The 55,029-nt window shown below is 66.8% G+C and carries 55 protein-coding genes and 1 tRNA gene (1 of these 56 only partly in view); 16 read left to right on the top strand and 40 right to left on the bottom strand.

Annotated elements, in window-relative coordinates:
- The 3 genes in view from hemH to BMZ02_RS16055 are tightly spaced (each overlapping or abutting the next) and all read left to right on the top strand, a layout consistent with a single transcriptional unit that may run on beyond the window.
- Positions 1-915, top strand: the 3' portion of a protein-coding gene (gene hemH, locus BMZ02_RS16045) for a ferrochelatase (protein ID WP_091645709.1). Its footprint begins 186 nt before the window's first position; the window shows 915 of its 1,101 coding nt (coding positions 187-1,101); the start codon falls outside the window, past its left edge; its stop codon occupies positions 913-915.
- The gene (locus BMZ02_RS16050; protein ID WP_091645711.1) at positions 915-1,412 is read left to right on the top strand and encodes a molybdopterin-dependent oxidoreductase; all 498 of its coding nucleotides are present in this window, start codon (positions 915-917) and stop codon (positions 1,410-1,412) included. The genes hemH and BMZ02_RS16050 overlap by 1 nt, the downstream gene beginning before the upstream one ends.
- On the top strand, positions 1,409-2,533 hold the full coding sequence (locus BMZ02_RS16055; RefSeq protein ID WP_091645713.1) for a GGDEF domain-containing protein: 1,125 nt from the start codon (positions 1,409-1,411) through the stop codon (positions 2,531-2,533). Before BMZ02_RS16050 ends, BMZ02_RS16055 begins: the two co-directional genes overlap by 4 nt.
- On the opposite strand, the gene BMZ02_RS16060 is transcribed toward BMZ02_RS16055, so the two are convergent.
- The 6 genes from BMZ02_RS16060 to BMZ02_RS16085 are packed head-to-tail and all read right to left on the bottom strand — an operon-like array spanning position 2,520 to position 9,678.
- On the bottom strand, positions 2,520-2,708 hold the full coding sequence (locus BMZ02_RS16060) for a hypothetical protein (RefSeq protein ID WP_091645716.1): 189 nt from the start codon (positions 2,706-2,708) through the stop codon (positions 2,520-2,522). The genes BMZ02_RS16055 and BMZ02_RS16060 overlap by 14 nt on opposite strands.
- Positions 2,708-3,721 carry an ABC transporter ATP-binding protein gene (locus tag BMZ02_RS16065; protein ID WP_091645717.1) on the bottom strand — a complete coding sequence of 338 codons (1,014 nt, stop codon included), beginning with the start codon at positions 3,719-3,721 and terminating at the stop codon, positions 2,708-2,710. The genes BMZ02_RS16060 and BMZ02_RS16065 overlap by 1 nt, the downstream gene beginning before the upstream one ends.
- Positions 3,718-4,704, bottom strand: coding sequence for an ABC transporter ATP-binding protein (locus BMZ02_RS16070; protein ID WP_091645719.1), 987 nt, complete (start codon positions 4,702-4,704; stop codon positions 3,718-3,720). The genes BMZ02_RS16065 and BMZ02_RS16070 overlap by 4 nt, the downstream gene beginning before the upstream one ends.
- A gap of 2 nt (positions 4,705-4,706) precedes the next feature.
- The gene (locus BMZ02_RS16075; protein ID WP_091645721.1) at positions 4,707-6,038 is read right to left on the bottom strand and encodes an ABC transporter permease; all 1,332 of its coding nucleotides are present in this window, start codon (positions 6,036-6,038) and stop codon (positions 4,707-4,709) included.
- Positions 6,035-7,147: an ABC transporter permease gene (locus BMZ02_RS16080; RefSeq protein ID WP_091645795.1), complete on the bottom strand. Its 1,113-nt coding sequence runs from the start codon at positions 7,145-7,147 to the stop codon at positions 6,035-6,037. Before BMZ02_RS16080 ends, BMZ02_RS16075 begins: the two co-directional genes overlap by 4 nt.
- A 5-nt stretch (positions 7,148-7,152) precedes the next feature.
- A complete protein-coding gene (locus tag BMZ02_RS16085; RefSeq protein ID WP_091645722.1) occupies positions 7,153-9,678 on the bottom strand; it encodes an ABC transporter substrate-binding protein in 2,526 nt (841 codons plus the stop codon).
- 143 nt (positions 9,679-9,821) lie between these two features.
- Here BMZ02_RS16085 and BMZ02_RS16090 point away from each other — a divergent pair, with 143 nt between their 5' ends.
- Complete coding sequence (locus BMZ02_RS16090) at positions 9,822-10,271, top strand: Fur family transcriptional regulator (RefSeq protein ID WP_091645724.1); 450 nt, start codon at positions 9,822-9,824, stop codon at positions 10,269-10,271.
- A gap of 93 nt (positions 10,272-10,364) precedes the next feature.
- A complete protein-coding gene (gene fur, locus BMZ02_RS16095; protein WP_091645726.1) occupies positions 10,365-10,808 on the top strand; it encodes a ferric iron uptake transcriptional regulator in 444 nt (147 codons plus the stop codon).
- A 54-nt stretch (positions 10,809-10,862) separates the two neighbouring features.
- Here the strand turns inward: fur and BMZ02_RS16100 are convergent, their stop codons facing one another.
- The gene (locus BMZ02_RS16100) at positions 10,863-12,122 is read right to left on the bottom strand and encodes a M20/M25/M40 family metallo-hydrolase (protein ID WP_091645727.1); all 1,260 of its coding nucleotides are present in this window, start codon (positions 12,120-12,122) and stop codon (positions 10,863-10,865) included.
- Between the two features lie 119 nt (positions 12,123-12,241).
- Between BMZ02_RS16100 and BMZ02_RS16105 the strand changes: the two genes are divergently transcribed.
- Together BMZ02_RS16105 and BMZ02_RS16110 are read left to right on the top strand one after the other, a co-directional pair.
- Entirely contained in the window at positions 12,242-13,147 is a 906-nt protein-coding gene (locus tag BMZ02_RS16105; RefSeq protein ID WP_091645729.1) for a DMT family transporter, read from the top strand.
- Positions 13,148-13,241: 94 nt separating this feature from the next.
- Positions 13,242-14,588, top strand: a complete 1,347-nt coding sequence (locus BMZ02_RS16110; protein WP_425425092.1) for an ethylbenzene dehydrogenase-related protein — start codon at positions 13,242-13,244, stop codon at positions 14,586-14,588.
- A 9-nt stretch (positions 14,589-14,597) separates the two neighbouring features.
- On the opposite strand, the gene BMZ02_RS16115 is transcribed toward BMZ02_RS16110, so the two are convergent.
- The 6 genes from BMZ02_RS16115 to BMZ02_RS16140 form a co-directional block, all read right to left on the bottom strand.
- Complete coding sequence (locus BMZ02_RS16115; protein ID WP_091645730.1) at positions 14,598-15,455, bottom strand: SDR family NAD(P)-dependent oxidoreductase; 858 nt, start codon at positions 15,453-15,455, stop codon at positions 14,598-14,600.
- Positions 15,452-16,969: a flavin-containing monooxygenase gene (locus tag BMZ02_RS16120; protein ID WP_091645732.1), complete on the bottom strand. Its 1,518-nt coding sequence runs from the start codon at positions 16,967-16,969 to the stop codon at positions 15,452-15,454. The genes BMZ02_RS16115 and BMZ02_RS16120 overlap by 4 nt, the downstream gene beginning before the upstream one ends.
- 114 nt (positions 16,970-17,083) lie before the next feature.
- Entirely contained in the window at positions 17,084-17,851 is a 768-nt protein-coding gene (locus BMZ02_RS16125; RefSeq protein ID WP_091645733.1) for an NAD kinase, read from the bottom strand.
- Positions 17,852-17,932: 81 nt separating this feature from the next.
- Positions 17,933-19,306 (bottom strand): MFS transporter, encoded by a 1,374-nt coding sequence (locus tag BMZ02_RS16130; RefSeq protein ID WP_091645735.1) that lies wholly within the window; start codon positions 19,304-19,306, stop codon positions 17,933-17,935.
- Positions 19,307-19,344: 38 nt separating this feature from the next.
- Positions 19,345-20,400: a metal-dependent hydrolase gene (locus tag BMZ02_RS16135; RefSeq protein WP_139209245.1), complete on the bottom strand. Its 1,056-nt coding sequence runs from the start codon at positions 20,398-20,400 to the stop codon at positions 19,345-19,347.
- 38 nt (positions 20,401-20,438) lie between these two features.
- Positions 20,439-21,095: a TetR/AcrR family transcriptional regulator gene (locus BMZ02_RS16140; protein ID WP_091645738.1), complete on the bottom strand. Its 657-nt coding sequence runs from the start codon at positions 21,093-21,095 to the stop codon at positions 20,439-20,441.
- A gap of 160 nt (positions 21,096-21,255) precedes the next feature.
- Here BMZ02_RS16140 and BMZ02_RS16145 point away from each other — a divergent pair, with 160 nt between their 5' ends.
- Positions 21,256-21,765 (top strand): alpha/beta hydrolase, encoded by a 510-nt coding sequence (locus BMZ02_RS16145; protein WP_091645740.1) that lies wholly within the window; start codon positions 21,256-21,258, stop codon positions 21,763-21,765.
- 88 nt (positions 21,766-21,853) lie between these two features.
- Here BMZ02_RS16145 and BMZ02_RS16150 read toward each other — a convergent pair whose 3' ends face one another.
- Positions 21,854-23,149: a peptidoglycan -binding protein gene (locus BMZ02_RS16150; RefSeq protein ID WP_171909961.1), complete on the bottom strand. Its 1,296-nt coding sequence runs from the start codon at positions 23,147-23,149 to the stop codon at positions 21,854-21,856.
- Positions 23,150-23,162: 13 nt separating this feature from the next.
- Positions 23,163-24,311 (bottom strand): flagellar motor protein MotA, encoded by a 1,149-nt coding sequence (locus BMZ02_RS16155; protein WP_091645742.1) that lies wholly within the window; start codon positions 24,309-24,311, stop codon positions 23,163-23,165.
- A gap of 287 nt (positions 24,312-24,598) precedes the next feature.
- Between BMZ02_RS16155 and BMZ02_RS16160 the strand changes: the two genes are divergently transcribed.
- Entirely contained in the window at positions 24,599-25,918 is a 1,320-nt protein-coding gene (locus BMZ02_RS16160) for a short-chain fatty acid transporter (RefSeq protein WP_091645744.1), read from the top strand.
- A gap of 129 nt (positions 25,919-26,047) precedes the next feature.
- Positions 26,048-27,043 (top strand): adenosine deaminase, encoded by a 996-nt coding sequence (locus BMZ02_RS16165; RefSeq protein ID WP_091645745.1) that lies wholly within the window; start codon positions 26,048-26,050, stop codon positions 27,041-27,043.
- A gap of 175 nt (positions 27,044-27,218) precedes the next feature.
- On the opposite strand, the gene BMZ02_RS16170 is transcribed toward BMZ02_RS16165, so the two are convergent.
- Both BMZ02_RS16170 and glnK read right to left on the bottom strand, forming a co-directional pair.
- Positions 27,219-28,445 carry an ammonium transporter gene (locus BMZ02_RS16170; RefSeq protein ID WP_091645747.1) on the bottom strand — a complete coding sequence of 409 codons (1,227 nt, stop codon included), beginning with the start codon at positions 28,443-28,445 and terminating at the stop codon, positions 27,219-27,221.
- A gap of 33 nt (positions 28,446-28,478) precedes the next feature.
- A complete protein-coding gene (glnK, locus tag BMZ02_RS16175; RefSeq protein ID WP_091645749.1) occupies positions 28,479-28,817 on the bottom strand; it encodes a P-II family nitrogen regulator in 339 nt (112 codons plus the stop codon).
- A gap of 286 nt (positions 28,818-29,103) precedes the next feature.
- Here glnK and ubiK point away from each other — a divergent pair, with 286 nt between their 5' ends.
- The gene (ubiK, locus tag BMZ02_RS16180; protein ID WP_091645751.1) at positions 29,104-29,373 is read left to right on the top strand and encodes a ubiquinone biosynthesis accessory factor UbiK; all 270 of its coding nucleotides are present in this window, start codon (positions 29,104-29,106) and stop codon (positions 29,371-29,373) included.
- Positions 29,374-29,418: 45 nt separating this feature from the next.
- Positions 29,419-30,942, top strand: coding sequence for a YifB family Mg chelatase-like AAA ATPase (locus tag BMZ02_RS16185; protein WP_091645753.1), 1,524 nt, complete (start codon positions 29,419-29,421; stop codon positions 30,940-30,942).
- Between the two features lie 5 nt (positions 30,943-30,947).
- Here the strand turns inward: BMZ02_RS16185 and urtE are convergent, their stop codons facing one another.
- The 15 genes from urtE to BMZ02_RS19440 all read right to left on the bottom strand — a co-directional run bounded on the left by urtE (position 30,948) and on the right by BMZ02_RS19440 (position 44,779).
- Positions 30,948-31,637 (bottom strand): urea ABC transporter ATP-binding subunit UrtE, encoded by a 690-nt coding sequence (gene urtE, locus BMZ02_RS16190; protein ID WP_091645755.1) that lies wholly within the window; start codon positions 31,635-31,637, stop codon positions 30,948-30,950.
- Between the two features lie 159 nt (positions 31,638-31,796).
- Positions 31,797-32,648, bottom strand: coding sequence for an urea ABC transporter ATP-binding protein UrtD (gene urtD, locus BMZ02_RS16195; protein ID WP_091645757.1), 852 nt, complete (start codon positions 32,646-32,648; stop codon positions 31,797-31,799).
- Positions 32,645-33,748: an urea ABC transporter permease subunit UrtC gene (urtC, locus tag BMZ02_RS16200; protein ID WP_091645759.1), complete on the bottom strand. Its 1,104-nt coding sequence runs from the start codon at positions 33,746-33,748 to the stop codon at positions 32,645-32,647. Before urtC ends, urtD begins: the two co-directional genes overlap by 4 nt.
- 11 nt (positions 33,749-33,759) lie before the next feature.
- Positions 33,760-35,499 carry an urea ABC transporter permease subunit UrtB gene (gene urtB / locus BMZ02_RS16205; RefSeq protein WP_091645761.1) on the bottom strand — a complete coding sequence of 580 codons (1,740 nt, stop codon included), beginning with the start codon at positions 35,497-35,499 and terminating at the stop codon, positions 33,760-33,762.
- 140 nt (positions 35,500-35,639) lie between these two features.
- Positions 35,640-36,959 (bottom strand): urea ABC transporter substrate-binding protein, encoded by a 1,320-nt coding sequence (gene urtA, locus BMZ02_RS16210; protein WP_091645762.1) that lies wholly within the window; start codon positions 36,957-36,959, stop codon positions 35,640-35,642.
- Positions 36,960-37,334: 375 nt separating this feature from the next.
- Positions 37,335-38,234 (bottom strand): urease accessory protein UreG, encoded by a 900-nt coding sequence (ureG, locus tag BMZ02_RS16215; RefSeq protein ID WP_281244349.1) that lies wholly within the window; start codon positions 38,232-38,234, stop codon positions 37,335-37,337.
- A complete protein-coding gene (locus BMZ02_RS16220) occupies positions 38,146-38,832 on the bottom strand; it encodes an urease accessory protein UreF (RefSeq protein ID WP_091645802.1) in 687 nt (228 codons plus the stop codon). The genes ureG and BMZ02_RS16220 overlap by 89 nt, the downstream gene beginning before the upstream one ends.
- The gene (gene ureE / locus BMZ02_RS16225; protein WP_091645765.1) at positions 38,816-39,271 is read right to left on the bottom strand and encodes an urease accessory protein UreE; all 456 of its coding nucleotides are present in this window, start codon (positions 39,269-39,271) and stop codon (positions 38,816-38,818) included. The genes BMZ02_RS16220 and ureE overlap by 17 nt, the downstream gene beginning before the upstream one ends.
- Positions 39,272-39,281: 10 nt before the next feature.
- Complete coding sequence (gene ureC, locus BMZ02_RS16230) at positions 39,282-40,988, bottom strand: urease subunit alpha (protein ID WP_091645767.1); 1,707 nt, start codon at positions 40,986-40,988, stop codon at positions 39,282-39,284.
- The gene (locus tag BMZ02_RS16235) at positions 40,985-41,305 is read right to left on the bottom strand and encodes an urease subunit beta (protein ID WP_091645768.1); all 321 of its coding nucleotides are present in this window, start codon (positions 41,303-41,305) and stop codon (positions 40,985-40,987) included. The genes ureC and BMZ02_RS16235 overlap by 4 nt, the downstream gene beginning before the upstream one ends.
- A gap of 10 nt (positions 41,306-41,315) precedes the next feature.
- Entirely contained in the window at positions 41,316-41,618 is a 303-nt protein-coding gene (ureA, locus tag BMZ02_RS16240) for an urease subunit gamma (protein WP_091645770.1), read from the bottom strand.
- A 21-nt stretch (positions 41,619-41,639) separates the two neighbouring features.
- A complete protein-coding gene (locus tag BMZ02_RS16245; RefSeq protein WP_245754056.1) occupies positions 41,640-42,452 on the bottom strand; it encodes an urease accessory protein UreD in 813 nt (270 codons plus the stop codon).
- A 51-nt stretch (positions 42,453-42,503) separates the two neighbouring features.
- Complete coding sequence (locus tag BMZ02_RS16250; RefSeq protein WP_091645773.1) at positions 42,504-43,079, bottom strand: HupE/UreJ family protein; 576 nt, start codon at positions 43,077-43,079, stop codon at positions 42,504-42,506.
- A 235-nt stretch (positions 43,080-43,314) separates the two neighbouring features.
- Positions 43,315-43,992, bottom strand: a complete 678-nt coding sequence (locus BMZ02_RS16255) for a TorF family putative porin (protein WP_091645774.1) — start codon at positions 43,990-43,992, stop codon at positions 43,315-43,317.
- 259 nt (positions 43,993-44,251) lie between these two features.
- The gene (locus tag BMZ02_RS19440) at positions 44,252-44,779 is read right to left on the bottom strand and encodes a c-type cytochrome (RefSeq protein WP_425425093.1); all 528 of its coding nucleotides are present in this window, start codon (positions 44,777-44,779) and stop codon (positions 44,252-44,254) included.
- A gap of 151 nt (positions 44,780-44,930) precedes the next feature.
- Here BMZ02_RS19440 and BMZ02_RS16265 point away from each other — a divergent pair.
- From BMZ02_RS16265 to BMZ02_RS16275, 3 genes are all read left to right on the top strand, one after another.
- A tRNA-Arg gene (locus BMZ02_RS16265) sits at positions 44,931-45,007 on the top strand.
- 186 nt (positions 45,008-45,193) lie between these two features.
- The gene (locus BMZ02_RS16270; RefSeq protein ID WP_091645805.1) at positions 45,194-45,844 is read left to right on the top strand and encodes a response regulator; all 651 of its coding nucleotides are present in this window, start codon (positions 45,194-45,196) and stop codon (positions 45,842-45,844) included.
- A 3-nt stretch (positions 45,845-45,847) separates the two neighbouring features.
- Positions 45,848-47,272, top strand: coding sequence for an ATP-binding protein (locus BMZ02_RS16275; RefSeq protein ID WP_091645776.1), 1,425 nt, complete (start codon positions 45,848-45,850; stop codon positions 47,270-47,272).
- On the opposite strand, the gene BMZ02_RS16280 is transcribed toward BMZ02_RS16275, so the two are convergent.
- Entirely contained in the window at positions 47,209-49,335 is a 2,127-nt protein-coding gene (locus tag BMZ02_RS16280; RefSeq protein WP_091645778.1) for a TonB-dependent receptor family protein, read from the bottom strand. The two genes, BMZ02_RS16275 and BMZ02_RS16280, sit on opposite strands and share 64 nt — an antisense overlap.
- A gap of 135 nt (positions 49,336-49,470) precedes the next feature.
- On the opposite strand from BMZ02_RS16280, the gene BMZ02_RS16285 reads away from it, so the two are divergent.
- A complete protein-coding gene (locus tag BMZ02_RS16285) occupies positions 49,471-50,265 on the top strand; it encodes a thioesterase family protein (protein WP_091645780.1) in 795 nt (264 codons plus the stop codon).
- Here the strand turns inward: BMZ02_RS16285 and BMZ02_RS16290 are convergent.
- The 7 genes from BMZ02_RS16290 to BMZ02_RS16315 all read right to left on the bottom strand — a co-directional run.
- Positions 50,262-51,260, bottom strand: coding sequence for a 2-hydroxyacid dehydrogenase (locus tag BMZ02_RS16290; RefSeq protein ID WP_091645781.1), 999 nt, complete (start codon positions 51,258-51,260; stop codon positions 50,262-50,264). The genes BMZ02_RS16285 and BMZ02_RS16290 overlap by 4 nt on opposite strands.
- Positions 51,261-51,281: 21 nt before the next feature.
- Positions 51,282-52,763 (bottom strand): sensor domain-containing diguanylate cyclase, encoded by a 1,482-nt coding sequence (locus BMZ02_RS16295; RefSeq protein ID WP_091645783.1) that lies wholly within the window; start codon positions 52,761-52,763, stop codon positions 51,282-51,284.
- Positions 52,764-52,842: 79 nt separating this feature from the next.
- Entirely contained in the window at positions 52,843-53,307 is a 465-nt protein-coding gene (locus tag BMZ02_RS16300; RefSeq protein ID WP_091645784.1) for a c-type cytochrome, read from the bottom strand.
- Positions 53,308-53,841: a DUF84 family protein gene (locus BMZ02_RS16305; protein ID WP_091645786.1), complete on the bottom strand. Its 534-nt coding sequence runs from the start codon at positions 53,839-53,841 to the stop codon at positions 53,308-53,310.
- A gap of 109 nt (positions 53,842-53,950) precedes the next feature.
- The gene (locus tag BMZ02_RS19135) at positions 53,951-54,121 is read right to left on the bottom strand and encodes a hypothetical protein (protein ID WP_216110884.1); all 171 of its coding nucleotides are present in this window, start codon (positions 54,119-54,121) and stop codon (positions 53,951-53,953) included.
- A complete protein-coding gene (locus BMZ02_RS16310; RefSeq protein WP_216110886.1) occupies positions 54,121-54,624 on the bottom strand; it encodes a hypothetical protein in 504 nt (167 codons plus the stop codon). Before BMZ02_RS16310 ends, BMZ02_RS19135 begins: the two co-directional genes overlap by 1 nt.
- Before the next feature lie 81 nt (positions 54,625-54,705).
- Positions 54,706-55,029, bottom strand: a 324-nt coding sequence (locus BMZ02_RS16315) for a DUF2931 family protein (RefSeq protein WP_139209246.1), incomplete at its 5' end; no start/stop codon positions are given.

Here is a 55,029-nt window from a genome sequence, read left to right on the forward strand (position 1 = left end):
ATCGTCCTGCGGACGCGGCCGAAGAAATCCGCCGCGGCCTACCGTGAAGTCTGGAGCGAAGACGGCTCCCCCCTGCTGGTGACCGGGCTGGCACAGACCCGGGGCATCGGCGAGCGGCTCGCCGAGCGACTGGAAGGTCCCGTGGCGGTGGAGCTGGCCATGCGCTACGGCAGCCCGTCCATGGCCGAAGGGCTGCAGAAACTGCGCGACCAGGGGGCCGAACGGCTGGTGGTCCTGCCCATGTACCCGCAGTACTCCGGCAGCACCACCGCGTCCACGTTCGATGCTCTCGCCGACGAGCTCAAACAGTGGCGGTGGATTCCCGAATTGCGTTTCATCGGCCAGTATCACGACGACGAACGCTACATCCGCTGCCTGGCAGACAGCATCCGCGAACACTGGCAGGCGCACGGGCGTGGCGAGAAACTGCTGTTCTCCTTCCACGGCACCCCCAAGCGCTACCTCCTGAACGGCGACCCCTACCACTGCCAGTGCCTGAAGACGGCGCGGCTGGTTGCCGAGGAGCTGGAGCTCACCCGTGACGACTGGATGGTGTCGTTCCAGTCACGGTTCGGCAACGAGGAGTGGCTGAAGCCGTATACCGACGAGACGATCACCGAATTCGCCCGCTCCGGCATGAAGACGCTGGACGTGATCTGCCCCGGTTTCTCCGCGGACTGCCTCGAGACGCTGGAGGAGATCGAGGGGGAGAATGCCGAGTACTTCGAGGAGAACGGCGGCGAGTCACTGCGCTACATCCGCTGTCTCAACGATCGCAGCGACCACCTGGACATGCTCACGGACCTGCTGCTGGAGCATGTCCAGGGGTGGCCGGAGGCTGGCGGCCCGCCCCGCGGCCTGCGTGATCAGCAGGCCACCCGCGATCGCGCCCTGGCCCTGGGAGCGGAGAACTGATGCGCCGCTGGCTCGGCGGCCTGCTGATGGTGCTGCTGCCGGCACTTGCCGCCGCCGGATCCATTGAACCAAGCGACGCGTCGCCCACCCGTGACGACACGCCGGTGCTGACCCTTATCCAGAACGGTGAACGCACCACCCTGTCCCTGGCGGATATCGAATCCGTCGGGTTGTACGAAGCGGACATCACCCACTTCGAGGGGCTGGATGGCGTCTTCACCGGGGTTAAACTGCAGGCGTTCGCGGACGCATACGGGCTGAACGATGCGCGTCGCATACGCTTCATCGCCGCGGACGACTACACCATCTTCCTGGAACCGCAGGCGTTGACCGAGCGGGAGTTCCTGCTGGTCACCCGCTTCGAAGGCGAGCCCGTGCCCAGAGACATGCTCGGACCGTTGATGCTGATCGTGCCGGAGGAGGAACAGGCAGTCCTCGCCGGGGAGACGGCCATGACCGACTGGATGTGGGCGATTACCGAGATCCGTGCGCGATGAACCCGCGCCGCCGGCTGCGCTATACGCTGGCGGCGGCGTTTGCGCTGCTGGTAACGGCGCTGGGGACGGCCTCGTGGCTGTTTGTGGACAACGCCGGCCGGTACATCGGGGCCGACTACACCGCCTTCGCCAGCAACCTGGTTCGTGGCCAGCATGAGACCAGCCTGCTGCGCTACCAGACCGAAACGCTGCTGGCACACCCCCGCCCGGAGCACCGGGAACAGCTGCTGAGCACGCTCGCCGTCATCCGCAGTCGCGAGCACACCACCCGTCACGGCCTGGAGCAGCGGGAACTGGACCCGGACGCCTACGGGCCGGTCGTGGCCGAGTTCGACGACGTGAACGCGCGCCTGCCCCGCCTGGAGTCGCTGGTGGACAGGGCCGTGGATCACCCCGAGGTGCACGAGGAGCTGGACATGCTCGCCATGGAAGTGGAGGACACCCTGGCGTTCATCTACAGCCAGCTGCACCAGATCAACCATGCCGCGGCCGCCGAGCAGCGGCGGATGACCCGCTGGCTCTCCATCGCCGTCGTCACCCTTGGGGTGCTGGTCCTGGCCATCATCGGCGTCCTGCTCTGGACCATCGACAAGGTCGTGGGCCAGAAGACGGCGTTGGAGCGCCTGACCGTCACCGACTCGCTGACCGGTCTGCCGAACCGGCGTGCCATGGTGCAGCGCATGGAGCAGACCCTGTCCCTGGCGCAACGCAACGGGCGGCCGGTCAGCCTCGCCCTGATCGACGCCGACCACTTCAAGACCATCAACGACCAGGATGGCCACCCGGTTGGCGATGCCGTGCTACGCGCCCTGGCGCAGCACCTGGGTCAGCAGGTGCGGCAGACCGACCTGCTGGCGCGCATCGGCGGCGAGGAGTTCGGGCTACTGATGCCGGAAACGGACGAGCACGGGGCACACGAGCTGTGCGAACGGCTGCGGGACTCCGTCGAGAGCCTGCCGCTGCCGGTGATCCGGTCCGGCCCCACGCTCACCGTCAGCATCGGTGTGGCCACAGGCCACCCGGACCGGGGCATCAACTTCAACACCCTGTACCTCAAGGCGGACCAGGCGCTCTATGCCGCCAAGCACGCAGGCCGCAACCGCGTCGTCAGCCAGCCCTGAGGAACCGCAGAATGCCGCCCAGGGCAATGAAGACCCCGACGAACAGCGCCGCGTAGGCCAGCAGCGAGCGCAGCAGGCCCACCTCCAGTGCTCCAGCCACCATGGCCAGAAGTGCGGCCAGGGATGCCAGCGCGATCAGCGTCCCCGCCAACAGCCATGCAGCGGCACGCCACACTAGCGGTGCAGCCAGCAGGCGGACTGGTGTCCCGGGCGTGGCTCGAACACGGGCGGGTCATCCACGTTGCAGGTGCCCGCCATGGCCTGCGGACAGCGCGGATGGAACCGACACCCCGGCGGCGGGTGCAACAGGCTCGGCGGCTCGCCCAGGGGCACGTCGCGCTGGTGCTGCGCATTGGCCGCATCCACATCGGCAATGGCCGCGAGCAGGGCCTGTGTGTAGGGGTGCTGCGGGTGATCCAGCAGCGCGTTGACCGGCGCCTGCTCCACCACCCGGCCGGCGTACATGACGAAGATCCGGTCGGCGTAGTGGCGCACGGTGGACAGGTCGTGGGTAATGAAGGCGAGGGTCAGCTCCCGCTCGGTCTGGATCCGGCGCAACAGGTTGAGGATCTCCACCCGCACCGAGGCGTCCAGCATGGACACCGGCTCGTCGGCGATGATCAGGGACGGCTCCAGCACCAGCGCCCGGGCGATGACCACGCGCTGCTGCTGACCGCCGCTCAGCATGTGCGGGAACTTCTCCAGCACGGTCTCGGCCGGCCCCAGGCGCACCTCGTCCAGCACCTGCCGGATGCGCCGCTCCTGCTCCTGGCGATCGGTGACACCGTGGATCCGCAACGGCTCCGCGAGGATGCGACGGACATCCATGAACGGCGGCAGGGCGCCGTAGGGGTCCTGCTGCACGTAACCCACGCTGGCGCGGTACCACTGCATGTCCTTCCCCGCCAGTGCACTCAGGTGATGGCCGTCGAAGACCACGTCGCCGTGGGTGGGCCGGTACAACCCCAGCAGGGTGCGCGCCAGGGAGCTCTTGCCGCAGCCGGATTCGCCCACGAACGCCACCGATTCGCCGCGTTCGAGATCGAAACTGACGCCATCCACGGCGCGCACGGAGCCGACCCGAAGAAACCCCCACTGCCGCAGCTCGAACCACGTGTGCAGGTCCCGCACCGACAACAGCGGCGCGGCCTGCGCTGCGGCGCCCGCCGCACTCGGGTTGGCACTCATGCGTCACCTCCACTCCGGGCATCCGGCGCGTGCAGCCAGCAGCGGACCTGCCGGCGGGCCGAGACCCGGAACGGCTCCGGCTCCCGATCGCAGCGCCCGAAACGCGACGGACACCGGTCCGCGAAACGGCAGCCACCGGGGACGTCGATGAGGTCCGGCGGCTGTCCGGGAATATGCGCCGGCTCTTCCTCCTGACGCAGCCGCGGCACGCTGGCCATGAGCATCTGCGAATAGGGGTGGGCCGGCTCGTGAAAGAACTCATTGGCATCGGCCACTTCCACGATCTGACCGGCGTACATCAGGGCAACGCGGTCGGCGATCTCGCTGGAGGTGGCCACATCGTGGGTGATCAGCATGAAGCTGGTGCCCTGCTCCTGCTTGATGCGCTTGAGCACGTTCATGATGCTGGCCTGGGTCAGCACGTCCAGGGCCGACGTGGGCTCATCGAGGATCACCAGCTCGGGCTCGGTCACCAGCGCCATGGCCAGCACCACGCGCTGTCGCATGCCGCCGGAGAGCTCAAAGGGGTAGCGCTGCAGAAAGTCGGTGGACACGCCCACCAGCTCGAAGGTCTTTGCCACCCGTTCCATGGCCCGCTGCCGCGACCACCCCAGGTGCACGCGCAAGGGCTCCGCCACCTGCTCGCCCACCCGCACGACGGGGTTGAGGGCGTTCATGGCCGCCTGCATGACCATGGCGATGCGGGTCCACTGGACGTCGCGCCGGAACGCCTCCTCACCCAGGGCCATGATATCCGTTTCACCCAGCATGATACGGCCGGAGAAGCGATGCACGTTACGCGGCAGCACCCGCAGCAACGCCTTGGCCAGGGAGCTCTTGCCGCAACCCGACTCCCCCAGCACCACCAGCGCCTCATTGGCGCGGATATCGAAGTGCACGCCGTCCACCGCCCGGGCGATGCCGCGGCGGGTCTGGTAGTGGAGCTGCAGGTCTTCGACGCTGAGCAGTGTCTTCGCCACCATGATTACTGCGTCCTCAGCCGCGGATTGAACACCCGGTCCAGGGCGAAGCCGAGCATGGCAAAGCCGAGACCGGTGAGCATGAGCAACAGCGCCGGTGATACCACCCAGTAGTAGAAGCCGTTGTAGAGCGCACTCTGCACCTGGGCGTCATTCAGCACCTTGCCCCAGGTGGGCAGCACCGGATCACCCAGCCCCAGCACCGCCAGCGAGGCCTCCAGGAACACGTAGGTGGGGATCAGCGTGACGAACGTCGGGATCAGCACCGGCAGGATCCGTGGAATCATGTAGCGCAGGATGATGCGCGTGTTGCTGGCGCCGTAGGCCCGCGCCGCCTCGATGTACGGCGCCTGCCGGATCGGCAGCAGCATGGCGCGGTACATCTTGATGCCGGCACTGAAGATGCCCAGGGCGATCACCACCCCGAGCATCAGCCAGATACTGGTGGAGTACAGCGTCCCCACCATGACCAGTATGGGCAGCAGCGGCAGGATGATGTTCACCTCGGTCAGCCGCTGGATGGTGGCGTCCACCAGCCCGCCGAACCAAACGCCCGCCGCGGCGATCACCAGGGTGGTGACGGTGGTCCCCACCGCGGCCAGCAGCCCGAACGCCAGGGCCACCGGCGTGCCCCAGAGAAGCGCCACCATGAGATCCCGTCGCTGGTGATCCGTGCCGGCGATGCCGTGCACCCGCCCGTAGACGGCCAGCTCCGCGTCCAGCGTCGCATCGTCGCCGAAGAGCATGGCGTCCACCACCAGCTCGTAACGACCCGACACCGGCTCCGGCGCGTCACCCGGATCGGCACCGGCAAACAGCCCGATGTGGGGTGGATGGCCCAGGCGCCCCTCCAGGGAGCGGTCCTGGGAGATGGACACGCGGTCGTCTCTGGCGATGCGCTGGGTCCCGAGCGGGATGATGTCGCCGTCCGGAGTTCGCCAGCTCAGGCGCACGAACCCCTGCCGGTCGGCCCCGCGCGACTGCAGGAACAGATTGATCTCGCTGGGAAAGTCGTCGTAGGGAAAATCGAAACCCATGGGGATGCGCAGTTGCCGCCCGCCGTCGAACGTCTGCTGCTGGACGTCGACATCGTCGCTGTCGACGGTAATGGTCTCGGGCTTGTTACCACCGAACAGCCGGTCCGCCCAGACGGGCCCGGCGTTGACGGGGTGCATCTGCCACTCTTCGCCACCTCGCCACTGCTCCAGCGCCTGGGAGTAGGGGATGACGATGACGGTGTACACGGACAGGCCGATCAGGAACGCGATCAGCGCCATGCCGCCGATGGCGGACGGGTACTCCCGCAGCTCGCGCAGGCCGCTCAACCAGCGATTCATCGGTTATCCCCCTCAATACCCACCCGCACGCGCGGGTCGAGAATGGCGTAGAGGATATCCAGCAGGAACACGGTCAGCGCCAGCAGGTAGGCGAAGATCACCACCGACCCGATGATCACCGGGGTATCCCGGTAGCCGATGGCCTGGAACAGCAGGGTGCCCAGGCCGGGCCAGTTGAACACCTGCTCCAGGATGATGGCGCCGCTCCAGAGCCCGATCAGCATCAGGGCAAAGCTCGTGACGATGGGTGACAGCGTCGGCCGCAGGATGTAGCGCCGTTCGATCAGCGACGACGGCAATCCCTTGGCCCGCGCCATCTCCACGTAATCCTCGCTGGAGTGGATGAGGAAGAAGGTTCGCCAGGAGTAGATGGAGATGAAGATCGACGAGATGAACATGGCGGTCACCGGCAGCACCATGTGGCGCATGACACTGAGCGCATAGGCCCAGCTGTCCTCCGGCGGGGGAATGTCCACCATGCCGCCGGGCGGCAGTACAGGCACCAGAAAGGCGAAAATCAGGATCAGGAAGATGCCGTAGAACCATCCGGGCGCCGCGGAGCTCGGGGCCAGGGCAATCACGGACCGGTCCGTGGGGCTGCCGTAGCGTCGCGACAGCCACAGGGCCGCCCAGACGGAGACGAAGAACACCAGCAGGTTGGCGGTGCCGAACAACAGCAACGTTGCCGGTAATCGCTCGACGATGATCTGGTAGACATCCCGCGAGCCGCTGTCACTGTGCATTTCCTCGGCTCGGCCCAGATCCAGCTGCATGCCCTGGAGGAGGTAATCGATGCTGCGGACCATGAACGGCTCATCCAGGCGCCGCCGCTCCACCTCCAGCTGCACCTGGCGTTCAATGAGCTCGTTGCGCTCCTCCGACGGCATGTCGAAGAACGACGGGTCGGCGCGCACCTGTTCGGAGACGGTGGCGCGGATCTGGAGCATGCGCAGGTCATCCACCTGACCACCCATGTTGGCGATCAGGATGGTGAGGTAGACCCCCACCAGGACCGTGAGAACCAGTGCGATCAGCCGCTTGCCGGTGAAGGTGGCGATGCGGCGCAGATCCCGTAACCAGCCGGTGCGGGCCGGCGTTGCGGCAGGCAGCGCGCTCACAGGTCATCCTCCAGCAGTTGCGTGCCCGCCGGCACCGTCGCAAAGGCGTGGGAGGCGAAGGCCGGCAGGGCGACGTCCCGGGAGGTGATGGCCACCTCGAGGCTGTTGGCACCGAAGCCGAGCTCGGCCAGTTCCTCGCGGCTCAGGTCAACATGCCAGCCGCCGTCATCGCCGCGCTCGGCCTCGCCGCGATGCCGCAGCTGCCCGTCACCATCGAACAGCAGATACTGCACCTGCTCGATCGCCTCCGCCTCGTACGGCTCACCATCGTAGGTGATGTGCACCGGGAAACGCACGCTGTCGTCGTCCGGCGTGACCGTCATGGGGCCATCCATGACCACCTCGGGGATGCGCGGCCGGGTGAAACGCAGCCACTTGTCCGCGCGATCCGGAAAATCCTCGTACCGGCGCAGCACCACGGTGCGTTCCACGGGGTAGACCGCGTGCAGGTAGAAGGGACCATCCCCCACCCAGAAATGGTTGCGCTCCGCGTACCAGTCCGCCAGGGCGGCGTAACGGGCCTCCGGCTCGCCGTCGCGCAAGTGCTCGGTCAGGACATTGGCGTACGGCACGAAACCGACCTCGCTGGCGGTCTCCAGGCCCCGCCGCAAGACCCCGAGACTCGGTCCGGCGATCAGGCTCATCCAGTCCACTTCCATGCGGTCAGCCTTGTTCGACGAGAACGCCAGCTCGCCGCTGCGCTCCGCGAGAATGCCAAGCGCCAGGGTATGCCACGGCTGGGCGGACGGCGTGCGCTGGGCGACGATGGACTCGGCATCCGGGAAGATCTGGTCGCTGTAGATCTCGATCTCCAACGGATCCGTCGCAACGATGCGCCAGCCGCGGAAGTGGCGCTGGAACACCTCGAACGACGGCATGTGGCTGGGATCGAACAGGCTGCTGGCCTCATCCGCACGGGCAAAGTTGAGGACCCAGGGCAGCACCACATCGGCCATGGACACCTGGGTGCCGTCGTGCCAGCGGCGCTCCAGGTAGTCGTCCTCGTAGACCACCCGCGTCCGGGTACGCGCCGTTACCCCGTCCTCGTGCTTCTCGCCCACGGTAATGAAGCGGCTGGCTTCGCCGTCCCAGTCGATCAGGGCATCGTCCGGCACCTGGATCTCCTCGGCAAACTCCAGGCTCAGCCAGTCGTGGGTCCGCTCCACCGGCACGCCCTCCTGCACGGTGACCTCCGCCGAGGCGATGCGCTGGGGCCAGTACAGGCCGGTGAAGGGATCGGGCAGCAGGGGACTGTCGCCGAGGGCCCGGATGATCATGGTGTCGAACAGCCAGTTACTGCCGGCCACCGGGTTCCACGGCTCGGTCAGCAGGCTGGGCGCAGCGAACACCGCGCGACCGCCGATGCGGTCACGGAAGCGCAACGTGTAGGGCCACAGTCGCGAGCCGGCGATCCCGCCCGCCAGGTCGGCCGCCAGTTCCACATTCTCGGCGCGCGGGATGGCGTTGACCTGGTCCACCAGCCAGATGCGCGCGGAATCACGCATGGCGAGCTCCATGCCCCGGGCCATCAGCTCACGCCGCTCCTCGCTGGAGCCGTAGTCCCGGCGCTGCAGGCGTTCCGCGATCTCGTCCAGCTCCGGGTCGGGGTCATACGCCTGCCAGAGTGGCTCCGGGCGCCCGCGGGGTGTGTAGTAGAAGCTGAGGTTGTCGGAGACATCGCGACTGATGACCGGGGATACCCAGCTCCCGGTGTAGGCGTGCCAGCGGCCCGCGGCCGGATCGCCACCGATCCAGATCCGCGACGCCTCTTCGGCCGTGCGGTACTGCCGCTCGACCCGGAACCCCTCGTCCTCGAGCAGGTTGGCCACGTAATCACCCACCCGTGTGCGGGCATCCTCCGAGCGGATCAGCACGATCAGCCGGACGGGACGGCCGTCGTACATCCAGCGGCCGCGCTCCAGCGTTGCGCCCAGTGCCTCCATCTCCTCGCGGATGACCTCGCGTGCACGCTCCGGATCGTAGCCGTACTCCAGTTCCAGCGCGCGCGCGGTGTCAGCGAGACGGGCGTAATCGGGAAAGGCGGTATTGATGGGCAGGGTACGGGGGACGGCAAGCCCGCCGTAGATCTCCTCGGCAATGTGGCGGCGGTTGATCAGCCAGTTCATGGCCTCGCGGATTTCGCGCACCGCGAACGGGTTCAGCTCGCCGGTGTCCAGCTCCGGGCCGGCGGGATTGAGGGTCAGCTCGCCGGAGGTGCCGTAGGCTTGCTCGTAATCGGCGCGCGACGAGTCGCGCAGCCGATTGAACACGGTGTTGTTGGTCACCCCCTGGGCGAAGACGTGGTGGGAGCCACCCTCGATCAGGCCGGCGACCTTGCCCACATCGGACTCCTGGCTGAACACCACTTCGTCCACCAGCGCGCCGCGGCGGTCTCCCGGATCACCGTCGGATTCCCCCGACACGTCTCCTGCCGGCGGGTCCGACGGTGAGCCGCCGCCGAAACGGAACGCGAGGATGACGACAAGCAGGCCGGCGGCAAGCAGGAACAGCAGTTTTCGCATGAAGAACGTCTACCCGTAACGGTGGGTGATGGGGATCCCGCTCGTCAGTTCCGTCAACAGGCTGCCACATTCCTCGCCCCGGGCACACCGTTCGCCGGGGAGGAATTGCGCACGAACCGGAGGACGATGGTATTCTTGTGCACATGAGTACCAGAAGCCACCATTTTCCGTTGGCACGCGAGCAGGTGAAACCGATGCTCGAGCGGTTCGGTATCCAGCCGACCCAGCAGCGCATCGATATCGCCCACATGCTCTTCCAGCGCCCGCAGCACCTGTCCGCGGACCAGGTGCTGGCGCAGGTGAACGCGACCTACGGACACGTCTCCAAGGCAACGGTCTACAACACGCTGGGCCTGTTCGTCCGGCACGGGCTGATCAACGAAGTGCTGATCGAGCCCGACCGGACGCTCTACGATTCGAACACGGCGGATCATCACCACGTGTACAACATGGACACCGGTGAGCTGTCCGATATCCCTGCGGGCCGCCTGGCGATCCAGGGTGATCTCGGGCTGCCGGAGGGCACGGAAGTCGAGGGCATGGAGGTGGTGGTCCGTGTGCGCAGCCGCGCCGCTCAGTCAGCCGACCGCTGACTGCCGCTACCCCCTCGTCAACAACGCCAAGATGGTCTAGACTGAGTCTAAGTCGCATTCCTGAAGCGGCAGGTTTCAGCCGGAGTCTGAATCATGGAATACCCCCAACTGAAAAAAGCGGGCCTGAAGACGACGCTGCCCCGGGTCAAGGTGCTGGAGCTGCTGCAGTCCCTGCAGCAGCAGGATGGCCAGCACCACCTGACTGCCGAGGAGGTCTACCGGCGCCTGTCCGATGCGGGCTCCGATTTCAGCCTGGCAACGGTCTACCGGGTGCTGTCCCATTTCGAGAGCGCCGGCATCGTTCTGCGGCACCACTTCGAGGGCGGGCAGGCCCGCTTCGAGCTGGCCGATGGCGGCCACCACGACCACATCGTGTGCGTGAACTGCGGCAAGGTGGAAGAGTTCGTGGACGACGTCATCGAGAACCGCCAGAAGAGCATCGCCCAGCAGCGGCAGTTCGACCTCCGCGAATACAGCCTGGTGCTGTACGCCAACTGCCTGCGCGAGTGCGACCGGCAGGACGAGACCGCCGACTGATCGCCCCGCCACTCCGGCGGCCGGACGAGCCGGCCGCCGGAGTGAGTCCGTGCCCTACTTTCCTTTCTTCTTCTTGCTGTCCGGTTTCTCGGACCCCTGGTGCGCGAGCGCGCCCGCCTGGTCCAGACGCGGGTGATTCTCGCGGAACGCCTTGTGCGCGTCCGGCATGGCGTCCAGTGCTTCCACGGTACGGTGAATCACGTGGACCGCCGCGAGCAGGTCGCCGGTGTGGCCGGTCTCCGAGATGGTGTGCATGTTGCGGATCGGGAACCCGATGGACGTGGCGGCGCAGTCCACACTGGCCAGCACGCCGGCCATGCCGTCGGTTCCGGTATCGGCACCGCACACGTCCCGCTGCAGGGGGATGTTGTGGGCGTTGGCCGCGGACTCCACGACCCGGTTGAGCTGTTCGCTGGCGATCGCGCCCACCGCCAGGGTGAACCCCTTGCCCATCTCCAGCGGTTGCATGCGCCGGTCACCGATGCCGGGCGCGGCCACGTAATCGTGGTTCACGTCCACGCCGATAATGGCGTCGGGCTCCAGTTCACCGGCAAACACGCGGCTACCGAGGCGGCCGATCTCCTCGTAGGTGGCCATGGCGAACATCACCCGGATGTTGTTCGTACCACCGGCCTCGGCGACCAGGCGCGCCACTTCCGCCGTGACGAAGCAACCCAGGCCGTTGTCCAGGTAGGCGCCGTAGAAGGTGTCGGGGCTGAAGCCCTTGCGGATGGGGCGGTTGAGAATGATGGAGTCGCCCGGCCGCACGCCGAGGTTCTCCACCTGCTGCTTCTTGTTCTCGCCGTGGATCTGCAGCTCCACGTACAGCTGCTCTTTCTTGATCCCCTTCTCGCCGGTACGCAGGGCGTTCTCGGCGAAATGGATGGCGCCGAGCGCCTCGACGGTGCCACCTTCGATCACGCGGTAGCTGCCGGGCTGCTTCGGGTCTTCGCTGAACAGCTTCACCTCGTGGCCGACCAGCGTCATGGGGAGGAAGGAGTCACTGTTGATCCAGATCTTGCCGTCATCGCCGATGGAGCGCACCTGCATGCGGATCTTGTCGGCGTGGCCGATGATCATGACGCTGAACAGGTCGTCACGGCCCGGATGGGTATCCAGCACGACGCCGGCGTGGCCCTTGAACTGATGAACATGCCAGTCCTTCGGCGCAAAGCCCTCGAAGTAGGGCTTGAGCACGCCGAACGTCATGGCGCCTTCCAGGCCGACAGGGCTGGGAGCAGCGAGAATGTCCCGCATCAGGTTAAACTGCCGCTCGGGCATGGGCTGGGTCCAGGGCTGCTTCGCTTCGGTCATGGTTCTCTCTTCCTGTTACGGTTCGCGGTGACTCAGTCTGACAGATTCTACAAGAGCAGGGCGGCCCGACGCGCGCGTCCCGCGCCTGCTTTACAACGGCACAAGGCTCCGGGCACACAATGACAACGCTGCAACGACAGGAACTCCTGGCTTACGGCGCACTGGTCGCCGCGGTCCTGTTCTGGGCCGGCAACGCCGTGGTCGGCCGCGGCATCGTCGGCGAGATCCCGCCCATTGCACTGTCCTTCTGGCGCTGGGTACTGGCGCTGATCATCCTGTTGCCGTTCGCCTGGCCCCACCTGCGGACATCGGCGCCCGTGATCCGCCGACACCTGTGGCTGCTGACGCTGCTCGGGGTCCTCAGCGCCGGGCTGTTCAATACCCTGCTGTATGCGGCGGCCGTCACGACCACCGCCGTGAACATCACGCTGATCAACGCCACCATGCCGGTGGTCATCGCCCTGGCCGCCTGGGCAACGGCCACGGAGCGGCTCACCGCCCGCCAGGGGCTGGGGCTGTGCATCGCCCTCCCGGGCGTGCTGGTCATCATCGCCCAGGGCGATCTGGACCGGCTCACCGGGCTCGGCTTCGCCCCCGGCGACCTGCTGATGACGGTGGCCATCACCAGTTGGGCCATCTATTCGGTGCTGTTGCGCCGCCACCCCCTGGAGCTGCGGCCGACGGTGCTGCTCACGGCGCTGGTGGCGCTCGCCCTGCCATTCATCTTCGCGCTGTACCTGGTCGAGCTGGCCCTGGGGCACACGTTTACTGTGACCACCAGCCAGCTCCCGGCGTTCCTCTACGTGGCCGTATTCCCCTCCATTCTGTCCTATCTGGGCTGGAATCACGGGGTGCGGGTGATCGGTCCGGGGCGTGCCGGCATGTTCATGTATCTCATGCCGTTGTTTGCCGCGGCGCTGGCACTGCCGCTGCTCGGCGAACAGCTGGAGGGGTACCATGGCGCCGGCGCACTGCTGATCCTCATCGGGCTGTACCTGGCCACATGGGGTGCCAGAAAGGCCTAGCGCCCCGTGACCCGGCAAATTCGCCCCGGTTTGCCGTCGAGGCAACGCGTTATAGGATAATGACTAGACCGTCCACCAGACAGGGAGCTTTCCGATGCCCGGCGCACGGCCCGTAACCACCATCATGCTGCTTGCGTTCCTGCCCGTCGCCGCGCTCGCAAACGGCGCGCAACTGGAAGAGCGGGATCGCAACATCTACATCCCCGGCGACGATGACCTGTTCGATCAACTGCGCGTTGCGGCGGCGTACGACGACGAACACATCCAGATTCACTACGAGTACGAGACCGACAACCCCAGCTGGTACCACCAGTACTGGGTGTACGAGGACGGTGACTGGGTGCGCTACGGCTCCGGCTCCCCCGGCCCCGACGAACACGGGCTGTATGAAGACCGCATCTCCATGATGCTGGACGACGGCACCGTGGACGATTTCGCCCGTATGGGCGGCTGGATGACGGTCCAGGAAGGCATGCGCACCCTCTCCAGCGAGGCGGACAGCGACGCCGTGGAGGATCACCCCAAGCTGGGCGAGGACATGGGGCGCAGCGACGTGCGCAAGTACCTGGCCCTGTCACGGGACACCGACGACGAGCGCGAGGCCGCCTGGCAGGACGTCCGTGACGACGACGAGCTGGAGCAGCTGCGGCGCGACGGCAAGTTCCTGGATCTGTGGCAATGGCGCGCCCATCGCAGTAATCCCATGGGCTACGCCGACAACGGCTACGTGCTGCACTACCGGATGTCGTCGGAGGGCCGCGGCATGTTCACGGACAACTGGGACGAGGACGCCGGGCAGCCACGCTACATGTTCGACCCGGACCAGGTGGGCAGCCGGTCCCTGGACTGGGACGCGCTGATCGACCGCGAGTACGGCCAGGATGACCCCTACTACATCTACGAGGGCAATGCGGTCAATTTCGACCCGGACCACGAGTGGGAGGACGGCGACGTCATCCCGCAGCGTTTCCTCCGCCCACCCCAGGGCAGCCGCGGTGCCATCCAGGCGGCAGGCCGATACAGCGACGGCGCATGGCGTGTCACCCTGATCCGCACCCTGGAGACACCGGATGCCATGGACAGCAAGACCCTGGAGGACGGCGGCACCTACAACGTGGCGTTCGCGGTTCACTCCGGTGGCGTGGGAGCGCGCTGGCACCGGGTGTCGCTGCCCCAGACACTCGGGCTCGGGCACGACGACGCCGACATCGTCGCGGTCCGCACGGACGGTGACTTCAGTGACGTAGAGCTGGAGTGGACCGAACTGACGCTGCTCTACCCCGGCCAGGTGAACTGGCAGTGGCTGCACGGGGATCACCCCGGCAGCGAGGCGCTGGCCACGGGCAATCTGGGCGTTCGGGACTTCCACGACATCGAGCAACTGCAGTCATTCATCATCGCCCACGAGAAACGTCTCGCCGAGGGCGATGACGACGAGTAGACGGCGGCGTCAGCGCGCGCGTGCCTGCTGCCGGGCACGCCGTGCCGCCATGAGCACCAGGCGCTGGTAGGCGGCCGGCATCAGACGCTGCATCAGGTCGGCGGCTCGGGCATCGCCGCCGATCAACACCCGCCGCGCGTCCCGGCGCACGCCCCTGATGATGGCGCGGGCGGCGTGCTCCGGGGGTTTGCGCAGAAAGCGGCGCTGGAAATCCTCGCGCAGGGTCCGGTCGTCACCGGCCCCCATCAGCCCGTGGATACTCGGTGACAGGCGGGCCCGGCGGGCAATACCGGTGCTGACCCCGCCAGGGTATACGCAGGTGGCGGACACCCCGCAGGGTGCAAGCTCCAGCTCCTGCCGCAGCGACTCGGTAAACCCGCGCACGGCGAACTTCGTGGCATTGTAGGCACTCATGCCGGGCTGCGCGAACAACCCGAACACGCTGGAGATGTTGACCACGTGCCCCTCGCCGGCATCCACGAGATAGGGCAGAAAGGCCTGGGTACCGTGGATGACGCCCCAGTAGTTCACGCCCGTTACCCAGCGGTAGTCGTCCAGGCTGGCGCCGGTGACGCTGCCGCTGAAGGCGACGCCGGCGTTGTTGATGATGAGATTGATACGGCCGTGGTCCGTGGCCGCGGTCGCCGCCCAGGCCGCCACCTGCTGCCATTCCGACACATCCACCTCGGCAACGGTGACACGGCGGCCCGTCGCCTCGGCCAGGGCCCTGGTCTCGCGCAGCGCCGCCGTGTCCACGTCGCTCAGGGCCAGGTCACAGCCCTGGCGCGCGAGCTCCAGGGCAAGCGCACGGCCAATGCCGTTGCCCGCGCCCGTGATTGCCGCAACGCGGCCGTCGAGATGCTTCAAGCCTGTCCCTCCGCTGGCATCACCTGTCGGCCGCCCGCCCCTGAGTCCCCCGCCGGCACCCGGTGATACGCCTGCAGGTCGAACCGCCGGGTCTGCAGGCGAAAGCGCCAGGTGAAATCGGGCCACAGGGTCACGTTGCGGCCGCTGACGGGGTGCAGGTACCAGCTCCGGCACCCACCCACGTTCCAGACCGTGCCCGACAGCCTCCGCTGGACCCGGGCGTTGAAGGCGTGCTGTGCCTCGGGCCGGACTTCGACACTGGCGATCCCGTGGCGGTCCATGCGCCGGATCGCATCCAGGACGTAACGAATCTGGGACTCGATCATGTAGACCACCGAGCTGTGACCAAGCCCGGTGTTCGGCCCCATGAGCATGAACAGGTTGGGGAATCCGGTGACGGTGGTCCCCTTGTACGCGGACGGACCGCCCTGCCACTCCCGCCCCAGATCGCGCCCGTCACGGCCGAAGATCATGCCCTCCGGAATCGGGTCGGCGGCACTGAAGCCGGTGCCGAAGATCAGCGTATCCACCTGGCGCTCCCGGCCATCGGCATCGATGATGCCGTGCTCGCGGATCTCGCGCACCCCGGACGTAATCAGCTCGACGTTGTCGGCGCACACGGCCGGGTAGTAGTCGTCGGCGATCAGCACCCGCTTGCAGCCGAACGTGTAGTACGGCGTGAGCTTGCGGCGCAGATCCGCGTCAGCGACCTGCCGGCGCAGATGAGCCAGGGCCTGTCGCCGCGGTAGCGCCATCAGGCGCGGCGCGATGGCAAAGGGGAGGACCCGGCCTTCCAGCAGGGTGTAGATCCCGGCCCGCACAACGCGCTGGACCGCCGGGACGGCCCGGTACAGCCGCTGCTGCCACGGCCGCACCGGCCGGTCCGGTTTCGGCACGATCCACGGGGGCGTGCGCTGGTAGAGGTCCAGCCGTTCCACGTGGGGCTGGATCTGCGGCACGAACTGGATGGCGGACGCACCGGTGCCGATCACGGCCACCCGTTTCCCGGCCAGCGTGTGGTCGTGATCCCACTGCTGGGAGTGGAAGGCGTGACCGCGGAAGCGCTCGATGCCGGGAACGTCCGGGAATGCCGGACGCGACAACCCGCCCATGCCGGAGACGACGATGTCACCGGTCCAGGTGTCGCCATTGCTGTCGGTCAGCGTCCAGTACTGGCCGCCGTGATTCCATTGCAGGTGCTCCACGGCGGTCTGCAGGCGCACATGGGGGCATACGCCGTAGCGGTCCGCACAGCGCTGCAGGTAATCGCGGATCTCGGGCTGGGTGGCGTAGCGCCGGGACCAGTCCGGGTTGAGTGCGAACGAGAACGAATAGAGGTGGGACTGCACGTCACAGGCACATCCCGGGTAGTGGTTCACCCACCAGGTGCCGCCAATGCCGCGTTCCTTCTCGAAGACGACGAAATCGTGTTCACCGTAGGCCTTGAGCTGGATCGCCATGCCCAGGCCGGCAAACCCCGAACCGATGATCAGGACCCGGTGGTGGCCGCCCATGCACACTCCCGCCACGTCTGCATTCCTCACAGGACTGCGTCCCAGTATAGACCGGCCGCCACACTTCCAGAAAGAACGCTTGCCCGATTCACATGGACATGGGTACGCGCGGGCTCAGGGCAGAAACTGCTCCTTGACGATGCGCTCCTCCAGATTGTGCTCCGGGTCGAACCACAACGTCAGCGCCCGCTCCGGGTCCTCCCGGATGCTGACGTAACGTACGTCACGCACCTCCGTGAAGTCCGCCACCGCGCTCACCGGCCGCTTCGGCGTCTCCAGGATCTCGAACTCCACGTGGGCGCTGTTGAGAAGCACGGCGCCGCGCCAGCGGCGGGGGCGAAACGCGACGATGGAGGTCAGGGCGAGAATCCCGGCCTTGAGCGGCAGGATCGGCCCGTCGGCAGAGAGGTTGTAGGCGGTGCTGCCGGCCGGCGTCGCCACGAGCACACCGTCACAGATCAGCTCTTCCAGGCGCACGACACCGTCGACCTTGATGCGCACCCGCGCCGTCTGGCGCGTCTCGCGCAGCAGCGACACCTCGTTGATGGCGCTCGCCTCGCGCCAGTTGCCACCGGCCGTCCGTGCGCGCATGTGCAGGGGCTTGATGGTCACGGGCTGGGCATTGGCCAGGCGCTCGTACAGCCCCTCGTTCTGCAGCCTGTTCATGAGAAAACCGACGCTGCCGCAGTTCATGCCGAACACCGGCTTGCCCAGGGTCATGTACTTGTGCAGCGTGCGCAGCATGAGGCCATCGCCGCCGAGCGCGACCAGTACGTCCGCCTCCTCCGGCGGCACGGTGTCGTACTGGGTCAGAAGCGCTGCCTCTGCCTCGCGGGCGTTCTCCGAGGTGCCAGCAATGATCGCGAGACGGGGTCTGTTCATGCCACTCCAGATGGTTTCCGGTACAAATGGGCCGGCTGCGCTCCCTACTCTAACCGATGCACCCCGCGCCTGCGCGAAGACTCACCCGTCCACGCGCTGGCCGGCGTCCCAGCGCGCGGCGGCCTGCTGACCACGCGCCTGGTTCACGGGCAGACAGATGGCGATGGCCACGAGAAACAGGAACGCGCACAGCAGAATCGACCCCTGCAGCCCCACCACGGACTGCAGCAGGCCCAGGGCGACGATGCCGAACATGCCCGCCAGCTTGTTCGCCAACCCCCAGAAACCGAAGAACTCGGCGGCCTTGTCCTCCGGCGAGAACAGTCCGACCAGGGTGCGACTGGCCGACTGGCTGGAGCCCAGGCTCACCCCGGCGAGGCAGCCCACCACCAGGAACAGGTGCTGCGCTTCCCACTCCACGGCGAAGGTGTGGTTGATGAACTCGGTCACCTCCGGCGTCCCCCAGATGGCGAGGATGGCGAGGACCCAGAGGGTCAGCGTGCCGATATAGGTCCGCTTGGCGCCGAGGCGGTCCTGCAGGTAACCGAAGCCCAGCGCACCGATGGCCGCGGTAATCTGGACGATGATGAACATGATGTTGCGAATGTGCTCGTCCCAGCCGATCACCTGCGCCCCGTAGATGAAGGCGAACGTGATGATGATGTAGATGCCACCCATGGAGAACAGCAGCGACGTGAGAAAGAGCGCGAGATCCCGGAAGCGGGCGATGTCCCGGACCGTATCCCGGATGCGCCGGAACCCGAGGGCGACGTAGCCCGCACCCGCCGGGCGAGGCCGCGCAACACCCCGCTCACGGAGGAACATGAAGGTGGGGATGGCCGCCAGCAGGAAGAAGCCGGCGGCAAACGGCCCCACCCAGCGGATGCGGTCGAAGTTCTCCGCCGTCGCTTCACCCAGGAATGCCAGCGTGAATGCGGCGGCGAACAGGCCACCGATGTAGCCGAGCGCCCAGCCGAAGCCGGAGATCTTGCCAAGGTCCCGCGACGGCCCGAGATTGGGCAGGAATGCGGCGATGAAATTCTCGCCAATGGAGTAGGCGAAGTTGGAGGCGATGATCAGAACCAGACCCAGGAGAATGTCCCCCGGCTCGACGAACACCAGTAACGCCGTGGCCACCACCGTGGCGATGTAGCTGGCGAACAGGAATCGCTTCTTGCTGGCGGAGTAGTCCATCACCGCCCCGCACACGGGCCCGGTGACCACGACCATGAAGTAGCTCACCGCCAGCGCCAGGCTCCACAGCAGATTGCCGAGGCGGTAATCATCGCCCCGGTCGCCGACGATCACGGTAGTGAAGAGATCGCCGAAGACGACGGTAATGATGAGCAGGGTGTACGCCTGATTGGCGAAGTCGAACATCGCCCAGCCGAAGATCTCCCGCTTGGGCGCGCGCGCCTTCTCCTGCGTGGTTGCTTCGCCTTCGGCGACGCTCATGTACGCCTCCTGCATCGGTTCACGCGTTGCGGCCCCGGTCAGTCAAGCGGGTGCCGCTCGCCATTGTCGAGCATACGATACAGTGCCCAGCCGTCGTCTGCCGACCCGCGACACATGCCGTAGCGAAACGGCGAGTCCATGCCCTCCAGCCGGAACCGCAGGTCCTCGAACACCACACACTGGTCACCGTTGCGCTGATCCACCTGCCGCAGCGCCGGGTAGCTGGCGAACCAGTGGAAGAACGCCATCTCGTCCTGGGCCCACACCTCCCGCGCCAGCGGCTCCACCGTCTCGTCCCCGAAACGGGCGAACCGCTCCCACACGGCGTCCTCCACCGGCGGGTAGGCCGCCCACAGCCGGCGCAGCAGCCCGGCATCGTCCCCCGGATCGGCGGGCACGGTGTCGCGGCGCAGATTGACCCGCGCCATGTCATAGACATCACCGTGGTCCACCACGAGCTTCCAGTTGAACGCCGACCACGGCTGCGGGTAGGCCTCGGCAGTGTACTGCGAATACCCCTGCGCCCGGGCCCAGCCATCCGCCACGCCCACGGCCGTGCGGTACTGGGTGTACTGGAACAGCACCAGCGCCGTCACGGCCGCCAGCCCCAATGCGGCGCCCACGCGCGGGCGCCAGTAGAGGCTCGCGACCAGGCCGGCCAGGAGGACCCCGCTGAACCACGGGTCGATGATGAAGGTGGTGTTGAATCCGGGTGCCCAGTTGCTGAACGGGGCCAGAATCTGAGTGCCGTAACTGGTGATGAGATCACCCAGAATGTGGATGAAGATCCCCAGCAGAATGACGCCGTAATAGGCCCGCCACGTGTACCGCCGCCCGAGCGCCACGGCACACAAAGCGGCCAGCAGCCAGGCCCAAAGCGGCATCAACAGCAGTGAATGGGTAATGCCGCGGTGGTTCTCCAGGTAGGTGACGTGGCCGAACAGGGTGAAGACGATGTCGATGTCCGGCGCCGCTGCCGCAAGAAAGCCGATCCAGGTGCGCTCGCGCAGTGACAGCTGATCCGGGCGGGGCTGGCGGGGTGCCGTGGCACGACCGGCCAGCGCCCCGCTCAAGGCGTGGGTAAGCGTATCCAGAGTCGTCTCCTTGCTATCGCGTCAGCCCGGTGGGGCCATCAGGCCCGGGTCTCGGCGGCGCCAGTGCGCTCGTTGTCCTCGACCTGCGCCCCGGGCAGGGCGGGCACCTGGGGCGCGTGATGATAACCGGGAACCCAGCGCGCCATCCACGCCGCACCATGCAACAGGCGGGACAGCCGTGCGCGGGTCACCCGCGCCCCGTCGCTGCCGTCCGCCAGCCAGCCGGTGAAGGTAGTGACGAAAATACTGGTCAGCACGGTCTCCTCCAGCCCCCGGTGCACACCCCCGGCGTCACGACGCGCGGCCTCCCGCAGCCACTGTACCGTGCGGCTGATGCGCAGCACGGCAGGAATCTGGACATGCAGATGGCCCGGCTCCAGCTTGCCCTTGACCATCTCCCGCGTCACCCGGCGATGAGGCGACAGCGTCTCCAGCCAGGCCATGATCAGGTAATGCAGCCGTTCACTGGAGGGCAGTGCCTGTATCTCCGGCTGCGCGGCGGCGGCCACCATGGCCGCATCGGCACGGTCGAACCAGGCGTCCGCCAGCTCCTCCTTTTCGCGAAAATGCGCCTGGATCGCTGCCAGATCGGCACCGAGGTGATCGGCAACAGCATACAGCCGCACGCTCTCCCAGCTGCTCTGCTCGGCCAGCTCCAGGGCCGCATCGACAATGGCATCTGCGCTTACGGGCATGTCACTCCTCCCTGCCGGACGGTGTCCGCGTGACCAAGGACCTCACCGGGCGCGAGGCGCCTGTGCGGTGTGGACCCCGAACGGCGCCACCCTGTTCCCGGACCGATGACTCACCCCCTCATGATAGGGTGATCACCCGGCTGCACGCGAGGACAGAACCATGACCACAACGGTGTGTTTCGCCCACGGCAAGGAGAGTGGTCCGTGGGGCCGCAAGATCTCGGCACTGGCTGATGTCGCCCGGCAGCGGGGGCTTGCGGTGATGAGCCCGGATTACCGCTTCACCATGGACCCGGACGAGCGTGTCGCCCACCTGCTCGGCCAACACCTGCCCCCCGGGGACAACCTGATTCTCGTCGGCTCGAGCATGGGGGGTTACGTCTCGGCGGTGGCCAGCGGCACGCTGCGACCCCGGGGGCTGTTCCTGCTGGCGCCGGCAGTGGACATCCCCGGCTACCCGGGCGATACCACGCCCAGGGCAGGCCTGACCGAGGTGGTTCACGGCTGGCACGACACCATCATCCCGCCGGAAACCGTGGTGGGCTGGGCGCAGCGCCATACCGTGCGGCTGCACCTGGTGGACAGCGAGCACACGCTCACGGACCACATTGAGTGGCTGTGCAGGGCCTTCGATGCCTTTCTCACCGAAACGGGGGCAGGCAAAGCGTAAGGTGGACCTGAAGGTCCACCGATGGAGCGACCAACGGAGCCGGAAGATGGTGGACCTGAAGGTCCACCCTACGTCGGTACGGGGCGCGTCAGCGCTGGGTGAGGCGGATCTCGATACGTCGGTTGCGCCGCAGGGACTCCGGATCCGTGCCCTCGGCGACCGGATGGTATTCCCCGAACCCAGCGGCTGCCAGACGCTCCGGCGGCACGCCCCGGTCGATGAGGTAATCCACGATCGCCTGGGCACGGGCCGAAGAGAGCTGCCAGTTGGAGGGGTACTGCTCGGTGGCGATGGGACGCTGGTCGGTATGCCCTTCCACCTGCAGCACCCAGGGAATCCCCTCGGGGATGTTGTCCTGCAGCTCGATCATCGTGTCGGCGACATTGTCCAGCTGGTCGCGGCCTTCGTCACCGAGTTCGGCCGACGCCGTCGCGAAGAACAGCTCCGACTGGAACAGGAAGCGGTCCCCTTCGATGCGGATATCCTCGCGATCCCCGAGCACCTCGCGCAGGCGACCGAAGAACTCGGATCGGTACCGGCTGAGCTCCTGGACCTGCTCAATGAGCGCGAGATTCAGCCTGCGGCCGAGGTCCTGGATCTCCTCCTCCTGCTCCGCGACGGTCTCTTCGGACAGCTCCAGTGCCTGGGAGACGCGCCGTAGCTGCTCGCGCAGCGCTTCCACCTGGCGATTGAGCCGGTCGATGCGCGATTGCTGCGCCGTGGTCAGCTGCGCTTCCTGCTCCAGGGCCCGCTGCTGCTCCTCCACCAGCGCCTGGAGATCCTGAACCCGGATCTCCTCCTGCTCCAGCTCCCGCTGCGCCAGGTGCGTGCGCTCGTCCGCCTCGGCCAGCTCCGCCTCCAGTGCCCGGGCGCGGTCGCGGGCCGCCGCGGCCTCCTCCTCGGTCTCTTCCTGGCGCGCGGCCAGATCCCCCACTTCCTCCTCGAGCTCATCGCGCAGCGCCCGTAACGCCATGAGATCCTGCTGCAGGCTGGCGATTTCCGCCGCCTGCCGTTCACGGGTCTCGGCATCGGCCTCCATGGCCACTTCGGCGTCGGCCAGCTCGTCCTCCAGGTCTGCCACGCGGGTCCGGGCATCGCCGAGGGCCTCACGCAGCGCCTCACGCTCGGCGATGGAGACCACCAGGTCGGATTCCAGCTCTTCGCGGAGCTCCCGCTCCATGGCCAGCTCGTCCCCCAGGTCGGCAATCTCCGCCTCCAGCCGCGCCAGCGCCGCCTCACGGCCGGCCAGGGTATCGGTGAGATAGTACTGGGCGACCATGAACAGGCTGAGGACGAAGACGAACAGCAACAGCAACGTGGCCAGGACATCCACGTAGCCGGGCCAGATGTTCACGCCACTGCGATTGCGCCGCTCGGGAAACACGTCTGTCGCTCGCCTACCGCTCGCCGTTGTCGTTACCCGTGGAGCGCGCCACGGTCCGGGTCAGAAGCCGGATCTCGTCGCGCAGCTCCGCGGCCAGGTCGGTGCGCTCGGTCTGCATCTCCTCCACCAGGCGGTGCAGGGTGTGGTCCAGGGAGCGCAGCCGCTCCTCCATTCCCTCGGAATCCTCGGAACGCTCACCCAGGCTCTCCGCGAGCCGCTGCAGGACGGGCTGCAGCTCCATCTGCCCCCGGGCCTGACTGAGCATGCGCTTGTGCTCGCTGCGGATCTGCTCGGCCAGTTCGCCCACCTGCTCGGTGATGGTCGCCACGCTCTCCTCGGCGCTGCGGCGTTCTTCCTCGCGCCGCGCCACCAGCCGTTGCAGCCGATCCAGGCTCTCGGCCGTCTGCTCCAGCAGGGCCTGGATGTAGGACGGCACGCTGTGCTCGGTGTCGACGCTGGCCAGGGCGCCGGAGCTGAACCGGGTGAGCCCCGAGAGCTGCTCCTCGAGATCGTTGTAGAACCGGTTCTGCGCGTGCCCCGCCTGGAGATCCACGAAGCCGAGCACCAGCGCCCCGGCAAGGCCGAACAGGGACGAGCTGAAGGCCGTGCCCATGCCGGCCAGGGGCTCTTCCAGCCCGGTGCGGAGCTGCTCGAACAGCTCGGTGGCGTCACCGCCACCCACGCTCAGCCCGCTGATGACCCGGCCGATACCACCCAGGGTGTCCAGAAGCCCCCAGAAGGTGCCGAGCAGCCCGAGAAAGATCAGCAGGCCCACGAAATACCGCGAGAGATCGCGGGCCTCGTCCAGGCGGGAACGGATACCGTCGAGAATGGCGCGCATGCTCATGGTGGACAGCTGCACGCGCTCGCCGCGCTCCTGCAGCATGCGACCCAGCGACCCGAGCATGCCGCGCCTGGGTGGCGGCGGCAGCTGTTCGGCCCCACGCTGCCAGGCACGCAGCCAGCCGGCATCCGGGCCCAGCACCACGACCTGGCGGACGTTGATGATGATACCCACTACCAGCACCGCGACAATCATCCCGTTGAATACGGGATTGGCCAGGAACGCGTCCGCCAGGCGCGCATGGAGCAAGGCGGCCACAGCTGCCACGGCCAGAAGAAAGACCACGATCCAGATCAGCACACGGCCTGGTTGTCTCACGCCAGCCTCCCACTCGTGCCCCAGACAAACATTCGTTATTCGCGCTATCCGGCGGCGCCCTGTTCGCCGCATGTCCCTACCATACAACGAAATGCCGGTTTCGCATCCCATCCTGGAACATTCACGGCAACATGGCGCCGTCAGCGGCGCCGTGGAGTCTCCACGGGCTCGCGCCACACGCCTTGCGCGCAACGGTGGACGCCGGCGGCGCATTGCGCCTATGGTCGAAAGACCGCTTGCGCGAGCGGCCCGATAACAATCACATCAACCCAATCGGGGGAGAATCCATGTTCAAAGGCCTAACCAACGCCTCCGTGCGTCTTGTTGAGCGCTATCTGCCCGATCCGTTCGTCATCGTCATGCTGCTGACACTGGTGGTGTTTGCCCTGGGCATGGGCATCGAACAGCAGAGCCCTGTCGCGATGGTGGAGTTCTGGGGCGGCGGCTTCTGGGACCTGCTGACCTTCGGCATGCAGATGGTCCTGGTGCTGGTCACGGGCTTCGTGCTCGCCAGTACGCCATTCTTCAGGAAGATTCTCGCATCACTGGCCAGAATGGCGAAAACACCGGGGCAGGCCATCGTCCTGGTCACCGTGGTCTCCATTTTCGCCGCCTGGATCAACTGGGGTTTCGGCCTCGTCATCGGCGCACTGTTCGCACGCCAGCTGGCACAGGCCGTGCCGCGGGTGGACTACCGGTTGCTGGTTGCCAGTGCCTACAGTGGCTTCATCGTCTGGCACGGCGGGCTGGCCAGTTCCATCGGCCTGCTGGTCGCCACCGATGGCCACTTCATGGAAGACAAGATCGGCATCATCTCCACCAGCGAGACCATTTTCGCCGGGTTCAACCTCATCCTGGTGCTGCTGATGCTGATCGTCATTCCGCTGGTCAACCGCCTGATGATGGGCCGTCCGGAGGACGCGGTCACCGTGGACCCGGACAAGCTGGCGGAGGAAGAAGAGACGCCGGGGCTGAAATGGGAGCGGCCGGCCGACCGGGTGGAGAACAGCGTCACCCTGTCCCAGGCGACCGGCGTGATGGGGCTGGTGTTCCTGGGCTACTACTTCCTGGTGGAGAGCGGCAGCCTCAACCTGAACATCGTCAACTTCGCCTTCCTGATGCTGGGCATCATGCTGCACGGCCGCCCGCGGCACTTCCTGAACTCCATGCAGGAGGCCATCAAGGGGGCGGGCGGCATCGTCATCCAGTTCCCGTTCTACGCCGGCATCATGGGCATGATGATCGAATCGGGGCTGGCGGCAACCTTCTCGCAGTGGTTCGTGGCCATTTCCGATGAAACCACCTACCCGCTGTTCGCCTTCCTGAGCGCCGGCATCGTCAACATCTTCGTGCCATCCGGCGGCGGTCAGTGGGCCGTGCAGGCGGAGATCATGCTCGAGGCCGGGGCCGCCCTCGGGGTCGACCACGCCCGCACTGCCATGGCCGTGGCCTGGGGTGACGCCTGGACCAACCTGATCCAGCCGTTCTGGGCCCTGCCGGCACTCGCCATCGCCGGCCTCAAGGCGAAAGACATCATGGGCTTCTGCCTGATCAACCTGCTGGTCACCGGAGTGATCATCGGGCTGGGTCTGATGTTCCTGCCGTAACCCACCTGCGTGCCGCCGGGACACGTCCCCGGCGGCACGCCTCTCCGTCGATTGCCGCACCGCTCCGGTCTCTCCATCGGGCCAACCCCTGTTAGACTTGTATACAAACCCGTCATACAGGAGAGCACCGTGCGCGACTTCATCCAGTCACTGCCCAAGGTGGAGCTGCACGTCCACCTGGAGGGCACTCTCGAACCCGAGCTCATGTTCCAGCTGGCCGAGCGCAACGGCGTCAAGCTGCCGTTCCCGGACGTGGAAAGCGTGCGTGCGGCCTACGAGTTCGAGGACCTGCAGTCGTTTCTCAATCTCTACTACAACGGCGCCTGCGTGCTGCTGGAAGAGCAAGACTTCTACGACCTCACGCGCGCCTACCTGGACCGGGTCGCCGCGGAGAACGTTGTACACACGGAGATGTTCTTCGATCCGCAGACCCACACCGAGCGGGGCGTGCCCTTTGACACGGTCATCGGCGGCATCCTGCGCGCCTGCCGGGACGCCGAGGCCGCCCACGGCATGAGCACGGGGCTGATCCTGTGTTTCCTCCGCGACCTCTCCGAAGCATCGGCCTTCGACACCCTGGAGGCGGCCATGCCCTGGCGCGAGCACATCGTCGCCATCGGCCTCGACTCCGCCGAAACCGGCCACCCGCCGGAGAAGTTCGCACGGGTCTTCGAAGAGGTGCACAACGGCGGCTTCCGCGTGGTGGCCCACGCCGGCGAGGAAGGGCCGCCCGAGTACATCCGCCAGGCACTGGACATCCTGCGCGTCGAGCGCGTGGACCACGGTGTGCAGTGCACCGGCGACCCGGAGCTGGTCAAGCGCCTGGCCGCAAGCGGCATCTGCCTGACCGTTTGCCCCCTGGCCAACGTCAAGCTGCGCGTCTTCGACACCATGGACGACCACAACCTGCCGCAGCTGCTGCAGGCGGGGCTGAACATCACGGTGAACTCCGACGATCCGGCCTACTTCGGCGGCTACATGAACGCCAACATGACGGCGGTGGCGGAGGCATTCGATCTGGACCGGGAGACCCTGCGCGGGTTCACCCGCAACGCCATCGACGCGGCGTTCATCGGTGAGGATCGACGGCGGGCGCTGCACGGGATACTGGATCGGGCAGCCTGAGGCGCTGGTTAGCGGAATCTCGGCCATGGTGGACCTGAAGGTCCACCCTACACCGGCACCGGACCGCCAACGATGCTCCCGTAGGGTGGACCTTCAGGTCCACCAAACACTGTGAGCCAAAGATAAACGGGCGCCCATTGGGCGCCCGTCTGTTCTAGCGACTGTGTGTGGTCGCTTATTTCTGGCCGGTGGAGACGAACTCCGGATAGGCCTCCATGCCGCACTCGACCACGTCGAGGCCGGTTTCCTCTTCTTCCTCGCTGGCGCGAATGCCCATGGTCACCTTCAGAAGCAGCCAGACCGCGGCACTGGCGATGAACACGAAGCCGAAGATGGAGATCAGGCCGATGAGCTGGTTGACCAGGGTCGCCTCCGACACCGACAGGAGCACTGCCAGCACACCCCAGATACCGCAGGTGCCGTGCACGGAGATGGCACCCACCGGATCATCGATCTTGAGCTTGTCCAGACCGATGATGGAGAACACCACGATCACGCCGCCGATGGCGCCGATGACCACGGCCAGCAGCGGAGCCGGGGAGTCCGGTGCGGCGGTGATGGACACCAGGCCACCCAGGGCACCGTTAAGCACCATGGTGAGGTCGGCCTTGCCGAACAGGATCTTGGAGGTGATCAGCGCCGCCACCACGCCGGCCGCAGCGGCGAAGTTGGTGTTCATGAACACCGTGGCCACGGCGTTGGCCGAGCCTTCGGACGCCACCGCCAGCTCCGAGCCGCCGTTGAAGCCGAACCAGCCCATCCACAGGATGAACGTACCCAGCGTCGCCAGCGGCAGGTTGCCACCCGGAATCGCCCGGATCTTGCCGTCCTTGGTGTACTTGCCCTTGCGCGCACCCAGGATCAGCACGCCCGCCAGCGCCGCGGTGGCACCGGCCATGTGGACGATGGCCGAGCCGGCGTAGTCGACGTAGCCGAGCTGGTACAGCCAGCCGCCGCCCCAGGTCCACAGGCCCTGGATGGGATAGATGAAGCCGGTCATGACCACCGCGAACAGCAGGAACGCCCCGAGCTTCATGCGCTCGGCCACGGCCCCGGAGACGATGGACATGGCAGTCGCCACGAACACCACCTGGAAGAAGAAATCCGAGTAGTAAGCGAATTCGTTCTCGGTGGTGTGCGGTTCACTGCTCGGGAGGAAGAAGCTCAGCGAGGGGAAAATACCGCCGTCGCTCTCGTACATGAGATTCCAGCCCACCAACAGATACATCATGACCGCGACGGAGTAGAGCGTCACGTTCTTGGTCAGAATCTCCACGGTGTTCTTGGAGCGCACCAGACCGGCCTCGAGCATCGAGAAGCCGGCCGCCATCCACATCACAAGCACGCCGGAGAGCAGAAAGTAGAACGTATCCAGCGCATACGCGAGTTCAGTAACTTCCATCGTTATTTTCCTCTTGGTTGCACGAGCCGCCGGTTACAGCGCGTCCTTGTCGGTCTCGCCGGTACGGATCCGGATCGCCTTCTCCAGTTCGAAGACGAAGATCTTGCCGTCGCCGATCTTTCCGGTGTTCGCGGCCTTGGAGATGGCCTCGATGGTGCGATCGGTGAGGTCGTCCTGGACTGCCGCCTCGATTTTCACCTTGGGGAGAAAATCGACGACGTACTCGGCGCCGCGGTACAGCTCCGTGTGTCCTTTCTGCCTCCCGAAACCTTTCACTTCGGTGACGGTAATGCCCTGCACGCCGATCTCGGACAGTGCTTCGCGCACGTCGTCCAGCTTGAACGGCTTGATGATTGCGGTAACGAGTTTCATTCCCGGCTACTCCCTGAAAACCGGCCCGGATTCTCCGGGCCCTGGAACGGTTGCCCCCGAGCAGGAGGGCCTCCCTGCAGGTCGGCGCTGTGACTCAGCCCGCCCGCATCAGACTCGGAAGGGGTTCAGCATTTCTCGTGCCACTTGTTGTTTCTGCCGGTAATTCATGTTGTTATTGCCTTCAGAGCACTGATTCTCGCGGCAACGCACCAAGAGCGCGCCCCATTACGGTGCGCCTTGCCCCGAAACAGTGCGCACACAGGCCCGTGACCATCAGGAGTGCACGATGCTCGACCCGAAATCGCTCGATGAGATGGCGCGCAAGTTCGCCGCCAACCTGCCTCCCGGCCTGAGGGAGTTCCAGCAGGAGATGGAGCGGAACTTCCGGACCACCATGCAGAGCACCTTCAATCGCCTGGATCTGGTCACGCGCGAGGAATTCGACGCCCAGTCCAAGGTGCTGGCACGCACGCGCGCCCAGCTGGAGGCACTGGAGGAGCGGGTGGCGGCGCTGGAAGGCCGCGCCGGCAACCACGAACAGACCAGCGACAGCTGACCCAACGCCGCGCCCCGGGGCGCGGCCCTCCCAGGGACGGGACACATGACACTTGCAGTGGTATACGGCCGCGCAGGCCTTGGCGTGGATGCACCGTTGGTGGATATTGAAGTCCACCTTGCCAACGGCCTGCCGTCGGTCTCCATCGTCGGGCTGCCCGAGACCGCGGTGAAAGAGAGCCGGGATCGCGTACGCAGCGCCATTCTCAACAGCGGGTTCGAATTCCCGACCCGGCGCATCACCATCAATCTGGCGCCGGCGGACCTGCCCAAGGAGGGCGGCCGCTTCGACCTGCCCATCGCCATCGGCATACTCGCCGCATCCGGACAGATCCCCCGGGACCGGATGGCGCAGTGGGAATTCGCCGGCGAGCTGGCACTGACGGGCACGCTGCGGCCCGTGCGCGGGTGCCTGCCCGTGGCGGTGCAGGCCCGGCGGGCGGGGCGCGCGCTGGCCGTGCCGGCGGACAACGCGCCGGAGGCCGCGCTGGTCCACCCCGACGCCACCTACGGCGCTGCCCACCTGCTGGATATCACCGGGCACATTGCGGGCACGGCACTGCTCGAGCCTGCACGGGCCGAGGTGCCGGCAGCCGCAGGCGATGCGTCCCCCGATCTGGCCGACGTGCGCGGACAATCCGGCGCCCGACGGGCGCTGGAGATCGCGGCCGCCGGCGGCCACTCCATCCTGCTGAGCGGCCCTCCGGGCACGGGTAAAAGCATGCTCGCCGCGCGCATGCCGGGGATACTGCCGCCCATGACCGACGACGAGTGCCTGGAGACCGCGGCCGTGCTTTCGCTCACGCGCGCGGGCTTTGCCCCGACCGACTGGGGCCGACGGCCGTTCCGGTCACCCCACCACTCCGCCTCCCATACGGCACTGGCGGGAGGCGGCTCCCGTCCGCGTCCGGGGGAGATCTCGCTGGCTCACAATGGCGTGCTGTTTCTGGATGAGCTGCCGGAATTCGGGCGCCACGCGCTGGAGGTGCTGCGGGAGCCGCTGGAGAACGGCCGCGTCAGCATCTCCCGGGCCGCCGCCCAGGTGGAGTACCCGGCCCGTTTCCAGCTGGTCACGGCCATGAACCCCTGCCCTTGCGGCTATCTGGGCGATCCGGTACACGCCTGCCAATGCACACCGGATCAGGTGGCGCGCTACCGGGGTCGCATTTCCGGGCCGCTACTGGATCGCATTGACATGCAGATCAGCGTACCGCGGCTGCGCCCGGCGGAACTGCAACAGGCGGAGCCGGGGGAGCCGTCAGCCGCCGTGCGGGAGCGGGTCTGGGCGGCGCGGGCATTCCGGGTCGCGCAAAGCGGCGCCGCCAGCGCGGCGCTGGGGCCGGATGCCATCGACGCGGCCTGCGCCATCGGCAAGACTGAAGCACAATTCCTCACCAATGCCATGGAGCGGCTGGGGCTGTCGGCGCGGGCGTACCACCGGTTATTGCGCGTCGCCCGTACCATCGCCGACCTGGCGGGCGCCGAGCGTGTCACCGTGCAGCATCTGGGCGAGGCACTGGGTTATCGCCGGCTGACCGCCGACGACGAGCCGTCCCGCATTCGCGCATGAGCGGGCTAGACGGTGAGGTGCTCCTGGATCAGGTCGTCGCCCAGCTCGTCCATCTCGCCCGACGCCACGACGCTGCCGTTGTTCATGATGTCGAACCGGTCGGCGGTGGCACGGGCGAAGGGAAGCTTCTGCTCCACCAGCAGAATGGTGATGCCGCGCTCCCGGTTCAGCAGCCGGATCACGTCGCTGATCTCCTTGACGATGTTGGGCTGGATGCCCTCGATCGGCTCGTCCAGTAGCAGGATCTCCGGCTGCAGCACCAGCGCCCGGCCAATGGCCAGCTGTTGCTGCTGCCCACCGGACAGGTCCCCGCCACGACGCCGCGCCATGTCCTTGAGCACGGGGAACAGATCGTAGATGTCGTCAGGGATTGCCTTGGAGCGCTTGCTTGCCAGGGGCACCCGCAGGTTCTCCTCCACCGAGAGCTGGGGGAAGATCTCGCGCCCCTGGGGCACGTAGCCGAGCCCGAGCCGGGCGCGCTCGTACGGCTTCCTGCCACTGATGTCCTCGCCATGGAACAGCACCCGGCCGCCCTTGATGGGCACCAGCCCCATGATGCACTTCAGCAGCGTGGTCTTGCCCATGCCGTTGCGGCCCATGAGGCAGTTGGCACGGCCGGCCTGCACGTCGAGATCGATGTCCCGCAGGATGTGGCTGCCGCCGTAGTACTGATTCAGGCCTTCGATGCGGAGCATCTCGGTTCTCCCGTCTTGTGTCTTCCCGTGGGAACGTCGCGGCTTGCGCCGCTCCTACGGGTGGTCTGTCTGGCTCTATCGCGGCTCGCGCCGCTCCTACGGCATCACGGCGCTGTCTGTAGGAGCGGTGCAAGCCGCGACCATGGCAGGCATGTCCGTCTATTCCTCTTCCCCGAGGTACACCTCGCGAACCCGCGGGTCGTTCTGCACCTGGTCCATGCTGCCCTCGGCGAGCACGCTGCCCTGGTGCAGCACGGTGACTTCCCGGGCGATGGAGCGCACGAAGTCCATGTCGTGCTCCACCACCACCACGGAGTGCTTGCCGGCGAGGCTGGTAAGCAGCTCGGCGGTGGCTTCGGTCTCCTGGCCGGACATGCCCGCCACGGGCTCATCCACCAGCAGCAGCCGCGGGTTCTGCATGAGCAGCGACCCGATCTCCAGCCACTGTTTCTGGCCATGGGAGAGCAGCCCCGCCTCGGTATCGCGCCGTGCGGTCAGGCCGATCAGCTCCAGGATCTCGCCGATGCGGTCCTGCTGCTCGCCGCTGAGCCGCCAGGTAAGGCTGGTCATGATGCCGCGGTCGGCGTGCATGGCCAGCTCCAGATTCTCGAACACGGTGTGGTTCTCGTACACCGTCGGTTTCTGGAACTTGCGGCCGATGCCGCGCTGGGCGACCTCGTGCTCCTTCAGGCGCAGCAGATCCATGTTGCTGCCGAACCAGGCGGAGCCCTCGTCCGGCCGGGTCTTGCCGGTGATCACGTCCATCAGCGTGGTCTTGCCGGCGCCGTTGGGGCCGATGATGCAGCGAAGCTCACCGTCGCCGATGTAGAGCGTGAGGTCGTCCAGGGCTCTGAAGCCGTCGAACGACTTGGTGATGCCTTCAAGGTAGAGGGCCACGCCGTGGCTCATGTCCACGGTATCGTTGCGCGCCGACCGGTTGACCAGGTCGAAGACCTGATCGCGCCGCATCAGTTCGCGGAAATCGTCCAGTGATCGACTCAGGGCGTTCATGCCTCACCTCCCCTGCGCCGGCGCAGCATGCCGAGAATCCCGACCACCCCCTTGGGCAGGAACAGGGTCACGCCGATGAACATGGCGCCGAGAATGTACAGCCACAGATCCGGGTAGGCGCTGGTGGCCCAGGTCTTGACCACGTTGACGATGCCGGCGCCGGCGATGGCGCCCACCAGCGTGCCGCGCCCGCCCAGGGCCACCCAGATGGCCATCTCGATGGACGCCGGCGGCGCCATCTCCGACGGGTTGATCACCCCGGTCTGCGGCACGTACAGCGCGCCGGCCACCCCGCACAGCACCGCCGAGACCACCCACACGAACAGCTTGTAGCGCAGCGGATCGTAGCCGGTGAAACGCAGCCGGGTCTCGGCGTCACGAATGGCCGTCATCACGCGGCCGAGCTTCGAGGTCACGATCCAGCGGCACAGCAGGTAGGCGGCAATGAGCGTGGCGGCACTCACCCAGAACAGCCCCAGGCGTGACCCGGGCGTGCCCAGCTCGAAGCCCAGCAGGGTGTCGAAGTTGGTCAGGCCCGTGTCGCCGCCGAAGCCCGTCTCCGTGCGGAAGAACAGGTGCATGCCACCGAAGGTGAGCGCCTGGGTGATGATGGCGAAGTACACGCCCCGAACCCGCGAGCGGAAGGCGAGAAAGCCGAAGATGAAGGCCAGGATGCCGGGCACCAGGCCGATCATCACCAGGGTGAACAGGAACGAGTCGAAGCCCGCCCAGTACCAGGGCCAGTCACTGTAATCCAGCCACTGCAGGAAGTTGGGCAGGCGCCCGTCATCGTAGGCCACACGGGTGAGATGTGCGCCCATGACGTAGCCGCCCATGGCGAAGAACACCCCGTGGCCGAGCGAGAGAATCCCCGTGTAGCCCCAGATCAGGTCGAGCGCCAGAGCCACCAGCGCCAGGCACAGGAAGCGGCCGGCCAGGGTGACCATCCAGCCCGGCATGTGCAGGGGATGGTCCGGGGGCACCACCAGGTTCAGCACCGGCACCACCACCAGTGCCAGCACGGCGAGGGCGACCAGGATCAACCAGGCCGTACGCGTGTGCAGTCGGCCGACGCGGGACAGCGCAGTTTGCGGCTGCATGATCGGTCTCCTTAATCGTCAGCAGACCGCCCCTTGAGGGCAAAAATGCCCTGGGGACGCCACTGGATGAACAGAATGATGGCCGCGAACACCAGGATGGTCGCCAGGACCGCTCCCGTTGCGGGCTCGAGGAACTTGGTGGTCACACCGATGCCAAGCGCACTGAACACGGGGCCGAGCAGGTTGCCCACGCCGCCGAGCACCACGACCATGAAGGAGTCGACGATGTAGTTCTGGCCCATCTCCGGGCCGACGTTGACGATCTGTGACAGCGCCACGCCGCCGAGACCGGCCACGCCGGCGCCCACGGCGAAGGTCCACATGTCCACGCGCTTGGCGGGCACGCCCAGGGCGGCGGCCATGTCCCGGTTCTGCATGACGGCACGCACTTCGAGACCGAGGCGGGTCCGGTTCATGAGGAACCACACCAGGGCCACCACGAAGATGGCGAACAGGATCACACCCACGCGGCTGGTGGAGAGGGTCACGCCCTGCATGATCTGCACGCTGCCGGAGAACCACGGCGGGCTCGCCACGGCCACGTTCTGCGCGCCGAACATCCAGCGCACCGTCTGGATGAGAATCAGGCTGATGCCCCAGGTGGCCAGCAGGGTCTCCAGCGGCCGGTTGTAGAGAAACCGGATCACGCCACGCTCCATGAGAATGCCCACGCCCGCCGTGACCACGAATGCCAGGGGCACTGCGGCAATCAGGTAGTACTGGAACCATTGCGGCGCGAAGAGGGCGAAGAAGGTCTGGGTCATGAAGGTGGTGTAGGCGCCCACCATGAGCAGTTCGCCGTGGGCCATGTTGATCACGCCCATGAGCCCGAAGACGATGGCAAGGCCCATGGCGGCAAGCAGCAGCACGCTGCCCATGGACATGCCGTAGACGAAATCCGAGGCGAAACCGGCGAAGCGGGCACGGCGATCGATCGCCTCCACCCCGGCGGCCGCGGCTTCGCGGATTTCGGCAACGGGCTCCAGGTAGTTGCCGTCGTCGTCCATGCGAGTCAGCGCCTCCAGGTCGGAGCGCAGCCGGTTCGCCCGGACCTCGGCGATGATCTGCACTGCTTCCAGCCGGCGCGCGTCGTCGTCACTGTCGAGGTCGAGCTGGGCCAGGGCGATGTTCAGCAGGCGCTCGGTCTCGGCGCTCGTCTCGCGCTCCAGGGCCTCGGTAATCGCCTCCCGCATCTCGGGCCGGGGGCGCTCCGCCAGCTCATCGGCTGCGGCGAGTCGGGCCTGGGGATCGTCGGAGAAGATCTGCAGGGCGCCGATGGTGGGCCGCAGGGTACGCCGGACCACGTTGGTCAGCCGTGGCTGTGCGAGATCGCCCGTGCTGAGGTCGGCTCGCTCACGGCCGGTGGCCATCTCGCGCAGCGAGCCGTCCTGTGGATCCTCGATGATCAGGGTGCCGTCCTCGGTGTAGTACAGGCGGCGATCCTGCAGGGCGAACAGGGTTGGCAGGGCATCGGCATCCTGCAGTCCGGCGATGTCTTCCATGGCTGCCTGCAGCTCGCGCCGGTCCGCCGTGGCCAGGCGGCTGAGCACCTCGGCGGTCTCCGGCGCCAGGTCCCGCTCCTCGACGGCCGCCAGTTCGTCCTCAACGGCCTCGTCGTCGTCCTGGTCCAGCGCCTCGATGCGCTCTTCCGCCTGCTCCATGGCGCTGTCCGCCATGGCGCCCGCGACAGGCAGCGCCAGCAGGACCAGAAGCAGCAGTGACCAGCGGTGCGTCCACGCGGTCTTGCACATGACACGATCTCCTCGGAGCCGCCCGGTGAACGGCTAGTGTCCGTGTTCTGGTGTTTGGGGATCGCGGGGACGTCCGCCCCGCGGATGTTCGCGGTGGCGCGCACGCTCCTTGTGCGCGCCCGCGGTTCTTGCCGAGTCCGTCAGAAACCGAGGTCGTAGGTGGGTTCCTCGCAGTCACCGCAGACCCACGGGTACCGCCAGTTGGCGTGGCGGTTCTCGTTGCCCTCCACGTACTCGCTCCAGGGCTCGGCGCGGACCACATCATCCGTCTCCCAGACGGGATAGAACTGGCCGTCCGGCTCGATCTCGCCGATGATCACCGGCTTGTGCAGGTGGTGGTTCTCCTCATCCATGCACACCTCGAAACCGGACGGGGAATCCACGCACTGGCCATAGACGGCCTGGCGCACGGCGTCCACATCGGTGGTACCGGCCTGCAGCACGGCCTGGGCCCACATGCGGATACCCATGTGGGTGGCTTCCATGGGGTCGTTGGTGACCCGGTCGGAACCGCCCGAGAGGTCGTTCTCCTCCACGTACTCGAACCAGCGCTCCGTGAACTGCTCGTTCTCCGGCGTATCGATGGACATGAAGTAGTTCCAGGCCGCAAGGTGGCCGGCCAGCAGGTCGGTGTCCATGCCACGCAGCTCTTCCTCGCCCACGGACGTGGCCAGGACCGGCACGTCGATGGGGTCGATGCCCTGGTTGGCCAGCTCCTGGTAGAACGCCACGTTGGCATCACCGTTGACGGTGTTGATCACGGCGGTGGGGCCGCCGTCGGCGAAGTTGCCGATATCGTCGACGATGGTCTGGAAGTCGTCGTGACCGAAGGGGGTGTAGACCTCCTCGATGTCCTCGTCACCAATGCCGTGGGCATTCAGGTAGGCGCGCACGATACGGTTGGTGGTGCGCGGGAAGACATAGTCCGTGCCCAGCAGGTAGAAGCGCTCGGCGCCACCACCCTCTTCGCTCATGAGGTACTCAACGGCGGGCAGGGTCTGCTGGTTGGGCGCGGCGCCCGTGTAGAAGATGTTGCGGGAGGACTCCTCGCCCTCGTACTGCACCGGGTAGAACATCAGCCCGTTGAGCTCTTCCAGCACCGGCAGCACCGCCTCGCGGGAGACCGACGTCCACGAGCCGAAGATCACGTCCACCTCTTCGCGCTCGATCATCTCGCGCGCCTGCTCGGCATAGGTGGGCCAGTCGGAGCCCGGGTCCATGACCACCGGCTCCAGCTCACGGCCCAGCAGGCCGCCCTGCTCGTTGATGTCCTCGATGGTCATGAGCGCCACGTCGCGCAGGGACGTCTCACTGATGGCCATGGTGCCGGAGAGGGAGTGAAGAATGCCCACCTTGATGGGATCATCGGCCTGGGCGTTGCCCGTCGCCAGCAGACCCAGGGCCATGGCGCTGCCCGCGGTGGCGCGGAAGAGCGCGGTTTTCGGTAGAGTCGACTGCATGAGTTGCCTCCGTGGTTCTGTTGTTCGGCCCGGCTTGCACCGGACCGGGGCGTTGACTCCGCGGCGCCGGGCCCTCGGGCCTGGCACTGCATCCATACGGAGCAAGCCGCATGCCAGGGTTAAAACCCGTTCAAAAACAATATGTTTTAAACTCGCCTCAAGAACGCTGCACCGTCATGATGCGTGGATTCGCACCGTGAAAGCGCATGCGCACAATGTCAGTGCATCGATTGCGCTGGTCGAGGGACGTGTGAGGCGCAGAGCGAGCTCAGGGCGGACCTTCAGGTCCGCCACGGGTCTCGTTACCAGCCTTTCAAGCAGGAAAGCCGACGGGGACAGGTGGACCTGAAGGTCCACCCTACGGTGAGGCCACGATCAAGCGGTGTCGCGGCTGCGGAGCATGCCTTCGCGGACGATGAAATCGACGACCTCGTCGAGGCCCTGACCAGTCTTGAGATTGGTGAACAGGAACGGGCGCTCACCGCGCATGCGCTTGCTGTCCCGGTCCATCACCTCCAGCGAGGCACCGACGCCCTCGGCCAGGTCAATCTTGTTGATCACCAGCAGGTCCGAGCGGGTGACACCGGGGCCGCCCTTGCGCGGAATCTTGTCGCCAGCGCAGACGTCGATGACGTAGATGGTGAGGTCCGACAGCTCCGGGCTGAAGGTGGCCGAGAGATTGTCACCACCGCTCTCCACGAACACCACGTCCAGCCCCGGGAAGCGGGCGTTGAGGTCCGCCACGGCGGAGAGGTTCATGGACGCGTCCTCGCGGATGGCGGTGTGCGGGCAGCCACCGGTTTCCACGCCAATGATGCGCTCGGCCTCCAGTGCGTTGCGGCGAGTGAGAAACTCGGCGTCCTCGCGGGTATAGATATCGTTGGTCACAACGGCGATGTTGTAGTGGTCGCGCATGGCGTGGCAGAGCGACTCCAGCAGCGCGGTCTTGCCGGAGCCGACGGGACCGCCGATGCCGACGCGCAGGGCCTGATCGGTTGTGGACATGGTGTGTTCCTCCGTTTGAACTGTCTGTCGGTCGCGGCTCGCGCCGCTCCTGCATGGCCATTGTTCCGGCACCACGACGGCAGCGCAGGGTGGACCTTCAGGTCCACCGTCACCCGGCACGCACCCTGCGGTGGTCTGCCATGGCCCAATTGGTGGACCTGAAGGTCCACCCTGCGGGGTCCTAGCTTCGGAACAGCCGCGAGTACTGCGTCTCGTGCAGGCTGCTGGCGATGGCGACGCCCGGGGCCGTGCCACCGATGTCGTGATCATCCAGGTGCAGACCCGCGGCCGCCGCGTCACCGATGGGGGCGGCCAGCTCCAGCAGCAGCCGCTGCCCCGCCGTCTGCCCCAGGGGCACCAGCTTGATGGCGGCGGCCACCTGGTTCTCGCACCAGGCCCACAGATAGGCCTCGGCCCCTTCGGCCAGCGGAATCTCCCACCGCACCAGGGCGAGCGCATAGAGCGCCGCCCAGCTGGTCTCCGGCGCGCGCGTCCAGGGTTCCGCCTCGGGGATGTCCAGCGCGTTGAGCAGCCGGGCCAATGCACGCCCCATGTGCTGATCCTCGCCGACCAGCTCCGACGTCTCCCGGCTGGCGCGCAGCCAATGGCTGTACCGCACCACCGCGGCCCGATCATCCCGTCGCCAGGCGTCGTACAACCGTGCCAGCAACGGGATGTCCACGCGCCCCAGGGTGTGCCGGAGCTGGCCCTGCAGCCAGTCGGCGACCCCGTCGGCGTCGCCGACCCAGCCGGCCTCGATGGCGTACTCCAGGCCGCCGGAGTAGCTGTAGGCGCCCACGGGCAGGGTCGGGCTCATGAGCTGCCAAAGCCGCCGTCGGGCCAGGCCGGGATCAGTGCTCGTGGTCATGCCCGTGTCCATGCCCGTGACCGCCGCCATACGCCCCGGCTTCAGGCTCGAACGGCGCCTGCTCGGCCGCCGGGCTTACGCCCAATCCGTGCACCATCTCGTCGAGCACGTGGTCATGGCGGTACCGGCAGAACCCATGGCCGATCTGCAGTGGCACATGGCGGTTGCCCAGGTGATAGCACACCCGCGCGAGCAGCGTGGGGTCGGCACAGCGGACCGTGGACACCGACTCATCGGCAGCCTCCACCCGCACCACGCGACCATCTTCGGTGCGCAGACAGTCGCCGTCGCGCAGGATCTGACCGCGCTCGAGGAACACGCCCACTTCCGTCCCGTCATCCAGCGCCGCGCGAAAGCGGCTCTTCTGCCGGATGTCGAACGGCAGCCTCAATACGCCGTCACTGGCTGACGCGGTCACGCGTTCAATCAGTTGCAACATGCCATGCTCCTCAGAACAGGAAGTACCGCTGCGCCATGGGCAGCTCGGCCATGGGCTCGCAGGTGAGCAGTTCGCCGTCGGCACGCACCTCGTAGGTCTCCGGGTCCACCTCCATGTGCGGCTGCCAGTTGTTCAGCACCAGATCCCGCTTCTGCACACTGCGGCAGCCCTGAACGGCCACCAGCCGCCGCTGCAGTCCCAACCGCTCGCCGATACCGGCATCCAGCGCCGCCTGCGAGACGAAACTCACGGACGTGCCCGTCATGGCGCGGCCGTAGCTACCAAACATGGGGCGGTAGTGCACCGGCTGCGGTGTGGGGATGGACGCATTGGGATCGCCCATGGGCGCCGCGGCGATGAAACCACCCTTGAGAATGAGCGCCGGCTTGACGCCGAAGAAGGCCGGGTCCCAGAGCACGATGTCCGCCAGCTTGCCTGGCTCAAGCGACCCCACCTCGTGGGCGATGCCGTGGGTCAGCGCGGGGTTGATGGTGTACTTGGCGATGTAGCGCCGGGCGCGGTAGTTGTCATCGCGGGCACTGTCCTGCGTCAGGGCACCGCGCTGCACTTTCATCTTGTGCGCCGTCTGCCAGGTGCGGATGACCACCTCGCCGACCCGGCCCATGGCCTGGGAGTCCGAAGAGATGACGGAGAACGCACCAAGATCGTGCAGGATGTCCTCGGCGGCGATGGTCTCGCGCCGGATGCGGCTCTCGGCGAAGGCCACGTCCTCGGGAATGCGCGGGTCCAGGTGGTGGCACACCATGAGCATGTCCAGGTGCTCGTCGATGGTGTTAGTGGTGAACGGCCGTGTCGGATTGGTGCTCGACGGCAGCACGTTGGGCAGGCCGCAGACCTTGATGATGTCTGGCGCGTGGCCGCCACCGGCGCCCTCGGTGTGGTAGGTGTGGATGGTGCGGTCCTTGAACGCCGCCACCGTGTCCTCCACGAAGCCGGACTCGTTCAGGGTGTCAGTGTGGATGCACACCTGCACGTCATGGTGATCCGCCACGGACAGCGCGCAGTCGATGGACGCCGGGGTGGTGCCCCAGTCCTCGTGCAGCTTGAGCCCCAGGGCACCCGCCTCGATCTGCTCGTTGAGCGCATCCGGCAGACTGCCGTTGCCCTTGCCGAGAAAGCCCAGGTTCATGGGGAATGCCTCGGCGGCCTCCAGCATGCGGTGGATGTTCCACGGCCCGGGCGTGCAGGTGGTGGCATTGGTACCGGTGGCCGGCCCGGTGCCGCCGCCGATCATGGTGGTCACGCCCGAGGTCAGCGCCTCCTCGATCTGCTGCGGGCAGACGAAGTGGATGTGGGCATCGATCCCGCCGGCGGTGACGATCTTGCCCTCGGCGGCGATCACCTCCGTGCCGGGGCCGATGATGATGTCCACCCCGGGCTGGGTATCGGGGTTGCCGGCCTTGCCGATGGCCTGGATACGCCCGTCCTTGATACCGATGTCCGCCTTGACCACACCCCAGTGGTCCAGGATCAGGGCGTTGGTGATAACCGTGTCCACCACGTCGCGGCCGGTGCGCTGGCTCTGGCCCATGCCATCGCGGATGACCTTGCCACCGCCGAACTTCACCTCGTCGCCGTAGACGGTGTGGTCGCGCTCGACACGGATCAGCAGCTCGGTGTCACCCAGGCGCACGCGGTCGCCGGTGGTGGGGCCGAACATGTCGGCATAGGCGGTACGGGAGATGGTATTGCTCATGCCTTGTCCTCCTTCAACGGCCCCATGACCCGACCCTTGAACCCGTAGACGATCTGATCACCCGCATAGCGCACGAGCTGCACGGTGCGCGCCTGACCGGGCTCGAAACGCACCGCCGTGCCGGCAGGGATGTCCAGACGAAACCCCCGTGCGGCGTCCCGGTCGAAGGTGAGCGCGTCGTTCACCTCGAAGAAGTGATAGTGGGAGCCCACCTGCACGGGCCGGTCGCCGGTGTTGGTCACCGTTACCGACGCGGTGTCGCGCCCTTCGTTCAGGGTGATGTCGCCGTCGGCGGTGAGAATCTCTCCAGGAATCATGGCGCGCTCCTCAACGGATGGGTTCGTGGACGGTGACCAGCTTCACCCCGTCCGGAAAGGTGGCTTCCACCTGGACCTCGGGGATCATCTCGGCGACGCCATCCATGACATCCTCGCGGGTGAGCACCTCGCCGCCGAGGCTCATGAGCTCGGCAACGGTCTTCCCCTCGCGCGCGCCCTCCATAATGGCCGCGGAGATCATCGCCTTGGCCTCCGGGTAGTTCAGTTTCAGCCCCTTGGCCTGACGCCGCTCCGCCAGCAGCGCGGCGGTGAACAGCAGCAGCTTGTCTTTCTCGCGGGGTGTGAGTTCCATCAGACGCCTCCAGAGCGTTGTTCAGGTCTTCCAGATGCGGGGCGTGCTGGGCGCGCGCGCAAGAACCGGCTCCCGCACGGCCTGCCACGCATCCTCCAGCACGGCCCGCGCGGTTTCGGCACCATCGGCAAGGCACCGCAACAGCAACAGGTCGCCGATCCGGGATACACCGATCCGCATGGCGTGACCCGCGAGGGCGCCGCGCAAGGTCTCCTCAAGCCCGTCGGCCGCCGGTGTCACCACCATCGAGACGACCGTCGTATAGCCGCCCAGACCCCACGGGCGCGTGAGCAGCGCGTCACCGGACACGAGGTTCAGGCGCTCGTGCAGCAGCACCTGGCCGTCGCGCTCGACCACCAGATCCTGCGCGCAGCGCGCAGCATCGAAGGCATCGCCGCTGCCCGGACGGCCCAGGCAGAGGATGTCCCAGGCACACAGCCGGCTTTCGCTGGCCAGCTGGAAACGGTTGGTGAGCACGGTGTCGGACCGGCCGTGGAGAATGGTCTCCATGGGCAGGAACTCCAGGGCACCGTCGCCCTCGACCCGGAACACCTGTTCCTGGTGCGCCACGGGGCCGGCCGTGCGGTAGAACTTGGCCGCAGCAGGCGTGGTCAGCAGCGCGTGAGCGCCGGGGGCGACGTCGACGTCCAGCCGCAGCTGGTCGCCGCCGACCACGCCACCGGGCGGGTGGATCAGGTAGGCGTGGCACACCGGCCCCTCGGGGTGAAACGTCCGCTGCACCAGTAGAGGCCCTTCGTGACGGCGGTCCGTGAGAACGGTGCGATCACCGCGCTGGGCGAACCGGAGCGCCAGCCTCCCCAGCCAGCCGTCCACGGGAGCACTCGCCCCGCGGCGGGGAACCGCTGCCGACAGCGCCACCATGGCTCAAACCACAATCAGCAGATAGATGCCGGACGCCATCAGGACCCCGCCACCCAGGCGTTCCACCGGCCGCACCTGACGCAGGCGCTCGGCAACCACGGCAACACCCGCCCCGACGGCGAGCAGCAGCGCGGAGGCCAGGGTGAAACCGGACGCGAACAGTGCGGCCGACAAGCCAGCCGCCATCTCGGCACCGTGTGCATGTCCGTGAAACAGGGCGAACACCCCCGCGATGGTGGCAGCTGCTGCCATGGGCAACCGCCGGGCACCGAAGATCAGGGCCCCCGTCACCAGCAGCGAACCAATAATGCCGAACTCGACCAGCACCTGGGGCCCCTGGGCCGTGCCCACGGCGAAGCCCAGCAGAACCGCGCCCAGGAACGCGGCGATCACGCCAAGTACCGCACGCAGGTTGTACTGCCGGGCCGCCCAGAAGCCGATACCGGCCATGGCCAGCACGTGATCCAGACCAAGCAGCGGATGCGCGAAGCCCGCACCGAACCCCCCGTGCCCATGCCCCGGGTGCGCCAGCGCAAGAGCGGGAACGAGCAACAGAACGGAGCCCAACAGGTAACGCATGACACAAGCCTCCTTGACGGCGTTCAGGTCAGCCCGGGGCAGTGTCGAACGCCCCGGCGCGAATCGTTTGCCCGACGCTGGTGCACAGCCTGTGCCAGAAAAGAAAGAGTATTATTTTCAGATAACTAGAGCGGCGAGGGCGATAGCGACACAACTGAGGGCGCACTTTATTGGTGCATATTGAGAGACCGGCGCACAAAAAAGGGGCGGGCCGGATGCCCGCCCCTGGCGCAGGCTAGAAGTCGGTGGCGACGGTGAACGCCCAACGGTCACGGTTGCCCGAGATGTCGTTATCCCCGTACATCACGCTGAAATCGAGACCGGCATACTCCACCCCGGCACCAATGTGCCAGTAGACAAGGTCATCCGTGTCGCTGTCGTCGTAATCGACATAGCCCAGGTCCGTAAACACGTACGTGCTCTGCGGCAGCGCGTAGGCAAGGTTCAGCTCGTACTTGAGGTAGTCGCCGTCGGAGGCCTCGTAGATGACGTAGAAATCCGCGGCCAGATCCTGATAGCCGGAGTTCACGCCGCCATAGACTTCAGTGAACTCCGCCGCCCCGCCGGCCGCTGGATAGAAGAAATGCACGACACCCACGTCGATGCCTACGGTGTCGGTGATGTCCGTGGCGAAACCGCCGTAGACGTCGATCTCGATATAAGCGGGGTCCTCATCACCGAACTGGACGCTCGAGTTCCAGTTGCCCAGATAGAGCCCCGATTCGTGCTCCAGGTCGAAGCCGCCCTGAATCGCGGGCCGACCACCGGTCTCGCTGGCACCCTGAAAGATGTAGTCCGACGTGACCGCCAGATTGCCACTCCAGGCAAAACCGGCCCCGAGATCATTGGCGGCGGCACCGCCGGAGGTCACGAGCAGGCCACCGGTGGCCAACGCAGCTAGGGTCTTTTTCATTGGTATCGCCTCTGTTGCGGTTGTTCCCGAATGCCCCCGCCACCCTCCCGGTGGCGCGGATCAAGCGGGCAACTGCAGAAGGCGTGCCACTTTAATAAATAGTGCGACCATTCAAGCCGTTGCATTCAACACAACGGCTCGGCCCGGTGCGATGCGCACCGCGGTGCAGCGGCCGTGTGCCTGCGTCGCCCCGTTTGCGGGCAAAAAAAAGCCGCCCGAAGGGGCGGCCTTGTTCTCGCGCGGTCACGCTGCAGGCGAATCAGTCGTCCACGTCGACGCCGCTCTCCCCGAGCATGTAGACCACCGCGTTGCGAACCTCCTCGTCACTCAGGCTCGAGTCGCCGCCGCGGGCCGGCATGGCGCCAATGCCATTGATGGCGTTGTCAACGAGCTCCTCCAGACCCTTCTCTTCGTAGAGGCTGGCCCAGGCGTCTTCGTCGCCCGTCACGGGCGCATTCATCGCGCCGCTGTCGTGACATGCCATGCAGGCGGTCTCGTTGACCTCGGAGCCGGACATGGCGACTTCTTCCTCGTCGTCGTCATCGTCTTCGGCGTCGTCCACCGCGACGTCGGGAGCGGACTCGCCCGCTTCACGGACGACGCCAACCGTCAGCAGGTTGCGCTCGACACGATCCCGTTCATGGGCGAGCCGTGCCTGCTCGCGGGATTCGTCGAACGTGCTGGCAAACACGGCCAGGATGCCGATGATCACCGCGCTCACCACGAGCAGCGCCATCACCCCGCCGAAGGTTTTCAAGAATGCCTTATCGTCTTGCTCGTCGCTCACGCTCCACACTCCATCGAAATAAGTGCCCGCAACGGGGCCGGGAACCGGGACCGCAGTATATCCGAAAGACCCGACCCGCAAAACCTCGCCGCCCGGGAACGAGCATGGACGTATCCGCCCATAACCGCTATCCTACGCAGCTCAAATCAACGCGCCCGTAGCTCAGTTGGATAGAGCGTCGGCCTCCGAAGCCGAAGGTCGCAGGTTCGAATCCTGCCGGGCGCGCCATCTTCTCCTGAAGCACCCCAAGCTTCGCCGATTGCAACGCATCTTCGCGAGTCGGGATTCGAACCTGCGACATCCAGCCCCGCCAGATTCGCCCGGCCGGCCCGGTGTTCTATACTCCATTGACAATAGAGGCGCTTCAGCGCCTGCCGCAAGGGCTCCGCCGGAGCGTCACCGGGAGTGGGCATCATGGCAACACTGACGCCGGATCACGGGCGCAGCCTGCTCCTGGTGGATGACCATGCCGTCGTCCGCATCGGCTATCGCCGCCTCCTTGAGCAGGCACAGGCCGGCTGGGAGGTGGAGGAGGCCGACAGCGGCGAGGCCGCCTGCCGTCTGTGCGCCGAGCGCACCTATTCCGTAGTGGTTCTGGACCTGGCCCTGCCGGGTATCAGCGGGCTGGAGACCCTGCGGCGCATCCGCGCACGCAATCCGGGCCAGCGTGTGCTGGTGATGAGCATGCACGAACAGCACGCCTTCGTGCGCCAGGCGCTGGAGGCCGGAGCCATGGGATACGTCACCAAGTCCAGCGCACCGGAGACGCTCACGACCGCGCTCGCCCGGGTGCTGGACGGGCACCGGTTTCTGGGGCCTGACCTGGCCGCAGAGCCGAGTGGAGCGCGCCGTGCCGATGCCGGACTCGACACGCTCTCGCCCCGGGAATTCGAGATCTTCCGCATGCTGGCGGCCGGCCGGAGAACGGCCGACATCGCCGCGACGCTGAACATCAGCTACAAGACGGCAGCGAACTGCAGCACCCGGATCCGGGGCAAACTGGCGGTGGGCGCCCCGGCGGACCTCACCCGCCTTGCCATCCGCGCCGGCGTGATGGAGCTTTGAGTCGTGTCGCTCACCACCCGACTACAGGCCCTGTTCGCGATACTCACCATCGCGTTCCTGGCGGCCGGTCTGGCACTGGTGATCCATCATGCCCGCACGGCGGTTCATGCCGAGCTGGCATCCAGCGTCAATCTCACGGCAGCGTTGATCAGCGGAGCGGTGGCGGCCGGGCAGGAGACGCCGGAGGAATTGATCGACCGGCTGGACGCGGTGACGCTTCAGCGCCACATCCGCCTGGAGAAACGCCGGGACGACAGACACCGCCCCCTGTCCACGGAGCCGCGGAGTGAGGCCGGCGCACCGGCCTGGTTCACGGGGCTGGTCGGGTTCGACCCCGACATGCAGTCCCGGGAGGTCCGTCTCAACGACCCGGCTGACACGGTGCTGGTCATCCGCGCCGAACCTGCCGACGAGATTGCCGAGGCGTGGCAGGGCGCCCGCGGGCTGCTGGCGCTGCTGATCGGTTTCGGCGCCATCGCGGCGCTGTTGACCCAGTGGTTGCTGCGCCGGGCATTGTCGCCGCTGCGCCACCTGCTCCGCGGGCTTGGAGCCCTGGAACAGGGTGATTACACCTCGCGCCTGCGCATCGCCGGCGCCCCCGAACTACGCCGCGTCTCCCTGGGGTTCAACCAGCTGTCGGCCGCCCTGCAGGAGGCACAGACACGCAACCGCCGCCTGAGCCGGGAGCTGCTGGAGATCCAGGAGGACGAGCGTCGTCACCTGGCACGGGAGCTCCACGACGAGATGGGCCAGTGCACCAGCGCGCTGCAGGCGGAAGCGGTTGCGATCCGCGATGACCGGACGCCACTGCCCGCCCGCACCCGGGAGGGCGCCGAAGCCATCCGCGACACGGCCCGTCACCTGCACCACCTGGCACGCAGGCTGATACGGCGCCTGCACCCGGCGGAGCTGGATGCCCTGGGACTGGAGTCCGCGCTGCACACCATGTGTGACGACTGGCAAGGCCGCCACCCGGACGTCCGGCTGCATACGGATTTCGCGGCCACGGCCCGCATGCCGGCCGGATCCGCCCACGACATCCACGTCTACCGCGTGGTGCAGGAGGCGCTCAGCAACATCAGCCGCCACGCGCGCGCCAGCCAGGCGTGCGTGCGCCTGCGCATGCCGGGCCAGGCGCTGCAGCTCACGGTGGCGGACAACGGTGCAGGATTTCCACCGTCGCCACCCGGGCCAGGAAGCAGCGGGGGGTTCGGACTGACCGGCATGGCAGAGCGGGTGCGCAGCCTGGGCGGTCGCCTGCGCATCATCTCCCGGTCGGGCGCCGGCTCCTGCCTGGCCTGCCGTTTCCCGTTGCCCGACGGCGCCCCCTCCGGGCCGGGGCATGTTGCACCACTCGTCCAGCCTCAGAAGCGTGCGGTAAGCCCGGCCATCACCGTGCGTCCGGCGCCGGGGCGCAGCCCGTCCTGAACGTCGCTGATGTAGAGCCTGTCGGTGAGATTCCGCCCCTGCACCCAGAGCGTGGTATCGACGCCCTGCAGCGCCGTGCGATAACTGGCGCGCGCGGACAACAGCGTGCGGCTCGGCACCCGTCCCGAGTCCGCGTCGATGGCGCGGGTGTTTTCAATGTCGGAGTAGAACGCGCCGAAATGGCTGGCGGTGGCGCTCAGCTCCCAGCCACTGAGGTGATCCACGCCAAGGGTGAGGCTCCCGGCGTGGCGGGGAATCTCCGGGACACGGTTGCCATCCAGAGGCCCCGTGCGAAAAGTCGCCTCGGTGTAGTTCCAGGCGAGCTCGGCAAACAGATTGTAGGGCCCGGGCCGGTACGCCGCTGAATCCACCCGCGCTTCCACGTCCACGCCCATGATGTCCGAATCGGCGGAATTGACGAACAGCGCATCACCGAAGGCATCGACCTCCGCGCGAATCAAGGTGTTCTCGATGCGGTTGTAGAACGCCGCGGCGTCGTAGCGCACGCCGCCGAGGGCATCGCCCCGCACACCGATCTGCGCATTGATGCCGGTCTCGGGCTCAAGCGGGAATTCCTCGGAACGCGCCGGTGCCGGCGCGTAGCCCCGATGGACACCGGCGTAGACCTCCGTGGCATCGAACCCCTGGTAGAGGACGCTCACACCCGGCAGATACAGGGTGTTCCACTCACTCTCCCGCACGCCTTCGTCCTCGTGTCCGGGCCGGAACCGGGTATGCGCTTCCTGTCGATAGGTTTCCGCCCGCAGACCGGGGGTAATGGTCCAGTCCCCCGCGCGCATGCGGTCCTGCAGGAAAGCGGAGTAGGCCTCGGCCTTGTAGGTGATGCGGCGCCCATCCTCCGGATAGCCGTCCTCGTCCTCGACGGCGCGCAGGCGCCCGCGGTTGCCGGCGTCCAGCTTCTCGCCCTCGCGCCCCACCGGCCTGCGATCATCGAAATCATGCCGCTCGAAACGCAGCCCGCCCTCGAATGTGTGGGACACGGCACCGGTCTGCACACCGGCAAACGCGGCACGGGTCTCAAGGCCGAACGTCTCGTACCGGCGGTCACGGCCACGCATGAAGCCGCCATCGTCCAGCGGCTCGCCACTGGTCTGGAAGCGGGGGCGATCCAGGTTGGTGTAGAACGCCTTGCTGGAGAGACGCAGGCGCTCCGTAGCCTGAAACTCGTGACTGAGATCCAGCTTCCAGTAATTCACCGAGATGTTGTTGTCTTCGCGGCCCTCGTTGAGGCGACGCTTGCCCCGGGGATTCCCGTCGAACTGCGTGGGCGTGAGGTTGTTCTCGTCGTAGCCGTCGGAGCGCTCCCTGAAGTAGGTGGCGGATACGCCCAGGTCGTGCCGGTCGTTGACGTCCCAGAGCACGCTGCCGAAGAAGTCGTCGTACTGGTGCTCCTCGACATCGAAGACGCCGTCGGTGTTCTTGCCGGTGTACGCGACGACAGTGCCAACATCGCCGTCAGTGCGACGGTGCATCAAATGGCGCTGAAAGGTGTTGCGATTCCCGCCAGCCAGCTCGACCGTGGTCTCCGGGACCGGCGTCGGCTGCTTGTTACGGAAGTTGATGATGCCGTGGTTGTTGAGCGGGCCGTGCACGATCTGGCCGGCGCCCTTGAGCACCTCGATGCGCTCCAGCCGCTGCACCGGCGGCGTGTAATGGGCACCGGAATCCAGGTAGTTACTGGCAGCAATGGGGGTGCCATCCTCCAGCAGCAACGTCTTGCGCGAGCGCCGCGGTGGAGCGCCGCGCACGCCGATGCCGGCACGCCGCCCCAGGGCGTCGTCGTCGATGGTCCGCACCCCGGCCACGAGACCCAGGGCGTCGTGCAGCGTCTGCGGACGATACGCTTCGATGTCGTCATCCTGCAGCACGGTGGCCGCGCCCGGGGTCTCGGCGATGTCATCGACGAGCAGCGCCCGTACCTCAAGGGGTTGCAGCACCTGCACGGGCGCCTCCCGGTCACCCTCCGCCCATGCGCCGAAACCCGCCGTCAGCAGGCAGGCTCCCAGCGCGTACGGACCAGCCATTCGCATGGTGGCGGCCACGGTTACCCTCCCGTTTTCTCATTGTTCTGCCTCCGAGTATTGGCGCTGACCACCGGGTGTGACAGGGGAAGTTTTCCCGGGCTACACTCAAAACGGCGTTACGAACGTGGACGATCACGGTTAAGGAATCGATGCATGCACGATGGCGTCTTCCGTCGCGACGGCGGGAAGTTCATCCCCTCGGACCAGAGCCGGGGCCCCTGGAATCCCGACTTTCTGCACGGGGGGCCGGTGGTGGGGCTCATGGCCCACGCGCTGCAGCAGGCGGCGGACCGGCCCGACCTGCGGCTGGCGCGCCTGACCGTGGACCTCCTGCGCCCCGTCCCCAAACAGCCGCTGACCGTGGCAACCGAAACCGTCCGCCCGGGCAAGCGGCTGCAGCTCCTGGAGGGGCGGCTACTGGCGGATGGCAACGAGGTCACGCGGGCATCGGCGCTGTTCCTGGAGCACGGGTCGCCGTCGGTTCCGGAGCACGGCCGGTTTCCGGCAACCGGGTTGACGCCCCCGGAGGAGAACAACCCCCTCAGCCTCGCTGAGGCGGCGGACTGGGGCACGCGTTACAGCCCCGAAGGCTTCCACACAACCGCGCAGGCGGTGGTGCTGAGCGGCACCCAGGGGAAAGGACACGGCAAGGTGTGGATGCGGCTGCCCCTGCCGCTGATCGCTGGCGAACCCACCGACCCACTGGTGACAGCAGCCACCCTGTGCGATTTCGGCAACGGCGTGGGTCAGCTTCACCTGGGCGCAAACCAGGGCAGTATCAATGCCGACGTGACGCTCTACCTGCACCGTGCGCCCCGGGGCGAGTGGCTGGGCCTGGAGGCCAGCGGCCGCATGCAGGACAACGGCATGGGCCTGGTGGAGACCACCCTGTTTGACGGCGACGGCCCCGTGGGCCGCGTGCTTCAGGCGACCATCGCCATGGGCTAGACCTGCGCCGTGATCTCGTTGTCGCACTCCTCGCCACGGTTCACGGCGTCCAGGTTGCTTAGAGTGACCTCGGCAATCTGCGTCATGGCCTCGTCGGTGAAAAACCCCTGGTGGCCCGTAATCAGCACATTGGGGAAGGTCAGCAGGCGCGAGAGAACGTCGTCGGCAAGAATTTCGTCGGAGAGGTCGCGGAAGAACACGTCGCCCTCCTGTTCATAGACGTCCAGCGCCAGATGGCCGACCCTGCCGGACTTCAGCGCGGTCACCACGGCCTGGGTATCGATCAGGCCACCCCGGCTGGTATTGACGATCATGACGCCATCTTTCATCTTCGCCAGGCTATCGGCGTTGATCAGGTGGTGATTGTCCTTGGTCAGCGGGCAGTGCAGGCTGATCAGGTCCGCGGTGGCGTACAGGGTGTCCAGATCCACGTATTCACCACCGAGCTCCTTGAACGCCGGGTTCTCGAAGACGTCGTAGCCGAGAATGCGCACGCCGAACCCGGACATCACCTTCGCCGTGGCGACGCCGATACGCCCGGTACCGATCAGGCCGACGGTGCGACCGTGGAGATTGAAACCAAGCAGCCCGTTGAGGTTGAAGTTGCTCTCCCGCACTCGGGCGTAGGCGCGGTGGGTGTTGCGGTTGAGGGTGAGAATCAGCGCCATGGTGTGCTCGGCCACCGCCTCCGGGGAGTAGGCCGGCACCCGCACCACCTGCAGCCCGAGCCGCTTGGCCTCCTGCAGATCCACGTTGTTGAACCCGGCGCAACGCATGGCCACGGTGTGCACGCCCTGACGCTGCAACTCCTGCAGACAGGCGGCATCCAGCGTGTCGTTGACAAAGGCGCAAACGGCGTCGTCACCACTGGCCAGCCGCGCGGTGTCCGCATCCAGGGCGGACTCTGAGAACTCCAGATCGAAGCCGAAGGCGGCGTTCGACCGCTCGAAGAACTCGCGATCATACTTCTGGGCGCTGAAAAACCGGATGCGCATGGCTCCCCTCCTGTAATGACGTCAGCCCGGCGGCAGTTCTGATGCCCGCCTGATGCAGTCTCTCCCGTCGCCCTTGGCAGCGTACAGGGCTCGGTCAGCCAGGTTCTCCAGGGCACCGCCCGAGAGCCCGGGCCTCATTTCGGCAACCCCGATACTGACTGTGACGCGCCCGGCACAGGCCACCTCGTGGCGCGTCACGGCTTCGGCGATACGCTCGGCGACGATGCTGGCTCCATGCTCATCCACCCGAGGCAGCAGCACCATGAATTCCTCGCCCCCCCAGCGGCCGGCGTGCTGCTCCGCCTCCAGCACTCCGGCCATGCGCCAGCTCAACTCCTGCAGCACTTCGTCGCCCATGGCGTGCCCGAACCGGTCGTTGACTGTCTTGAAGTGGTCAACATCCAGGAGCACCACCGAGAATGGCTCCCTGGACTCACGGTAACCCAGCTCCAACCCCCGGAGTAACTGTTGCAGTTTGGCACGATTGTATAAGCCGGTGAGGGCATCGTGGGACGCCCGGTACTCCAGCTCCTGCTGCAGGGCCCGCTGGCGCGTGACATCGAGAACTGTACCGATCACGCGCTCCACACGCCCGGTGTCGTCGCGCAGCACCCGGCCCAGCTCGCGCACCCAGACCGGCTCGCCACCTTCACGGACAACCCGGTACTCGATCTCGTAATGCCCGTCGTCGGCGCATTCCGCCACCAACCGCTTGATCCGGTCGCGGTCCCGCGAGTGGACAAGCGCGCGATACTGCTCAATGGTCGGCGCCCCCAGGGACGGGTCCCGGCCAAAGATCTCGTACGTCACCCGGGACCACCACAGCGTACCCCGCCCCGGGTCGCCGCCTTCCGGCCGCGCGATCCAGTGCCCCAGGCGCGCGATGCGCTGCGCCTCCTCCAGCCACTCCTTGCTCAGTGCCAGTTCTTCCTGGGCCTCGCGCAGGGCCGTGATCTCCACGAAGACCCCCAGGTTCCACGAGCCAATGGAGGTGGCATGGGCCTGGAAAACACGCACGGCACCATCGCCGCAGCGGATACGGACCTCCATGGGATCGATGCGGTCACGGTCCCTGGCCGCGCGGGCCATGCGCTCCTTCCAGGCCTGCGCAATCGGCTCGCGATAGGCGGGATCGGGGTACGCCAGCGGCCACCAGTAACGCACGTCCGGAATATCCGACTCGGTGTAGCCGATGCGCTGGCGAAACTCCCGGTTGAGGAAAACGATCCGCTCGAAATCGCCGACCCCCTCGGTGATGACCATGGGCACGGGCGAGGCATCGATCAGGTCGGAGAGTGCCGCAGGTGAGCTGGCCAGCTCCCCCGTCTGGAAGCCACGGGCTGCGAACAGGTCATCGAGACAGCGCGCGGTGGGGAGCGCCTCCAGCCAGACAGCCTTGGTGGCCAGGTCAGCCCCGGCCACCATCGCCCGCTGCCTCGGTGTCAGCACACCAAAGCGGCGCTCCAGCACAAGCACCAGGAGCGCAGTGCTGTCGCTGTCCATCTGCTCGCTGATAAATCCACCCTGCCCGTCACCCGCGCCGCCCCGGGCGCGGAACCCGCTGTTTTTCTCTGCTATGACGCTACTCTACACCGGGGTCATCGCCTTGGGTATCCGCCCCGGCGTCGTGGCCCGACTCGCCCCGTTCATCGTAATCGAGCCAGGCCTCGTACACATCGTCGCTCCAGTGGGACTGAAACCAGGCAATGGCGGCGTCGATCTCGTTGTCATCCAGGCGATCACCGAACCCCGGCATGCGATTGAAGCCATCGCGGATGAACGTACGCAGCTCATCTTTCGGATGGTGCCAGGCGTGGGCAGTCCCGTTCAGGGGCGGCGGCGGGAAGTAGCCATCGTCGTCCCGCTGCTGCCAGTTCTCGGCGCCCTGCGCCTGCTCACCATGGCAGACAGCACACTCCGCCTCGAACACGGCCTCTCCAACCTGGACCTGCTCCTCGGTGTACCACCGGTCGTCGGCGGGTTCCGAGCAACCGGCGACGATCACTGCACCGAGCAGCAGTGCGATTGTCGAGCGACGCGCCAACATCTATGACACCCGGGATTCGCCCAGGTAGCGCCACTGCCCGAACAGCAGGCGGACGATATGCCCGAGCAGGTCGGCGCGCGAGACTTCACCCTCCGTGAGGATGCCGATGGCCCCTTCGCGATGCCGCACCCCCTCACGACCGGACCACGAATCCACCACATCACCGAGCTCACCCCCCTTGCGCAGGGACTGCGCCAGCTCCCGCGGCAGGGGAATACGGGCGCCGCTGGCCACGAGCAGGTGCCCGCGCGAGGTGGCCAGCGCCCCCCAGTTGCACAGCCACATGTCACCGGCGTGATCCACCAGCCCGCCTTCCAGGCCGAGCCCGAGCTCGACGCCCGGCTGGCGCACCAGCCAGTGGGCCCGGTTCACGGCGCCGGTGCGGGTCTCGTCATCGCTGCGCGGCTGGTCGGCCACCCCCGACGGGGCGCTTCTGGCCACCACTGTGAAGCCCTGATCGGGGGTAAAGACGGCCTGAACGGCATCGAGCTTGGCGGGGTTGGTCGATCCGAGATAGAGGGTGCGGTATGACATCGCTGGGAACGGACTCACCTGTCAGATAGCCGGCAGAGAAGAACACGGGGTAGCCCCACCGTTATAACGCAAAAGGCGGCCCGGACGTAACGGCGCAGGCCACCGTCCATCAATGCACCAGAATGAACCAGGCCCCCATACCCACCAGGATGGCCGCTGTGAGATAGGAGAGGTGCGGCAGATACTGCTCCACCAGCTGACGGTGCCGCTGGTAACCGAGCACAAGTAGCAGCGTGGGCACCAGAATCGCCACGATCACCGCCAGGGAGTACACCACCATCAGCGTGAGGCAGTGGGCGGTGCCGGCACAGATGGCGAGGATCTGAACCGGCTCCTCATGAGCAAGGCCGAGCAGAATGGCGACGATGGCGAGCTGTCCGAGGCCACGCTGATCCGGGTCGCCCAGCCGCGCCTGGGCCGACGCCTGCAGGCGGGCCAGGGGGCCGTGGCCGTGATGGGCATGACCATGATGGTGGTGGCCGTGCCCCTGCCGGGCTGCAGGTACTGCCAGATGCCAAGCAGCACCAGCATGCAGCCGGCCGCGACCGATAACCAGCGCGCCTCATGGAGATCATAGGCGCCCGCAAGCAACAGAAAGATCGCCACCAGGGCGATGCTGCTCAGCAGGTGCCCGACCCCGATGACCAACGCCGCCACGGCCCCCGCCACGTAGCGGCGTTTCCGCCGCAGGGCGTACGTTGCGGCGATGGGCCAGCCGTGGTCCGGAAGCACGCCGTGGATCAGCCCGATACCGATAACGGCCGCAATCAGCCCAAGGGTCATTGCCTCACCTGTGCATCTCCAGTGCCCGATTGCGCCGTACACCCCGGCGGCTTTCGGGAGAGTAGCACGGGCGGTGCCGCCTCACGGGTGCACATCGGCCTCGTCGATGGGCTTGCCCTGGGCCCGGGCCACTTCCTCCAGAACGCGGCCCTGGAAGCGATACTCACGCACCGCATTCGAGAGCCACACGGACATCGAACCATCAGCGCGCACGCCCATGATCAAATACCTGGATTCCTGTTGACGCCCGTCCCACTCCTGCGTCACAGGCGGCAACCGTGCCGCCCGGGCCGTAAGGTCCTCCGGCAGCTCCGTCTCCGCGCGGTAAATCACACCCGTGCTCTCATCCCGCCAGGCAATCCGCAACGCGTACGGCATCGGCTGGTTGTGATAACCCAATGTGCT

This window comes from Aquisalimonas asiatica (genome assembly GCF_900110585.1).
Lineage (GTDB): Bacteria > Pseudomonadota > Gammaproteobacteria > Nitrococcales > Aquisalimonadaceae > Aquisalimonas > Aquisalimonas asiatica.

Coding starts and splice junctions, on each gene's coding strand:
- BMZ02_RS16050 (WP_091645711.1), top strand. CDS start 915: ATGCGCCGCTGGCTCGGCGGCCTGCTGATGGTGCTGCTGCCGGCACTT.
- BMZ02_RS16055 (WP_091645713.1), top strand. CDS start 1,409: ATGAACCCGCGCCGCCGGCTGCGCTATACGCTGGCGGCGGCGTTTGCG.
- BMZ02_RS16065 (WP_091645717.1), bottom strand. CDS start 3,721: ATGAGTGCCAACCCGAGTGCGGCGGGCGCCGCAGCGCAGGCCGCGCCG.
- BMZ02_RS16070 (WP_091645719.1), bottom strand. CDS start 4,704: ATGGTGGCGAAGACACTGCTCAGCGTCGAAGACCTGCAGCTCCACTAC.
- BMZ02_RS16075 (WP_091645721.1), bottom strand. CDS start 6,038: ATGAATCGCTGGTTGAGCGGCCTGCGCGAGCTGCGGGAGTACCCGTCC.
- BMZ02_RS16085 (WP_091645722.1), bottom strand. CDS start 9,678: ATGCGAAAACTGCTGTTCCTGCTTGCCGCCGGCCTGCTTGTCGTCATC.
- BMZ02_RS16090 (WP_091645724.1), top strand. CDS start 9,822: ATGAGTACCAGAAGCCACCATTTTCCGTTGGCACGCGAGCAGGTGAAA.
- fur (WP_091645726.1), top strand. CDS start 10,365: ATGGAATACCCCCAACTGAAAAAAGCGGGCCTGAAGACGACGCTGCCC.
- BMZ02_RS16100 (WP_091645727.1), bottom strand. CDS start 12,122: ATGACCGAAGCGAAGCAGCCCTGGACCCAGCCCATGCCCGAGCGGCAG.
- BMZ02_RS16105 (WP_091645729.1), top strand. CDS start 12,242: ATGACAACGCTGCAACGACAGGAACTCCTGGCTTACGGCGCACTGGTC.
- BMZ02_RS16110 (WP_425425092.1), top strand. CDS start 13,242: ATGCCCGGCGCACGGCCCGTAACCACCATCATGCTGCTTGCGTTCCTG.
- BMZ02_RS16120 (WP_091645732.1), bottom strand. CDS start 16,969: ATGGGCGGCCACCACCGGGTCCTGATCATCGGTTCGGGGTTTGCCGGC.
- BMZ02_RS16125 (WP_091645733.1), bottom strand. CDS start 17,851: ATGAACAGACCCCGTCTCGCGATCATTGCTGGCACCTCGGAGAACGCC.
- BMZ02_RS16130 (WP_091645735.1), bottom strand. CDS start 19,306: ATGAGCGTCGCCGAAGGCGAAGCAACCACGCAGGAGAAGGCGCGCGCG.
- BMZ02_RS16140 (WP_091645738.1), bottom strand. CDS start 21,095: ATGCCCGTAAGCGCAGATGCCATTGTCGATGCGGCCCTGGAGCTGGCC.
- BMZ02_RS16145 (WP_091645740.1), top strand. CDS start 21,256: ATGACCACAACGGTGTGTTTCGCCCACGGCAAGGAGAGTGGTCCGTGG.
- BMZ02_RS16160 (WP_091645744.1), top strand. CDS start 24,599: ATGTTCAAAGGCCTAACCAACGCCTCCGTGCGTCTTGTTGAGCGCTAT.
- BMZ02_RS16170 (WP_091645747.1), bottom strand. CDS start 28,445: ATGGAAGTTACTGAACTCGCGTATGCGCTGGATACGTTCTACTTTCTG.
- glnK (WP_091645749.1), bottom strand. CDS start 28,817: ATGAAACTCGTTACCGCAATCATCAAGCCGTTCAAGCTGGACGACGTG.
- ubiK (WP_091645751.1), top strand. CDS start 29,104: ATGCTCGACCCGAAATCGCTCGATGAGATGGCGCGCAAGTTCGCCGCC.
- BMZ02_RS16185 (WP_091645753.1), top strand. CDS start 29,419: ATGACACTTGCAGTGGTATACGGCCGCGCAGGCCTTGGCGTGGATGCA.
- urtE (WP_091645755.1), bottom strand. CDS start 31,637: ATGCTCCGCATCGAAGGCCTGAATCAGTACTACGGCGGCAGCCACATC.
- urtD (WP_091645757.1), bottom strand. CDS start 32,648: ATGAACGCCCTGAGTCGATCACTGGACGATTTCCGCGAACTGATGCGG.
- urtC (WP_091645759.1), bottom strand. CDS start 33,748: ATGCAGCCGCAAACTGCGCTGTCCCGCGTCGGCCGACTGCACACGCGT.
- urtB (WP_091645761.1), bottom strand. CDS start 35,499: ATGTGCAAGACCGCGTGGACGCACCGCTGGTCACTGCTGCTTCTGGTC.
- urtA (WP_091645762.1), bottom strand. CDS start 36,959: ATGCAGTCGACTCTACCGAAAACCGCGCTCTTCCGCGCCACCGCGGGC.
- ureG (WP_281244349.1), bottom strand. CDS start 38,234: ATGATCACGACATCGGTGGCACGGCCCCGGGCGTCGCCATCGCCAGCA.
- BMZ02_RS16220 (WP_091645802.1), bottom strand. CDS start 38,832: ATGACCACGAGCACTGATCCCGGCCTGGCCCGACGGCGGCTTTGGCAG.
- ureE (WP_091645765.1), bottom strand. CDS start 39,271: ATGTTGCAACTGATTGAACGCGTGACCGCGTCAGCCAGTGACGGCGTA.
- ureC (WP_091645767.1), bottom strand. CDS start 40,988: ATGAGCAATACCATCTCCCGTACCGCCTATGCCGACATGTTCGGCCCC.
- BMZ02_RS16235 (WP_091645768.1), bottom strand. CDS start 41,305: ATGATTCCTGGAGAGATTCTCACCGCCGACGGCGACATCACCCTGAAC.
- ureA (WP_091645770.1), bottom strand. CDS start 41,618: ATGGAACTCACACCCCGCGAGAAAGACAAGCTGCTGCTGTTCACCGCC.
- BMZ02_RS16250 (WP_091645773.1), bottom strand. CDS start 43,079: ATGCGTTACCTGTTGGGCTCCGTTCTGTTGCTCGTTCCCGCTCTTGCG.
- BMZ02_RS16255 (WP_091645774.1), bottom strand. CDS start 43,992: ATGAAAAAGACCCTAGCTGCGTTGGCCACCGGTGGCCTGCTCGTGACC.
- BMZ02_RS16270 (WP_091645805.1), top strand. CDS start 45,194: ATGGCAACACTGACGCCGGATCACGGGCGCAGCCTGCTCCTGGTGGAT.
- BMZ02_RS16285 (WP_091645780.1), top strand. CDS start 49,471: ATGCACGATGGCGTCTTCCGTCGCGACGGCGGGAAGTTCATCCCCTCG.
- BMZ02_RS16290 (WP_091645781.1), bottom strand. CDS start 51,260: ATGCGCATCCGGTTTTTCAGCGCCCAGAAGTATGATCGCGAGTTCTTC.
- BMZ02_RS16295 (WP_091645783.1), bottom strand. CDS start 52,763: ATGGACAGCGACAGCACTGCGCTCCTGGTGCTTGTGCTGGAGCGCCGC.
- BMZ02_RS16300 (WP_091645784.1), bottom strand. CDS start 53,307: ATGTTGGCGCGTCGCTCGACAATCGCACTGCTGCTCGGTGCAGTGATC.
- BMZ02_RS16305 (WP_091645786.1), bottom strand. CDS start 53,841: ATGTCATACCGCACCCTCTATCTCGGATCGACCAACCCCGCCAAGCTC.
- BMZ02_RS19135 (WP_216110884.1), bottom strand. CDS start 54,121: ATGGTGGTGTACTCCCTGGCGGTGATCGTGGCGATTCTGGTGCCCACG.
- BMZ02_RS16310 (WP_216110886.1), bottom strand. CDS start 54,624: ATGACCCTTGGGCTGATTGCGGCCGTTATCGGTATCGGGCTGATCCAC.